Origin of the sequence: Pseudomonas sp. R9.37, from assembly GCF_963878885.1 — a bacterium.
Lineage (GTDB): Bacteria > Pseudomonadota > Gammaproteobacteria > Pseudomonadales > Pseudomonadaceae > Aquipseudomonas.
In genome coordinates this window covers 113,423-167,455 of record NZ_CAWNZA010000032.1, presented here as the reverse complement: position 1 = coordinate 167,455, position 54,033 = coordinate 113,423, and the positions used below count along the sequence as shown (strand labels likewise).

General features: G+C 60.1%; 56 protein-coding genes and 3 pseudogenes (2 of these 59 only partly in view). 30 read left to right on the top strand and 29 right to left on the bottom strand.

Annotated elements, in window-relative coordinates; all coding sequences use genetic code 11:
• Nucleotides 1-2,082 carry the 3' portion of a sensor histidine kinase gene (locus AACU78_RS16555; protein ID WP_106576849.1) on the top strand. 570 nt of this gene lie to the left of the window's left edge, so the window shows 2,082 of its 2,652 coding nt (coding positions 571-2,652); its start codon lies off the left edge, out of view; it ends in the stop codon at nucleotides 2,080-2,082.
• Between the two features lie 37 nt (nucleotides 2,083-2,119).
• Nucleotides 2,120-2,809 carry a response regulator gene (locus AACU78_RS16550; protein ID WP_106576848.1) on the top strand — a complete coding sequence of 230 codons (690 nt, stop codon included), beginning with the start codon at nucleotides 2,120-2,122 and terminating at the stop codon, nucleotides 2,807-2,809.
• A 122-nt stretch (nucleotides 2,810-2,931) separates the two neighbouring features.
• On the opposite strand, the gene AACU78_RS16545 is transcribed toward AACU78_RS16550, so the two are convergent.
• Nucleotides 2,932-3,969, bottom strand: a complete 1,038-nt coding sequence (locus tag AACU78_RS16545; RefSeq protein WP_106576847.1) for a patatin-like phospholipase family protein — start codon at nucleotides 3,967-3,969, stop codon at nucleotides 2,932-2,934.
• Between the two features lie 215 nt (nucleotides 3,970-4,184).
• Here AACU78_RS16545 and AACU78_RS16540 point away from each other — a divergent pair, with 215 nt between their 5' ends.
• From AACU78_RS16540 to AACU78_RS16530, 3 genes are all read left to right on the top strand, one after another.
• Nucleotides 4,185-4,463 (top strand): hypothetical protein, encoded by a 279-nt coding sequence (locus tag AACU78_RS16540; protein ID WP_010176194.1) that lies wholly within the window; start codon nucleotides 4,185-4,187, stop codon nucleotides 4,461-4,463.
• A 42-nt stretch (nucleotides 4,464-4,505) separates the two neighbouring features.
• On the top strand, nucleotides 4,506-5,267 hold the full coding sequence (locus AACU78_RS16535; protein WP_106576846.1) for a CHAD domain-containing protein: 762 nt from the start codon (nucleotides 4,506-4,508) through the stop codon (nucleotides 5,265-5,267).
• Nucleotides 5,268-5,357: 90 nt separating this feature from the next.
• A complete protein-coding gene (locus AACU78_RS16530; protein WP_106576845.1) occupies nucleotides 5,358-6,155 on the top strand; it encodes an acyl-CoA thioesterase in 798 nt (265 codons plus the stop codon).
• A gap of 6 nt (nucleotides 6,156-6,161) precedes the next feature.
• Here the strand turns inward: AACU78_RS16530 and AACU78_RS16525 are convergent.
• From AACU78_RS16525 to AACU78_RS16500, 7 genes and pseudogenes are all read right to left on the bottom strand, one after another.
• A pseudogene (locus AACU78_RS16525) lies at nucleotides 6,162-6,410 on the bottom strand (terminase); the annotation flags it as partial.
• Nucleotides 6,411-6,525: 115 nt separating this feature from the next.
• Nucleotides 6,526-6,930: an Imm50 family immunity protein gene (locus AACU78_RS16520; RefSeq protein WP_106576843.1), complete on the bottom strand. Its 405-nt coding sequence runs from the start codon at nucleotides 6,928-6,930 to the stop codon at nucleotides 6,526-6,528.
• A gap of 240 nt (nucleotides 6,931-7,170) precedes the next feature.
• Nucleotides 7,171-7,488, bottom strand: a complete 318-nt coding sequence (locus AACU78_RS16515; protein ID WP_256586934.1) for an Imm50 family immunity protein — start codon at nucleotides 7,486-7,488, stop codon at nucleotides 7,171-7,173.
• Nucleotides 7,485-7,607: pseudogene (locus AACU78_RS30095) on the bottom strand (HNH/endonuclease VII fold putative polymorphic toxin); the annotation flags it as partial. The pseudogene AACU78_RS30095 and the gene AACU78_RS16515, both read right to left, overlap by 4 nt.
• 45 nt (nucleotides 7,608-7,652) lie before the next feature.
• Nucleotides 7,653-8,171, bottom strand: a pseudogene (locus AACU78_RS16510) (type IV secretion protein Rhs); the annotation flags it as partial.
• 198 nt (nucleotides 8,172-8,369) lie between these two features.
• A complete protein-coding gene (locus tag AACU78_RS16505; RefSeq protein WP_106576842.1) occupies nucleotides 8,370-9,851 on the bottom strand; it encodes a methyl-accepting chemotaxis protein in 1,482 nt (493 codons plus the stop codon).
• A 96-nt stretch (nucleotides 9,852-9,947) separates the two neighbouring features.
• Nucleotides 9,948-10,754, bottom strand: coding sequence for a TatD family hydrolase (locus tag AACU78_RS16500; RefSeq protein WP_106576841.1), 807 nt, complete (start codon nucleotides 10,752-10,754; stop codon nucleotides 9,948-9,950).
• A 236-nt stretch (nucleotides 10,755-10,990) separates the two neighbouring features.
• Between AACU78_RS16500 and AACU78_RS16495 the strand changes: the two genes are divergently transcribed.
• The 3 genes from AACU78_RS16495 (at nucleotide 10,991) to AACU78_RS16485 (ending at nucleotide 13,517) form a co-directional block, all read left to right on the top strand.
• On the top strand, nucleotides 10,991-12,412 hold the full coding sequence (locus AACU78_RS16495) for a transglycosylase SLT domain-containing protein (protein WP_106576840.1): 1,422 nt from the start codon (nucleotides 10,991-10,993) through the stop codon (nucleotides 12,410-12,412).
• A gap of 103 nt (nucleotides 12,413-12,515) precedes the next feature.
• Entirely contained in the window at nucleotides 12,516-12,950 is a 435-nt protein-coding gene (locus AACU78_RS16490) for a DoxX family protein (protein ID WP_106576839.1), read from the top strand.
• 258 nt (nucleotides 12,951-13,208) lie between these two features.
• Nucleotides 13,209-13,517 (top strand): hypothetical protein, encoded by a 309-nt coding sequence (locus AACU78_RS16485; protein ID WP_106576838.1) that lies wholly within the window; start codon nucleotides 13,209-13,211, stop codon nucleotides 13,515-13,517.
• Nucleotides 13,518-13,521: 4 nt separating this feature from the next.
• On the opposite strand, the gene AACU78_RS16480 is transcribed toward AACU78_RS16485, so the two are convergent.
• From AACU78_RS16480 to AACU78_RS16470, 3 genes are read right to left on the bottom strand one after another with little or no spacing between them, the layout of a single operon-like run.
• Nucleotides 13,522-15,267, bottom strand: a complete 1,746-nt coding sequence (locus tag AACU78_RS16480) for a Gldg family protein (protein WP_106576837.1) — start codon at nucleotides 15,265-15,267, stop codon at nucleotides 13,522-13,524.
• A gap of 15 nt (nucleotides 15,268-15,282) precedes the next feature.
• Nucleotides 15,283-16,008 carry an ABC transporter permease gene (locus tag AACU78_RS16475; protein WP_106576836.1) on the bottom strand — a complete coding sequence of 242 codons (726 nt, stop codon included), beginning with the start codon at nucleotides 16,006-16,008 and terminating at the stop codon, nucleotides 15,283-15,285.
• Nucleotides 16,005-16,931, bottom strand: a complete 927-nt coding sequence (locus AACU78_RS16470; RefSeq protein WP_106576835.1) for an ABC transporter ATP-binding protein — start codon at nucleotides 16,929-16,931, stop codon at nucleotides 16,005-16,007. The genes AACU78_RS16475 and AACU78_RS16470 overlap by 4 nt, the downstream gene beginning before the upstream one ends.
• 240 nt (nucleotides 16,932-17,171) lie before the next feature.
• On the opposite strand from AACU78_RS16470, the gene AACU78_RS16465 reads away from it, so the two are divergent.
• Complete coding sequence (locus AACU78_RS16465; RefSeq protein ID WP_106576834.1) at nucleotides 17,172-18,170, top strand: hypothetical protein; 999 nt, start codon at nucleotides 17,172-17,174, stop codon at nucleotides 18,168-18,170.
• Nucleotides 18,171-18,300: 130 nt separating this feature from the next.
• Nucleotides 18,301-18,774 carry a transcription elongation factor GreB gene (gene greB / locus AACU78_RS16460; protein WP_083360479.1) on the top strand — a complete coding sequence of 158 codons (474 nt, stop codon included), beginning with the start codon at nucleotides 18,301-18,303 and terminating at the stop codon, nucleotides 18,772-18,774.
• Nucleotides 18,775-18,819: 45 nt separating this feature from the next.
• On the opposite strand, the gene AACU78_RS16455 is transcribed toward greB, so the two are convergent.
• Both AACU78_RS16455 and AACU78_RS16450 read right to left on the bottom strand, forming a co-directional pair.
• Nucleotides 18,820-21,330, bottom strand: coding sequence for an ABC transporter permease (locus tag AACU78_RS16455; protein WP_106576833.1), 2,511 nt, complete (start codon nucleotides 21,328-21,330; stop codon nucleotides 18,820-18,822).
• Complete coding sequence (locus AACU78_RS16450) at nucleotides 21,330-22,013, bottom strand: ABC transporter ATP-binding protein (protein WP_106576832.1); 684 nt, start codon at nucleotides 22,011-22,013, stop codon at nucleotides 21,330-21,332. The genes AACU78_RS16455 and AACU78_RS16450 overlap by 1 nt, the downstream gene beginning before the upstream one ends.
• A gap of 10 nt (nucleotides 22,014-22,023) precedes the next feature.
• On the opposite strand from AACU78_RS16450, the gene AACU78_RS16445 reads away from it, so the two are divergent.
• From AACU78_RS16445 to AACU78_RS16435, 3 genes are all read left to right on the top strand, one after another.
• A complete protein-coding gene (locus AACU78_RS16445) occupies nucleotides 22,024-22,629 on the top strand; it encodes an arylesterase (protein WP_164487917.1) in 606 nt (201 codons plus the stop codon).
• A 58-nt stretch (nucleotides 22,630-22,687) separates the two neighbouring features.
• On the top strand, nucleotides 22,688-22,981 hold the full coding sequence (locus tag AACU78_RS16440; RefSeq protein ID WP_016972348.1) for a hypothetical protein: 294 nt from the start codon (nucleotides 22,688-22,690) through the stop codon (nucleotides 22,979-22,981).
• Between the two features lie 95 nt (nucleotides 22,982-23,076).
• On the top strand, nucleotides 23,077-24,048 hold the full coding sequence (locus AACU78_RS16435) for a L,D-transpeptidase family protein (protein WP_106576831.1): 972 nt from the start codon (nucleotides 23,077-23,079) through the stop codon (nucleotides 24,046-24,048).
• Nucleotides 24,049-24,182: 134 nt separating this feature from the next.
• Here the strand turns inward: AACU78_RS16435 and oprI are convergent, their stop codons facing one another.
• Complete coding sequence (gene oprI / locus AACU78_RS16430) at nucleotides 24,183-24,434, bottom strand: outer membrane lipoprotei OprI (RefSeq protein ID WP_003172710.1); 252 nt, start codon at nucleotides 24,432-24,434, stop codon at nucleotides 24,183-24,185.
• 612 nt (nucleotides 24,435-25,046) lie between these two features.
• On the opposite strand from oprI, the gene AACU78_RS16425 reads away from it, so the two are divergent.
• On the top strand, nucleotides 25,047-25,328 hold the full coding sequence (locus AACU78_RS16425; protein WP_003189869.1) for a GNAT family N-acetyltransferase: 282 nt from the start codon (nucleotides 25,047-25,049) through the stop codon (nucleotides 25,326-25,328).
• Nucleotides 25,329-25,394: 66 nt separating this feature from the next.
• On the opposite strand, the gene AACU78_RS16420 is transcribed toward AACU78_RS16425, so the two are convergent.
• Entirely contained in the window at nucleotides 25,395-26,471 is a 1,077-nt protein-coding gene (locus tag AACU78_RS16420; RefSeq protein ID WP_060753323.1) for a 3-deoxy-7-phosphoheptulonate synthase, read from the bottom strand.
• A 131-nt stretch (nucleotides 26,472-26,602) separates the two neighbouring features.
• Entirely contained in the window at nucleotides 26,603-27,037 is a 435-nt protein-coding gene (locus tag AACU78_RS16415) for a PilZ domain-containing protein (RefSeq protein ID WP_106576830.1), read from the bottom strand.
• Between AACU78_RS16415 and AACU78_RS16410 the strand changes: the two genes are divergently transcribed.
• The 5 genes from AACU78_RS16410 (at nucleotide 27,036) to cysB (ending at nucleotide 30,959) form a co-directional block, all read left to right on the top strand.
• Nucleotides 27,036-27,422, top strand: coding sequence for a thioredoxin (locus tag AACU78_RS16410; RefSeq protein WP_106576829.1), 387 nt, complete (start codon nucleotides 27,036-27,038; stop codon nucleotides 27,420-27,422). The genes AACU78_RS16415 and AACU78_RS16410 overlap by 2 nt on opposite strands.
• Complete coding sequence (locus tag AACU78_RS16405) at nucleotides 27,419-28,381, top strand: putative 2-dehydropantoate 2-reductase (protein WP_106576828.1); 963 nt, start codon at nucleotides 27,419-27,421, stop codon at nucleotides 28,379-28,381. The genes AACU78_RS16410 and AACU78_RS16405 overlap by 4 nt, the downstream gene beginning before the upstream one ends.
• 15 nt (nucleotides 28,382-28,396) lie before the next feature.
• Nucleotides 28,397-29,314: a 5'-nucleotidase gene (locus tag AACU78_RS16400; protein ID WP_106576827.1), complete on the top strand. Its 918-nt coding sequence runs from the start codon at nucleotides 28,397-28,399 to the stop codon at nucleotides 29,312-29,314.
• A gap of 66 nt (nucleotides 29,315-29,380) precedes the next feature.
• Nucleotides 29,381-29,881 carry a universal stress protein gene (locus tag AACU78_RS16395; RefSeq protein ID WP_106576826.1) on the top strand — a complete coding sequence of 167 codons (501 nt, stop codon included), beginning with the start codon at nucleotides 29,381-29,383 and terminating at the stop codon, nucleotides 29,879-29,881.
• A 103-nt stretch (nucleotides 29,882-29,984) separates the two neighbouring features.
• Nucleotides 29,985-30,959 carry an HTH-type transcriptional regulator CysB gene (gene cysB / locus AACU78_RS16390; protein WP_003189876.1) on the top strand — a complete coding sequence of 325 codons (975 nt, stop codon included), beginning with the start codon at nucleotides 29,985-29,987 and terminating at the stop codon, nucleotides 30,957-30,959.
• Nucleotides 30,960-30,964: 5 nt separating this feature from the next.
• On the opposite strand, the gene AACU78_RS16385 is transcribed toward cysB, so the two are convergent.
• Nucleotides 30,965-31,447: a GreA/GreB family elongation factor gene (locus AACU78_RS16385; protein ID WP_106577287.1), complete on the bottom strand. Its 483-nt coding sequence runs from the start codon at nucleotides 31,445-31,447 to the stop codon at nucleotides 30,965-30,967.
• A 5-nt stretch (nucleotides 31,448-31,452) separates the two neighbouring features.
• Nucleotides 31,453-31,824 (bottom strand): hypothetical protein, encoded by a 372-nt coding sequence (locus AACU78_RS16380; RefSeq protein ID WP_106576825.1) that lies wholly within the window; start codon nucleotides 31,822-31,824, stop codon nucleotides 31,453-31,455.
• Nucleotides 31,825-31,956: 132 nt separating this feature from the next.
• Here AACU78_RS16380 and earP point away from each other — a divergent pair, with 132 nt between their 5' ends.
• A complete protein-coding gene (gene earP, locus AACU78_RS16375) occupies nucleotides 31,957-33,090 on the top strand; it encodes an elongation factor P maturation arginine rhamnosyltransferase EarP (protein ID WP_106576824.1) in 1,134 nt (377 codons plus the stop codon).
• Between the two features lie 49 nt (nucleotides 33,091-33,139).
• Nucleotides 33,140-33,712, top strand: a complete 573-nt coding sequence (locus AACU78_RS16370) for an elongation factor P (RefSeq protein ID WP_003218698.1) — start codon at nucleotides 33,140-33,142, stop codon at nucleotides 33,710-33,712.
• A gap of 63 nt (nucleotides 33,713-33,775) precedes the next feature.
• Here the strand turns inward: AACU78_RS16370 and AACU78_RS16365 are convergent, their stop codons facing one another.
• The 4 genes from AACU78_RS16365 to AACU78_RS16350 all read right to left on the bottom strand — a co-directional run bounded on the left by AACU78_RS16365 (nucleotide 33,776) and on the right by AACU78_RS16350 (nucleotide 36,976).
• Nucleotides 33,776-34,792, bottom strand: a complete 1,017-nt coding sequence (locus AACU78_RS16365) for an alpha/beta hydrolase (protein ID WP_106576823.1) — start codon at nucleotides 34,790-34,792, stop codon at nucleotides 33,776-33,778.
• Between the two features lie 27 nt (nucleotides 34,793-34,819).
• Nucleotides 34,820-35,239 carry an organic hydroperoxide resistance protein gene (locus AACU78_RS16360; protein ID WP_034126737.1) on the bottom strand — a complete coding sequence of 140 codons (420 nt, stop codon included), beginning with the start codon at nucleotides 35,237-35,239 and terminating at the stop codon, nucleotides 34,820-34,822.
• Between the two features lie 253 nt (nucleotides 35,240-35,492).
• A complete protein-coding gene (locus tag AACU78_RS16355) occupies nucleotides 35,493-35,945 on the bottom strand; it encodes a MarR family winged helix-turn-helix transcriptional regulator (protein WP_106576822.1) in 453 nt (150 codons plus the stop codon).
• 80 nt (nucleotides 35,946-36,025) lie between these two features.
• Nucleotides 36,026-36,976, bottom strand: coding sequence for a LysR family transcriptional regulator (locus AACU78_RS16350; RefSeq protein WP_106576821.1), 951 nt, complete (start codon nucleotides 36,974-36,976; stop codon nucleotides 36,026-36,028).
• Between the two features lie 109 nt (nucleotides 36,977-37,085).
• On the opposite strand from AACU78_RS16350, the gene AACU78_RS16345 reads away from it, so the two are divergent.
• On the top strand, nucleotides 37,086-37,835 hold the full coding sequence (locus AACU78_RS16345; RefSeq protein ID WP_106576820.1) for a sulfite exporter TauE/SafE family protein: 750 nt from the start codon (nucleotides 37,086-37,088) through the stop codon (nucleotides 37,833-37,835).
• Here the strand turns inward: AACU78_RS16345 and AACU78_RS16340 are convergent.
• A complete protein-coding gene (locus AACU78_RS16340; RefSeq protein ID WP_106576819.1) occupies nucleotides 37,825-38,679 on the bottom strand; it encodes a LysR family transcriptional regulator in 855 nt (284 codons plus the stop codon). The genes AACU78_RS16345 and AACU78_RS16340 overlap by 11 nt on opposite strands.
• A 97-nt stretch (nucleotides 38,680-38,776) precedes the next feature.
• On the opposite strand from AACU78_RS16340, the gene AACU78_RS16335 reads away from it, so the two are divergent.
• Both AACU78_RS16335 and AACU78_RS16330 read left to right on the top strand, forming a co-directional pair.
• Entirely contained in the window at nucleotides 38,777-38,983 is a 207-nt protein-coding gene (locus AACU78_RS16335; RefSeq protein WP_234452476.1) for a DUF1127 domain-containing protein, read from the top strand.
• Nucleotides 38,984-39,028: 45 nt separating this feature from the next.
• Nucleotides 39,029-40,246, top strand: coding sequence for a winged helix-turn-helix domain-containing protein (locus AACU78_RS16330; protein ID WP_106576817.1), 1,218 nt, complete (start codon nucleotides 39,029-39,031; stop codon nucleotides 40,244-40,246).
• A gap of 188 nt (nucleotides 40,247-40,434) precedes the next feature.
• Here the strand turns inward: AACU78_RS16330 and AACU78_RS16325 are convergent, their stop codons facing one another.
• The gene (locus AACU78_RS16325; RefSeq protein WP_078047560.1) at nucleotides 40,435-41,781 is read right to left on the bottom strand and encodes a class II 3-deoxy-7-phosphoheptulonate synthase; all 1,347 of its coding nucleotides are present in this window, start codon (nucleotides 41,779-41,781) and stop codon (nucleotides 40,435-40,437) included.
• Between the two features lie 124 nt (nucleotides 41,782-41,905).
• On the opposite strand from AACU78_RS16325, the gene AACU78_RS16320 reads away from it, so the two are divergent.
• A complete protein-coding gene (locus tag AACU78_RS16320; RefSeq protein WP_106576816.1) occupies nucleotides 41,906-42,661 on the top strand; it encodes a spermidine synthase in 756 nt (251 codons plus the stop codon).
• Nucleotides 42,662-42,778: 117 nt separating this feature from the next.
• Here the strand turns inward: AACU78_RS16320 and AACU78_RS16315 are convergent, their stop codons facing one another.
• On the bottom strand, nucleotides 42,779-43,570 hold the full coding sequence (locus AACU78_RS16315) for a crotonase/enoyl-CoA hydratase family protein (RefSeq protein WP_106576814.1): 792 nt from the start codon (nucleotides 43,568-43,570) through the stop codon (nucleotides 42,779-42,781).
• A 421-nt stretch (nucleotides 43,571-43,991) separates the two neighbouring features.
• Between AACU78_RS16315 and AACU78_RS16310 the strand changes: the two genes are divergently transcribed.
• Nucleotides 43,992-45,665, top strand: a complete 1,674-nt coding sequence (locus AACU78_RS16310; RefSeq protein ID WP_017136163.1) for a DEAD/DEAH box helicase — start codon at nucleotides 43,992-43,994, stop codon at nucleotides 45,663-45,665.
• A 187-nt stretch (nucleotides 45,666-45,852) separates the two neighbouring features.
• Here AACU78_RS16310 and AACU78_RS16305 read toward each other — a convergent pair whose 3' ends face one another.
• Nucleotides 45,853-46,620: a DODA-type extradiol aromatic ring-opening family dioxygenase gene (locus AACU78_RS16305; protein WP_106576813.1), complete on the bottom strand. Its 768-nt coding sequence runs from the start codon at nucleotides 46,618-46,620 to the stop codon at nucleotides 45,853-45,855.
• Between the two features lie 104 nt (nucleotides 46,621-46,724).
• Between AACU78_RS16305 and AACU78_RS16300 the strand changes: the two genes are divergently transcribed.
• Nucleotides 46,725-47,381, top strand: a complete 657-nt coding sequence (locus tag AACU78_RS16300; RefSeq protein WP_106576812.1) for a thiopurine S-methyltransferase — start codon at nucleotides 46,725-46,727, stop codon at nucleotides 47,379-47,381.
• 762 nt (nucleotides 47,382-48,143) lie between these two features.
• Here the strand turns inward: AACU78_RS16300 and htpX are convergent.
• Together htpX and AACU78_RS16290 are read right to left on the bottom strand one after the other, a co-directional pair.
• Nucleotides 48,144-49,031 carry a protease HtpX gene (gene htpX, locus AACU78_RS16295; protein ID WP_106576811.1) on the bottom strand — a complete coding sequence of 296 codons (888 nt, stop codon included), beginning with the start codon at nucleotides 49,029-49,031 and terminating at the stop codon, nucleotides 48,144-48,146.
• Between the two features lie 304 nt (nucleotides 49,032-49,335).
• Nucleotides 49,336-50,547 carry a pyridoxal phosphate-dependent aminotransferase gene (locus tag AACU78_RS16290; RefSeq protein ID WP_017136168.1) on the bottom strand — a complete coding sequence of 404 codons (1,212 nt, stop codon included), beginning with the start codon at nucleotides 50,545-50,547 and terminating at the stop codon, nucleotides 49,336-49,338.
• A gap of 202 nt (nucleotides 50,548-50,749) precedes the next feature.
• Between AACU78_RS16290 and msrB the strand changes: the two genes are divergently transcribed.
• The 3 genes from msrB (at nucleotide 50,750) to AACU78_RS16275 (ending at nucleotide 52,352) form a co-directional block, all read left to right on the top strand.
• Nucleotides 50,750-51,142 (top strand): peptide-methionine (R)-S-oxide reductase MsrB, encoded by a 393-nt coding sequence (gene msrB / locus AACU78_RS16285; protein ID WP_106576810.1) that lies wholly within the window; start codon nucleotides 50,750-50,752, stop codon nucleotides 51,140-51,142.
• A gap of 236 nt (nucleotides 51,143-51,378) precedes the next feature.
• Nucleotides 51,379-51,864: a glutathione peroxidase gene (locus AACU78_RS16280; RefSeq protein ID WP_106576809.1), complete on the top strand. Its 486-nt coding sequence runs from the start codon at nucleotides 51,379-51,381 to the stop codon at nucleotides 51,862-51,864.
• Entirely contained in the window at nucleotides 51,861-52,352 is a 492-nt protein-coding gene (locus AACU78_RS16275) for a MarR family winged helix-turn-helix transcriptional regulator (RefSeq protein ID WP_106576808.1), read from the top strand. Before AACU78_RS16280 ends, AACU78_RS16275 begins: the two co-directional genes overlap by 4 nt.
• Here the strand turns inward: AACU78_RS16275 and AACU78_RS16270 are convergent.
• Nucleotides 52,306-54,033, bottom strand: partial view of a hybrid sensor histidine kinase/response regulator gene (locus tag AACU78_RS16270; RefSeq protein WP_106577286.1) — the 3' portion only. The gene runs 582 nt beyond the window's last position; only the last 1,728 of its 2,310 coding nucleotides appear in the window; its start codon lies beyond the right edge, outside the window; it ends in the stop codon at nucleotides 52,306-52,308. The two genes, AACU78_RS16275 and AACU78_RS16270, sit on opposite strands and share 47 nt — an antisense overlap.

Below are 54,033 nucleotides of genomic sequence, written 5' to 3'. Positions count from 1 at the left end.
GGCAAGGTGTACGTGCCGGAGCAGGCCCGTGCGGCCATCGACGCGTTTTTTACCCAGACCAACCTGATGGCCCTGCGCGAGCTGGCGATGCAGACCGCCGCCGCCCACGTCGATGACGACCTGGCCCAAGGCTATCGGCAACTGGGCCAGGCTGCGCCGGCGGTGCGCGGCCGCTTGCTGGTGGGCGTGGATGGCGATGCGCAGGCCGAACGCCTGGTGCGTCACGCCAGCCGCGTCGCTCAACGCCGACATTTGCCCTGGAGCCTGGTGCATATCGACAACGGCCGCGCGCGCGATGAGCAAGCGCGCCTGCGCCTGCAAAACGCCCAGCAACTGGCCGAGCGCCTCGGCGGCGAAGTGGTGTTGTTGCGCGCGGGCGAGGTGGCGAAGACGCTGATCCAGCATGCCGCCGAACGCCGCGCGAGCCTGCTGCTGGTAGGGCAGTCGCGCATGCGTTGGCGGCGTCGGTTGTTCGGCGGTGGGCTGGCGGCACGCTTGCTGCGCAATGCGCGCGGTCTGGAAATCAACGTGCTCGACAGCGACGACATGCCCGCACCGCCGCGACTGCCGGATGTGCGCGGGTTGGTATGGTTCGACTATGGCCTGGCAGTCGTTGCGACGATTGTGGCGGCGGCGTTGGCCTGGGCGGTGGCCAGCGTGTTGCCGCTGCCGAACATCTCGCTGGTGTTTCTCGCGGCGGTATTGCTGGTGGGCGTGCGCAGCAGCCTGGGGCCGTCGCTGGTGTGTGCGGCGCTGTCGTTTCTGACCTACGATTTTCTGTTTATTCCGCCGAATTTCTCCTTCGCCATCCAGCGCGAGGAGGACGTGTTGACCCTGCTGTTCTTTCTGCTGATGGCGGCGTTGACCGGCAACCTGGCCGCACGTCAGCGTCGGCAGTTGCAGGCCTTGCGCGATACTCAGGAAGAGACCAGCGAACTGCTCGACCTGTCACGCAAACTCACCGCCGCCACCGATCGCCAGGCGGTGATCAGTGCGGCGGCCCATCATCTGGAAGGCTGGAGCGATCTGGAGCTTTGCCTGGTCAACCGGGACGCGCATGGCGACTGGCAGGTCGAGACCGGTTCCGCGCTGAACCTCACCGAATCCGAACGCGCCGCCGCCGATTGGGCCTGGCAGCACGATCAACCGGCCGGCATGGGCACCGGCACGTTGCCGTTCGGGCGCTGGTGGTGGTGGCCGCTGTCGGGCGAGGAGGGGCCGCTGGGCTTGCTTGGCGTGAGCCCCAAACCGGGCCTGGAGCTGAGCGGGCAGCGTCGTCGCCTGCTCACCGCATTGAGCCAGCCGCTGGCCCAGGCGTTGGCGCGGGCGCAACTGGCGCAGGAGCTGGAATCGGCGCGTCTGCACGGCGAAACCGAGCAACTGCGCAGCGCCTTGCTGGCCTCTGTATCCCACGACCTGCGTACGCCGTTGACGTCGATGCGCGGCAGCATCGACAGCCTGTTGGCGCTCGGCGAGGCGATTCCTCTGGAGGATCGCCGTGAATTGCTTGAGGGCACCCGCGATGAAGCCGAGCGCCTGGACCGCTATATCCAGAATTTGCTGGACATGACGCGCCTGGGCCACGGTGCGCTGAAACTGGCGCGTGATTGGGTTTCGCCCGGCGATATCGTCGGCAGCGCCCTTGGCCGTTTGCGCGCGGTGCTGGCGCCGCTGCAGGTCAAGACTGACGTGCCGGCCGAGCTGCCGTTGCTGTATGTGCACGCCGCCTTGATCGAACAAGCGCTGGTCAACGTGCTGGAAAACGCCGCGCGTTTCTCACCCGCCCAAGGCCGTTTGGAGGTGAGCGCGGGCGTGGCGGATGACCAATTGTTTTTTGCGGTAGCCGATGAAGGGCCGGGGATTCCCGAAGACGAGCGCGCGAAGATTTTCGATATGTTCTATACCGCCGCCCGCGGTGATCGCGGCGGGCAGGGCACGGGCCTGGGCCTGGCGATTTGCCAGGGCATGGTCGGCGCACACGGTGGGCGTATCAGCGTCGCCGAGGGCATTGAAGGGCGGGGCACGTGCATCACCTTGTTCCTGCCATTGCCGACTCAGCCTGGCCTGGAACGCGAGGCTTGAGCTACCCTCTTTTTTTCACGGATTTTGATTGGACACCATGAGCCAGACCGCGACGATTTTAGTCATTGATGACGAACCGCAGATTCGCAAATTCCTGCGCATCAGCCTGGCCTCCCAGGGCTACAAGGTGATCGAGGCCGGCACCGGTAACGAGGGCCTGGCCCAAGCGGCGTTGAGCAAACCGGATTTGCTGGTGCTCGACCTCGGCCTGCCTGACATGGACGGCCAACAAGTGCTGCGCGAGTTTCGCGAGTGGTCGACGGTGCCGGTGCTGGTGCTGTCGGTGCGCGCCAGTGAAGTGCAGAAGGTTGAAGCGCTGGATGGCGGCGCGAATGATTACGTGACCAAGCCTTTTGGTATCCAGGAGTTTCTCGCCCGCGTTCGCGCGCTGCTGCGCCAGGCACCGGCGGGGGAGGCTCAGGAAGCGGCCTTGAGTTTTGGCCCGCTGACGGTGGACCTGGCCTATCGCCGCGTGCTGCTGGACGGTGCCGAAGTGGCGCTGACCCGCAAGGAGTACGCGGTGCTGGCGCAACTGGCGCGGCATCCGGGGCGGGTAATCACCCAGCAACAATTGCTCAAGGATATCTGGGGGCCGACCCACACTGAAGACAGTCACTACCTGCGCATTGTGGTAGGGCATTTGCGCCAGAAGTTGGCGGATGACCCGACTCAGCCACGGTTTATCGTGACTGAGGCGGGGGTGGGGTATCGGTTGTTGAATGCCTGAGTTTCGCGGCGTCCGCGCAGGCGTCATCGCAGGCAAGCCAGCTCCCACCATTGAATGTGTGCACAGATCACAATGTGGGAGCGGGCTTGCCCGCGATAGGGCCATCAGCCACAGCACACATTTCAACTCTGCTCACTCTCATATTTGTCCAGCGTATCCCTGGCAATCTCCCGCCCCAAAGCGATCAACTCCGGCGCCTTGTAGAACTCGAAAAACCGACACACACGCTTCGGCACGTTGATCAGAACGTCCGGCGGGTAACCGGCGATCTTGTACTGCGCCAGCGATGTCTGCATCACCTCGAAACTCTGGTTGATCAGGTCCAGCAGCGACGCCGGCCCGACGTTGTCGATGATGAACGAACCGGTTGCTGACTTTGGCGCCCCGGCCTTCTCCGGTGCAGCCGCAGGTTGCTGGGATTCGGGCTCGGCCGATTCCAGCCATGGGTTGATCTCTGCTGTCTGGGCGTGCAAAGCCTCCTGCTCAAGCTTCATCAACTGTTCGGCTTGTTTGCGGCGAAACGGCAGGTGTGAACCCAATGACTTGGCCAAGCTGTTGAAACGACTTTTGAACGCCGGCGGACGCTGGATCACGGGCAGTTGGTAATGTTTTTGATTGGTGGCGTTGAGGTTGACCGCGATGATCAAGTCGCAGTGGCTCGACACCACCGGCACGATCGGCAGCGGGTTGAGCAGACCGCCGTCCACCAGCATTCGGTTGCCCTGCATCACGGGCGTGAACAGGCTTGGAATCGCCGCGGAGGCGCGCATGGCCTGGTGCAGGCAACCTTCCTGAAACCAGATTTCCTGTTGGTTGGTCAGGTCTGTCGCTACGGCGGTGTAGGGAATGCGCAGTTCTTCGATATTGATCTCGCCGACAATCTTGCGGATCTGGCCGAAGACTTTTTCGCCACGAATCGCACCCAGGCGAAAGCTTACGTCGACCAGGCGCAGTACATCGAGGTAGTCGAGGCTTTCGATCCAGTTGCGGTACTCGTCAAGCTTGCCGGCCGCATAGATTCCACCCACCACGGCGCCCATGGAGCAGCCGGCGATACAGGCAATGTCGTAGCCGCGCCGTTCGATCTCCTCGATCACGCCGATATGGGCATAACCGCGGGCTCCACCGGAGCCCAGCACCAAGGCCACACGCTTCTTCATGGTCCATGTCCTTCCCAAGGCAGGTGCCCACAATGCACCCATTGAGGGGCAAGCTTCAATCTTCGCCGGGGGCTGTAATATTTTTCCAGGATAAGCGCAGTGCTCGGGTATGCTCTGACGATAGGCGCTCTGATTTCAGGCTGCGGACAAGGCACTTTTCCCTGTGGGCAACGTCTACACCCTACGACTGTTTTTCTTTATTTGAGGTGTCATCGATGAAAGCCTGGATGTGTGTGCCTGTGATTGTGTTGGCCCTGGCCGGCTGTGCCGGGAAAACCGCATACCGCGACAGCTGTGGCACGCAACTGGATGCCGCGTGGCATGAGCTGGACCTGGCCAAGGCTGAAGGTTTTGCCGGCACCGTGAGCTACTCCAAGGCATTGTCCTTGTTGACTGGCGCCAAGACCCAGCAGCAATTCGAAGCGTTTGAAGGCTGCTCCAACAAGGCCGAAAAGGCGCGGTTCTATATTCGTGAGTCGCGCGCCGGACGTTAAGTCCTAGCGGCAACAGGATATTCATCGTCAAGGGAGGGAGGCATGTCAGCTTTGGTCGATCAGTTAGTCGCTCAGGTCATTGGCCTGGAAGTAGGGTTGCTGAGCTGCCAGGCTCGCCTCGCCGCCGTCACCGACGATGAAGCCCTGCATGACCTGCGCACCACCGTGCGGCGCCTGCGCAGTTTGTTGCGCCCGCTGCGCGGGTTGCCGGGAGTCGAACAACTCGAATTGGCCGCCAGCACAGTCGGCCAGATGACTACGCCGCTACGCGACCGCGAGGTCCTGGCGGCGTATCTGCATCAGCACGGCTATCACCAGGCCGCTGAACGGCGCCTGCGCCTGCAACCCGACGCCTATCGCCATGTGGCGCAGAGCCCGGAAGTGGCGCACTTGCTGCAGATTCTCGACGCTTTCCCACGCTTTATCCGGGCTTCGCAGCACCAGAAACTGCTCAAGGGCCTGCGCCCGCGCATCGAGAAGCGCTTGGGCAAGCAATGGCACAAACTCGGTGATGCCCTCAAAGACCCAACCCATGATCGCCACCGCCTGCGGTTGCTGATCAAGCGGGTGCGTTACGCCGCCGACGCCTACCCCGAACTGGACAAACTGCCTGCCAAAGCCATGTCGCGCCTCAAGCTAGCCCAAGGCGCTCTGGGCGATTGGCACGACTGCTGGCAGTGGCTGGCGCAGGCCGGGCACCAAGCGGATTTGCAACCCTGCGTGCCAATGTGGCATCGCACCATGAGCAAGGCAGAAGGCGAGGCGGATCGGGTGCTGGACAAACTCAGCGCGGATTGTTTTTAGGCCGGTCCGGTTTTTGGCCGGAATGAGCGCTGTACCTTGTCAGCCCGATGGTTAACATCGCCCCATCGGTTTTCTTGATGTGAGGTCGCCATGCGCTTTAGTGATTTGCTCGACGCAGCCCGTAACAACCCGTTGGACGTGACCATCCCCGCCGAATGGGCTCAGGGCCGCGCGACCTTTGGTGGCCTGGTGGCTGCGTTGCAATACGAAGCCTTGCGCGCCCAAGTCCCGGCAGACCGGCCCCTGCGCTCTTTGGCCATCACCTTTGTCGGCCCCGTTGCGCCGGATGTGCCGGCCAGTTATCAAGTCGAAGTGTTGCGCGAAGGCAAGGCGGTCAGCCAGTTGCTTGGCCGCGTGGTGCAGAACGGTGAAGTGGCGACGCTGGTGCAGGCCAGCTTTGGTGCGCCGCGTGAGTCAGTGATAGATGTCGCGAGCGAGGCGCCGCCTAGTTTCAAACACTGGGATGAATGCCAGGAGCTGCCCTATATCAAGGGCGTGACCCCCGAATTCATGCGCCACTTGGCCATGCGCTGGAGCGTCGGTGGGTTGCCGTTCACCGGTAACAAATCGCGCGACATGGGCGGTTGGGTGCGCCTGCGCGGTGATGTAAAGGAAGAGCCGCTGACCGAGTCGCACATCCTCGCCCTGGTCGACGCATGGCCCCCGGCCTTGCTTCCGCACCTGACCCAGCCGGCGCCGGGCAGCACGCTGACCTGGACCATTGAATTTATCCAGCCGCTGCAAGACCTGACCACCCTCGACTGGTGCCAGTACTACGTCAACATCGAACACGCCCGCGACGGCTACGGGCATGCCGCGGCCGCACTCTGGAGCCCGACCGGCGAGTTGATCGCCATCAGCCGCCAGACCGTGGTGGTCTTCGCCTGAACCTCAGAACCGCTGGCTGCCTTGCGCTTCCAGTCTGCGACCGTGGCGCTGAAGCGCCACGCCTGCCAACACGCCGATCACGCCAACGGCAAAACTGGCCAGGCTCAGGCTGAAAACGCCGGATGCCATCAACAGAAAACCGATGATCAGCAGGGGTACGGCAATTAATTGCAGCCCCAGGTTGGTCGGGTGCTGATGAGTTTCTGGGTGAATGCGCCATTGCCAGGCGGGGAAGTTAGGATGACGTTTGCCCATGATGGTGAATCCTCTGTCCGTTGAAGTAGCTTGGACAGAGTTTATGTAGGGGAGGGCGGGGTGGCGAATTGGGGCTGGCTATCGGCCTCATAGCTTAGATGTTGGTGTCACCATTTTAATAACAGGCGGAATTAGGGTCATTTATGCAGACGGAGGGTCCGCAGAGAGACGGATATCGCGTTTTGAATTCAATCAACGACTTTTCAGACTCAGCTTTTACAAGAAAAAAATCCTCATACTTCCGGACTGTTATTTTCAATGTGTCGAGCGTGGGGATATTTTTTATGGTGACGTCACTAAGTCCGCCACAGCTAAGGCCAATGCGACATGTGTTGAAACCCTCGATGGTCCATTTTTCGGGCGGTCTGTCCGGTATTTCAGGTATGTCAAAGGCTAGATTTATATGAGGTCTATCGTTATCTATGTCTATAGAGAATAAGACTATCTTTCCTATTGGTATTGGTCTGGAGAATACCTTGTTAAAAAAGACACTTCTATCGAAGTCATTCCAGAACTTCATTTTTCAACCTCAAAATTATAGTGGTCATTCGAACTTTTGGTTTTCGTGTGTCCGTGTTTCCAAAGGGGCGTAAATTGGTGGGGCGCTTTGGTTTTCTAACTTGAAATGGATAAGGATACGTTTTTCTAATTTGTGTTTCGCGGTTTTTAGGTATTAAAAATAGTAATCATTCGGGCCGTTTGTATATACATTAGGGTCGCTAAGTGAAATAAATCTGGCTTTGAATTCTATTGAGGCATTTCAGCGGGTTGCGCGAAATTCGAAGTGGTCATTGTGCTTTTCTATTTTCACATTGAATACCTCGTGGACGGGTATGTTTTGTACTTTTAGCTCTTTAATGTTGTGACAAGTTAATCCTGTTCTGCACGTGTTGTATCCTTTGTTCTTCCATTTTTCCGGTAGCTTGTCCGGAAAATCGGGTATGTCAAACCCTAGGCCAACACAAGGTTGATCGTTATCAATCCTTACAGAGAAAATGGCGATCCTGTCAATTGCTATCGGTTGGCTAAAAATCTTTCCGAAAAATATACTTCCGTCTAATTCATTCCAGTACTTCATTTTTTCTTCCTAAATGGATGGTGTTCTTTCGCTCCGGGTATACTGCCTTTTCGAGGTTTATCAATTGGTCGTAAGTTGAAGTGTGCGGAATGGTCTCCTATTCCATCTGCTCTTCCAAAATTATGCCCTGCTCAGTGGTCTTGTATAAGAACTTCTGAACAGTCTTCCTTGCTCAGAGGTATTTCCAGCCCGGCTATCACCGCCTGATAAGACGCGTACAGCGCCTTGACGTGATTCCGGAAAACGTTGGGGTAAAAGGTGATTTGGTACTGCTGATCGCGGGTATATTCTTTGACTTCAAGAATGCCGCTTGGGCCAATGGTGTGATGGATCGGCGGCCCAACCGGGCTGCCATCCGCTGCAATGGCTTGCAGCATCACCGGCGTATTGCCGATGGGCACGAACTGCGTGCTTTCGAACATATGCACCAAGGTCAACGAACCCTGGGCCTTGCACATCGCAACGGTGGGACTTGGCGCTTTGGAAGAGACCGGTGTTACCAGTGCGACGTCTTCTGCCATTTTGAAAATCTGCTCGACCTCGAGTGTCGAACCACTCCAGAAGCGTTCGGCCCAGTCGTCAAAGGTGTTCAGGCAATCTCTGAAATCACGAAAGAAGCTTTCAACATCCGGCGCTTTGGCGTCCATGGGGACCAGGACAAACCTGGCAATCACCGGGATCAAAAGGCAGCCCCTTCGGGCCAGGTCGTAACGGAGAGGTACATCGGCGGTCCCTCGCACTGAATAGTCAGGCGAGAGACTTTGAAGAGGTTCGTCAGGTGAATATGTCGGCGCTATTCGCCGGGGAGGCTAGGAGGTTTCGGCAAAATTTCGGGTAAACGCGAGGGCGATCGTAGGAGTCGGATTACAGGTTAAAAAGTCCTATAGCTTCAACTGCCCAATCGCTTTGCTCAACTCCCCGGCCAGCGTCGCCAGCTCATTGCTGGTGGTCGCTGAATCCACGGTCTGCTGCACCGTGTTTTCGGTCACATCGCGAATGCTCACCACGGCGCGGTTCATCTCTTCGGCGACATGGCTTTGCTGTTCGGCCGCCACGGCGATCTGGGTGTTGCTTTCGCGCATCTGCGCCACGGCGCCGGTGATTTCGGCGAGGGCTGCGCCGGCCTCCTGGGCTTGCTGTACGCAGTCGTCGGCCTTGAACGAGCTTTCCTGCATGAAGTCCACCGCATCGCGGGTGCCGGCCTGCAGCGCCGAGACCATGCGAGTGATTTCGTCGGTGGAGCTTTGTACGCGTTTGGCCAGGTTGCGCACTTCGTCGGCGACCACGGCGAAACCACGGCCCATTTCGCCGGCGCGGGCGGCTTCGATGGCGGCGTTGAGGGCGAGCAGGTTGGTTTGTTCGGCGATGCTGTGGATTACGCCGACCACGCCGTTGATTTTCTGGCTGTCCTCGGCAAGCTTCTGGATCATCTCGGCAGTCTGTTGCACGCCGGTGGAAAGCCCGGCAATCGAACGCTGTACCCGGCTGACCACTTCCTGGCCGCTGCCGGCCAGGGTGTCGGCGGTTTGGGACAGGTCGCGAGTGGCGCCGGCGTGCTGGGCGATGTGGTAGACGGTGGCGGTCATCTCATTGATCGCGGTGGCGGCCTGATCGGTTTCGCTCTGCTGGCCGAGCATGCCGTGCTGCACCTCGTTCATGCTGCTGGCCAGGCGCGCGGCGCCATCATCCAATTGCTGCGCGGTGCGTGCCACGGTGCTGACCACCCGCTGGTAGCCGGCTTGCATGGCGTTGAAGGCGCTGGCCATCTGGCCGACTTCGTCCTTGCAGGCCAGGGGTACGCGGGCCGACAGGTCGCCGGTTTTCTCGACGTGCAGCATCACGTCCTTGAGGGTGTTGAGTTGGCTGAGCAGAAAGCGGATCAGCAGTTGCGAGGCGCCGAGCATCGCCAGCATCAGGATCAACACCGCCAACGCGTAGTTGGCGAAGCGTTCGCCGAACACTTGGCTCAGGCTGCGTCCGTAGGCCAGCACGGCGACCTGCTGGCCGTCGGCACGTGCGATCACCTCGGCGCCGATCAGCGGTTTTTCACCGAACAACGGCATGTGATTAAGCTCGACCCAACCGCTGGCATTGCCCAGGGCTGACAGATCCTGATTGGCCAGCTGTGGGACTTGTCCACGGGTAAACGTCAGCCAATGCTCGCCCTTGGGCAATGGCTTGTCGGCGGGCCAGGCACTCAACAACCGCGCCTGCGCCTGTGCCGCAGCCTGGGAGGCATCGCTGCGCGCCTGTTGCTCGAGTTGCACGGCGTAGAGCACGAGCAACAAGGTGGTGATGAAGGCGACCGCGTTGACGGCCCAGAACTTGTATTTCAGCGAGATATTGCTAAGCCAGGCACCCATGGAAGGTTTTCTCTGATAGCGGAAACAGCATTGGCAAGGTGCCATTATTGTGCCGCTACTCAGGAAGCCGGTTTTGACATGGGTCAATGCGCCGCATTAATCCACTTCAGGCAAACCAAAAAATGCGCGCGAACAGGCGGTGCTGTGTGCAGCCAAGTCTTCCAGGGTTTCGTTGCGGTGCAGGGCGACTTCGCGCAGCACTTCTGGCAGGTAGGCCGGTTCATTGCGGCCGTTTTTCGGCTTGGGTCGCAACGTGCGCGGCAGCAGGTAGGGCGCGTCGCTTTCCAGCATCAGACGGCCACGTGGGATTTCCCTGACCAGCGGGTGCAGATGTGTCCCACGGCGCTCGTCGCAGATCCAGCCGGTGATGCCGATATGCAAGTCGAGGTCGAGGTAGCTGAACAGCGCCGATTGTTCGCCGGTGAAGCAATGCACCACGGCAGCGCTCAGGTGGTCGCGGTAATCCTTGAGGATCTCCAGCAAGCGCTGGTTGGCGTCGCGCTCGTGAAGAAACACTGGCAGTTTCAACTCGACGGCGAGTGCCAGGTGTTCTTCGAGGACTTTTTCCTGTTGTGGGCGCGGGGAAAAATCGCGGTTGAAATCCAACCCGCATTCGCCCACTGCACGCACGCGGCTTTCGCTGAGCAAACCCCGCAATTGCCGCGCGCTGTCGCCGTTCCAATCGCTGGCGCAGTGGGGATGAATGCCGGCGGTGCTGAACAGGCGCTGGCCGCTTTCATCGAGTTTTATGCAGAGTTCCAAAGCCTGCTCGCTGCCCTCGATACTGGTGCCGGTGAGCACCAATTGCTGCACGCCGGCGGCATAGGCACGGTCGAGAACGGCCTGGTGCCTCTCGTCGAAACTGGGGTTGGTCAGGTTGACGCCGATATCAATGAGTTGCATGGTGCTATCTCCGCCTGCGGCCGGAAAGCATATCAGAGCTGTAGATTTATAAGAAAAACGAAGAACTACAACGAGTTATAGCTGTCTTTGAACGTCGCAAGTGACATTGTGGTCGGTCGTACGCCGTCCTCCATGCCACCGTTGCGCGCCTTGCCAGCGCATAAAGCGCTCTGTTTCTGACCTCCAGCCTTTCGCCTTTCGCGAGGGTGCTGGCCAGTATTCTTTCCGGAGAGCGGATGATCCGACCCTCGGCGTTGCTTATGTTGTGCCTGACGTTACTGCTGCCCATGGCGGCGGTCGCACGTCTGGATGGGCCGCTGGAAGTGACCAAGCCCGGCAAGGTACGCGACCTGGCGCAGATTCGCTCCAGTCGCACGCTGCGTGTGCTGGTCAATCAGAGCCGTAACAGTTCCGGTGAGGTCCAGGGCCAGGCGATCGGTGTTGAATACCATCGCCTGCGCGCCTTCGAGCAGTACTTGAACGGCCACGCCCGTGACGGGGAAGAAATCACTCTCAAAATTATTCCAAAAGCCAAGGACCAACTGCTTGGCGCGTTGGCCCGGGGTGAAGGCGACCTGGTGGCTCCCGGTGAATTGCTTGATGTGAAGGCTGCGCACAAGATCAGCACCAGCGACCCCATTGCCAGTGATGTACCGTTGTGGCTGGTTGGCGTGAAGGGCGAGCGACGCTTTACCAAGCTGGAGCAGTTGTCCGGTCGCACGCTGGCCCTGACGACCGGCAGTGCAGCGGCGGATGCGATCAATCAGGTCAACCAGCAACTGGCCCTGCACAAGCGACCGCCGGTGAAGGTGGAATGGGTCGATCCGACCTTGGCGGTGGAAGATGTATTGGAGATGGTCCAGGCCGGGATTTTCCATCTCACCATCGTCGAGAAACCCATTGCCGAACGTTGGTCGAAAATCCTGCCCAAGTTGCGCTTTGATCGGCAAGTGGCTATCAGCGAGCCGGGCGATGAGTACTGGTTTGTGCGCCAGGATGCCTCAATGCTGCGGGCCAGTATTGACCGTTTCCTCAAGACCTACCGAACCCCTTCCGACCAGGACGTGGCGTTCCAGCGTATCTACCGACGCCTGTATCAGGTGCGCAATCCATTGGCTCGGGCCGACCGCCAGCGCTTGGAAAAACTGCGCCCGGTCCTGCAAAAGCATGCCCGCGAGCAGGGCATGGACTGGTTGAACCTGGCGGCGCTGGCGTTCAAGGAGTCGGCCCTGGACCCCGGCGCGCGCAACAGTGGCGGCCCGACCGGGCTGATGCAGATCACACCTTCGGCGGCGCAGCGGGTGGGCGTCAACAATATCGAGAGTCTGGACAGTAATGTGCAAGCAGGCGCCCGGTATCTGGCGATGATCCGTCGCAAGTTCTTCGCCAGCCCCAAGCTTAACGAGCGCGAGCGTATGGCCTTCGTGCTGGCGGCTTACAACATGGGGCCGGAGCGGGTGCAAGGCATGCGGGCCGAGGCCCGGCGCCGCGGTCTGAACCCCAATCAATGGTTTTTCCAGGTCGAGCGTATTGCCATGGAGCAAGTGGGCATGGCTGGCGTCAGCTATGTTAATAGCGTGAACAAGTACTACCTGGCGTTTGATCGAGAGCGAGAGTCTCTGGAGCCGACAGCGCCAAAACTTGCTTCACGCAAATGATCGGATTTATAGATGATTATTAGGTGATTTTTGCGCTTTTATGATTGCCTTATCCGATTAATATAGCGGCCAACCACCCCCTACCTGGAAAAGGATTAGCACCATGAGCCCATTGATCAACCGTATCCTGTCTACCCGCGCTGGTTATGGCCTGACCATCCTGCGAATTTTTGTTGGCATCATCTTCGCTGCCCATGGTTCGCAAAAACTCTTTGGCTGGTTTGGTGGCTACGGCCTGGCGGGCACTGCGCAATATATGGAAAGCCTTGGGCTGACTCCCGGCACCTTGATGGCGGTGCTGTCGGGCGGCACGGAATTCTTCGCCGGCCTGGCATTGATCATCGGTTTGCTGGCGCGCCCGGCGGCCTTGGGCCTGACCTTCCTGTCGCTGGTGGCAATCTTCTCGGTGCATATTCATAACGGTCTGTTCATGGCCAACAACGGTTATGAGTTTGCCCTTGCCTTGCTCGGCGGCGCTTTGGCGGTGCTGCTGGAAGGGGCGGGCAAACTGTCTGCCGACCGCGCCATCGCCCGCTGATACCCAGATAAAACCCGGAAAAAGCCCGCCCTGTGCGGGCTTTTTCGTTGCTCGGGATTCTTGACACTGCCCCACCGGCTTCTCTAGGATGCTGCTCATGCGCCGATTTAAACAGCTAATTGCGGGGCGCCACTGGGCTCGATACAGCCCGACAGAAGCATGCACTCATCGAGAGTCAGGCTTTGAAATACCGCTAAAGCGCTGGTTCGGTGTTGCCTCTCACCTGCCCGCAGACTTTTGAGGCAGAGACACGACACGATGAATGCACTTCGCCCCCTCATACGCCTGGCCCCGATCACCGCGGACCTGACTCAGCGCAATCCGAAAATCCTCTTGGGTGGCAAGCACCAGCCTACGCTGCTGCGTTACCTCGATGGCTGGCCGCGTCGCACCGGGCGGCCTTCGGCGTTCCTGATCCAGTTTGTGGAAGATGGCGACTCCCTGGCCCGCTTTGCCACCAACAGTTTCGACCTTGCGGTAATTCAGGCGCCTAGCGCCGCTGATGCCGATGAAGTCATCCGTCAGCTGACGCGCATTGCCCGCCAAGGACTGATCGCTCGTCGTTGAAGGCTTAGAGCTGGATGGCGGTCACGGCCGATCGACGTCGCCGGTTGTAAAGCGACACCATCCACGCGATAAGGCACAACAGCAGCGGTACGGCGCTGATCAGCAGCAGTTTCAGGGTTAGCTCCACTTTATGCACCGATGCGTAAGCCTCGACCTTGAGCGCCTGTAACTCCATGGGCAGTCGCAGGCGTTCCTTGTTCAGTGCCTGCAGCTGGGCATTGGTATTCACCGCTTGGGTGCCGAAGCCGGTGTCTGGCGGTTTCAGGCGTTGCCATTCGTGCTCGGTTCGCTCAAGCCGTCGTTCAAGTTCCCCCGCCTTTTGGGCGTAGGCCTGTGCAGCGGCTTCGCGCATGTCTGAAAGCGGGCTGGGCGATTGGCTGGCCATTGCACGGGGCCGAATGCTCGCGAGAACATCAGGAGCCGCCAGGTTATCCAAGGTATTCAAGACAAACGTAACGTTGCTGTTGGCGGCCGAGCTGATGACAGAGTCCATGAGTAAATCAGTGTCGGCGACCACCACCACCTGAATGTCTGCGGCCTTTTGCAAACCGGCAGACTGCCCGTCGACACCGTCTGGAAATGCGGAATAGGCGGGGCCGCCGAGGCGAGCCGCTATCACTTGGCGTTGGCCGACAGCAGACGGTTGTTCGATCAGTGAGTCGAGTGCGGTGGTTGATGCAAAGCGCGCAGCGTCCAATAGCGCAGACTGCGTGGAGCTTTGCAGCAGCGGGGTGAGCAGCGTGCGGCTTTTCCTGATGCGAGAAAGTGCGCCACTGCTCGAGACAATCACCGTATCCAGTTTCCACGCGCTGACGTCGTCCGCCGTCATCGCCTGGCGCGGCAGGCTCAACCTGGCCGGATGGAAGACGGTCGGCTTGCCAGCGCCGGGGGACGCCGACGAGGCATAGAGATTATCCACCAGCAGCTTGTCCGCCGGCATTTGTACGCCCCATGCGGCAAGCAGGCCGTCCAGCATGGGATTTGCCGGCGCGGCGTCTGACACGCTCTCGCTCAGTGGGTCGAGAAAGATCATCAGTTTTCCGCCCCTGAGGACAAACTGTTCGATCGCGTACAGGGTTCGCTCCGGCAGCGCGCGCGGGTGGATGACCATCAGCGTCCCGATCGATTCAGGCACTTGGGGAATGTTCGCTGCCAGGCTTTCGAGGGTGAAGTGCTGATGCATTTTCGCCAGTAACAGCCCGCCGGAATCGTCCAACGCCAACCCTGTCAGCACGCCAATAACGGGTGGCGCTGGGTGCCCCAGTGTGTAGATCAAGTGGCTTATTTCATATTCGAGCATCGGTTCGTCATCCAGGTTGAATGCGTCGATACGTTGTGCAGCCTGGCCTGCGCGCACACCTATCAGACCGAGAAACCCGTGTGTGTCGTCCAGCCCGAACAGGCCCGCTTTATAGGCCTCTTCTGAATAAGGCCCCGGATCAATAACGTGCAAGTTAATCCTGCCCCTGGCGGCTTTTTCGAACTCCTCAAGCAGGTCTCCCACCCGTTCGCCATAGCGTTTCAACGCTTGGCTTTTTCGCGGGTCATGGCGTGAGTTGAAGTAATACAAATCCAGTGGGTCCTCAAGTGAGGCGAGCAGTTGCCGGGCCTGCGGCGACAACGTATGGATTTTGTGTTGTGAAAAGTCCCAACGGATATCGGGAAGGTTGTTTACCCAGACCAGATTAAAGGCCAGAAAGAGTAATGATATGACCGTAAGTGTCATACCCGTGCGAATAGCGGATCGCATGCGGTGCTTTCCTTCTCAACGGGTTTTGTAATTGAGTGTGACTGCTGTTGCCGCAAGAAAGGCAAGGATCATGCTGACGAAGTACAGGCTGTCATGGAGTGTCAGTTTGCCGTTGTCGAGAGTGCCGAAGCGTAAGATCGGGTCAAGCGCGATCAGACTGTCTACCACCCAAATAGGCGCCTGGTGCTCAAGGGCATCCAGTGCCGAAGAAAGCATGCTGACTGTAAGCAGCAAGCCGAGCGAAAGTAGGAAAATAACGATGCGCCGATGAGTCAGTGCGCAGATAAAGCATCCCACCGATAGATAACTTCCCGCGAGCAACCCGCTCGCCAGAAATTGTGAGGTGATAACGGCGTTGTCCGCAGCGCCCAGGTAGTTGGCGACAACCACCAAAGGGAAGGTCAGGGCCAAGGCAATGCCACACACGACCCATGCGGCCAGAAATTTTCCCAACACCCGTTCGACGGTCGTGATGGGCAGCGTTTTCATCATGTTGCGCATGCCAGGGTTATGTTCGTCCGACCACAGCTGCGTTGACAAGCTTGGAATCAGCAGCAGGTAGAGCCAAGGGTGTAACTGGAAAAACACCTGTAAGTCAGCACCGCCTTCTTCGAGCCATGGGCTCGTATTCAACCCCAGTGCCGCGCACAGCAGTACAAACGCAGCAACACTCAGGTACGTGCCTGGCGTACGGGCATAGCTGACGAGTTGACGCTTGAAAATCACCGGCAGCAGTTTCAAAGAGATACCTCATGACTCAAATGGCGAACGACTTCGTTCAGGCGCCCTGTTTCCAGTTTCAATGACGTGATGTTCCAGCCGCGATGGGCGATAAGTGCGTTGATATGGGGATAGATGCTGTGACCGGGCAGGGCCAGAACGGTCACGGTGCCGGGTGTATGCCGGTCTTCTTCTATGCCGGCGACGCCGGGTAAGACGGCCAGTGCGAGTAAATCCAGCGGGGTTTCTGCGGCCAGGGTGACTGCCCGGTAGTGTCGGGATTTGCGCTGAAACTCGGACAGCGGCGTGTCAGCCACCAACTGGCCGCGCGCGATAACCAGTGCCCGCGTGCACAGGCTGGCCAGCTCGTCGCAATGCCGGGAGGCGATAATCACCGCCATTTCTTCGGTCAGGGACTGGACCAGTGTTCTGAATTTGACCCGTTGATTCGGCGCCAGACCCTCGGTCGGTTCATCCAGCAGAAGCAGGCTGGGTGTATGCAGGATGGCTTGCGCGATGGCTACCTTGCGCTTCAAACCTACGCAAAGCGCACCGACAGGAACGTTGAGCACACGCGACAATTCCAGGCGCATGGCTGCTCGATCCACCCGGCTGCGTTTTTCAGCGCCGCTGAACCCTCGAACGTCGGCAATGAAGTTGAGAAAGCCTTTAACGGACATCGTCTGATGGCTGAGCCCGGCCTGGAGCTGATAGCCGAGGACTTTGCGTGCTTGAAGTGGATGGGTCAGGGTGTTGAACCCATGGACGGTGATGGACCCGGAGGAGGGATTGGCGATGCCGGCGATCAAGTTCAGCAAGGTTGTTTTGCCGGCGCCGTCTTCCCCGAACAGACCAATACATTCCTGGCGCTGAGCAAACAATGAGAAGTTGTTGATTACTTTACTTTTGCCCAAGTGCTTAGTCAGGCTGCTTATCTCGAGCATTTTTTTACCGATTAAGTTTGGCTGAGCGTATGGGACGTGCGCGTCGTGGATAGTTGAGCGTTAAAAAGGTTACGTTTAATCAATACGCTTGGGAACGCGCGGGCGAAGTTATAAGAAAAGTCCTACGTCAAGCCGGATAACTTACTGAAACAATTGCGCTGTTTCGAGAATGGTTAACGGTCGGATTCTTTATCTGGCGTTTATGTAAGGTTTGCTCTTTTGTAACGAGACCTGATTATCATGATGCTTCTACGTACTCTTGTTCTAGAACGCAGTGGCCAGGACGCGCCGGTTAACGGTGCGCTGCTCTGCGGGTTTGCTGTTGCCCAGATCGACTGCAACTTTCTCGTCTATAGCCTTGATGAAGAGACTGAGCCGGGCAACTCCAGGGTTTACATCGCCGCGTTACGGAAAAAACTCGACCGGCATTTTCTGGGCAGTGTCGAGTCCAAGGAAGACCTGCAAGTGGCTATGCAAGTCTTCAAGCAAATCCTGATGGCCGCGGCAGCCTCCGGCACTAAAGCCAGCGCAGTGAACGACAGTTCGATCGCTTTCCATTTCATTGATTTGAAAGGCTGCAAATTACCGCCGGCCAGACCGGAGGATCATCATTCGATGATCATCAAGAAGGCATTGGTAATGAAGGTGATTACCTTGGGCATGTCTGCGCCTGTCTTGCCTGCGATCGAAAGTGCTTCCTTGATCGTGCCGTGCATTCGCTTCTCATCACAAATGATCCCGCCCGCCAGAACTTCAAGCCCACCCACGCCCGTCGAGCCGCCGGTGCTTGAGCCTGTGGTTGCTGAGGCGTTGGATATCCCCGTCGCAACTGCGCAGAAGGTAGCGCTGGCAGAGCCCGTTGCGCAGCCGGCTCAACTGGCACCGAGTGAACCCGCGCCAGTGCAGCGCCCCGTTGAAATGGAACATGCATTGATGCCTGAGCTGGACAGCACGCTGACCAATCTTGCCAAGGTCGCCCAGGACCTGACGCAACAAAAAAACGCGGTCATTGAGCGAGAAAAAGTGCTTGAGCAGTGGCGGGCCCGGCTGCAACAAAAGCAGGGCGAACTGGATGAAAAGGATCGTGAGTTGGAGCAGCACGCGGCGCAATTGCAGGAGCAGCAAGCAGACGTCAGCCAGAAAGCCCAGAAGCTGGCGCTGGCGATGTCGCAGGTGTCGGGTATGCGACAGCGGTTGCAGGGTGTGCTGCTTGAACTGGATCAAACCCTGGAAGGCTAGAATTGAAGCAATGTACTTGCTGATCTGGCTACTTTTCCTAGTTCATTTATCATCACCCCTGCCAGTCGACGCCAAGGCATGATGCTGTGGCGTTTCGGCACCATTGGACAATGTCTGGGGATGCAAGCGTTTGAGTACCAAGCTGATTACCAAAGAAGGTCATGAGGCGCTAAAAAAAGAGCTGGATTATCTGTGGCGTGAAAAACGTCCGGACACCACGCGTAAAGTGACTTGGGCGGCGTCTCTGGGGGATCGCAGCGAAAACGCGGACTACCAGTACAACAAGAAGCTGCTGCGCGAAATTGACCGGCGGGTGCGCTACTTGCGCAAGCGGCTGGAAGATATGCGCGTGGTGGAATACATGCCTGAGCAGGAAGGCAAGGTATTCTTCGGCGCCTGGGTTGATATCGAAAACGAGCAGGGCGAGACCAAGCGTTTTCGTATCGTTGGCTATGACGAGATTTATGAGCGCATGGACTACATCTCCATCGACTCACCGATGGCCCGGGCGTTGCTCCGTAAGGAAGTCGACGATGAGGCCATCGTGCAAACCCCGACCGGCGAGGTGTGCTGGTGGATTACCGGTATCGAGTATGTGAAATAAACGCTGCTGGCCCGTATTCCGAATAGCGTACGGGCCATCAATGTTTCAACCTTCGCGCAATACCGTCAGTGGGCTGGCATTCAACGCACGACGCGTGCCGAATACGCCGGCACCGCCGATCAGTACGGCACCGATCACCGGCAGCAGTAACAGCCACGGGTGAGGGTGCCAGGCCAGGTCGAACGCGTAGCGGTACAACACCCCTGTCACCAACTCCGTACCCAGCGCTGCCAGCAGGCCACTGACTGCGCCGAGCAAGCCGAACTCGATGCGGCGTGCCTTGACCAGCAACTTGCGCTCTGCGCCCAGTGCGCGCAGCAATGCCCCCTGGCGAATGCGCTCATCCAGGGTGGCCTGCAAACCGGAAAACAGCACCGCCATGCCGGCCGCCAGTACAAACAACAATACGTATTCCACCGCCAGGGTCACTTGGGCGAGGATGCTGCGTAACTGCTCCAGCAAGGCCTCGACCTGCAGGATGGTGACGGCCGGGAACGCCCGTGACAGGTCAACGATCTGCTGATCATGGCCTGGCGCCAGGTAGAAGCTGGTCAAGTAAGTTGCGGGCAGGTCCTTCAAGGTGCCCGGCTGGAAGATCATGAAAAAATTGGGCTGGAAGTTATCCCAGTTGATGGTCCGCAAGCTGGTGACCCGCGCTTCACGATTTTCTCCGCCGACGGTAAAGACCAGATGATCGTTGAGTTTGAGCTTCAGGCTTTCAGCCACCTTGGCTTCCACCGAAACCCCGGGGACCTCATCGCCCGGTTGCTGTGACCACCAGGAGCCGGCTGTCAGCACATTGCCCGGTGGCAAGTCGGCCGCCCAGGTCAGGCTCAAGTCACGCTGCACCGCTCGGTCGCCGCTCGAGTCTTTGCTGACAATTTCCTGCACCGGTTCGCCATTGATGCTGATCAGCCGGCCCGGCACCACGGGGTACAACGGCGCCGATTGCGCTTGCACATCCAGGAGTCGGGCGCTGAAGGCGTCCTTGTCGGCCGGCAGGATGTTCAGGGCGAAATAGTTGGGCGCATCCTTGGGCAACTGGTTTTGCCAGGTGTCCAGCAACTCGCCACGCAGCAGGGCGATCAAGCCCATGGACAGCAGGATCAGACCAAACGCCAGCGACTGCCCGGCCGCCGCCAACGGATGACGCAGCAACTGCCCCAGGCCCAGACGCCAGGGCAGCGTGGCGCGGGCCAACAAGCGCCGCAGGCTTTGCAGCAATAACAGCAGCAAGCCGCCGAGGATCAGCGCAGCCACCACGCCGCCGCCCAGCAAGGCGAAGGTCAGCACCAGGTCGAGGCTGAGGCGCCACATAATCAGGCCGAGCGCGAACAGCGCCGCACCATACACCATCCAGGTACTGGACGGGATCGGCAGCAGGTCACGGCGCAAAACCCGCAGCGGTGGCACACGCCCCAGCGCCGCCAGGGGCGGCAAGGCGAAGCCGGCGAGGGCGACCAGCCCGGTGCCGATGCCCGCGACCGCCGGCAGCAGCCCGCCGGGCGGCACGTCCGCCGGCAGCAAGTCGTGCAGGAAATAGAACAGACCAAACTGCGCCAGCCAGCCCAGCAGGGCGCCGGCCAGGCTTGCCGCCACGCCCAGCACGCTCAGTTGCAGGGTGAACAGCAACATCGCCTCGCGGCGCGACAGCCCAAGGCAGCGCAACAGTGCACTGGCATCGAAGCGTCGGCTGGCGAAGCGATTGGCCGACAACGCCACCGCCACGCCAGCCAGCAAGACCGCCACCAGGCTGGCCATGTTCAGGTAGCGCTCGGCCTTGCCCAGCGCGCCGCCGATTTGCTGGTTGCCGTCTCGCGAATCCTGCAGGCGCTGGTTGGCGGCGAGGCCTGGCTTGACCAGGTCGCGATAGGTTTGCAGCGCCGTGCTGCCTTGAGGCGCGCGCCACAGTTCACGGTAACTCACGCGGCTGCCGGGCTGCACCACGCCGGTGGCATCGAGGTCGGCAAGGTTGATCATGACGCGGGGTGTAAGGCTGTAGAAGTTACCAGCGCGGTCTGGCTCGTAAGTCAGTATGCGCGTCAGCCGCAGGGTCTTCATGCCGACATCGATGCTGTCGCCGACTTTCAGGTCCAGCGCCGTCAGCAGCCTTGCTTCCACCCAGGCTTCACCGGGCTTGGGCCCGCCGCCTGGCGTTTCAGTGCCGAACGGTTCAGCCGCACTTTTGAGCTCGCCACGCAGCGGGTACTGCTCGTTGACCGCCTTGATGCTGGAAAGCTGAATGCCATTATCCGTGGCGATGACGCTGGAGAACTCAACGATGCGAGCATGATCCAGGCCCAGTTCGGTCCCGGATTTGATTTGCTCGGGACGGGCTGGCGAGCTGCCTTCGAGCACCAGGTCGGCGCCGAGGAACTCGGTGGCACGCAACAGCATGGCGCCATTGAGGCGTGCACCGAAGTAGCCGATGGCGGTGCTGGCCGCCACGGCCACCACCAGCGCGAAGAACAATACGCGCAACTCGCCGGCGCGGGCATCGCGCAGCAATTGACGCATGGCAAGGCTGAACAGGCGCAACAGCGGCAAACGTGCCATCAAGGCTCCAGGGGCGCGACCATCAGGCCGGCTTCAAGGCGGATCAGGCGTCGGCAACGGTGGGCCAGGCGCTCGTCGTGGGTGACGAGTACCAGGGTCGTGCCGCTTTCTTTATTAAGCTCGAACAGCAGGTCGCTGATACGTTCGCCGGTGTGGCTGTCGAGGTTGCCGGTGGGTTCGTCGGCAAACAGCACATCCGGTTCGGCGGCGAAGGCTCGTGCGATGGCAACCCGTTGTTGCTCGCCACCGGAAAGCTGGCGCGGCGAGTGGGTCAGACGCTGGCCCAACCCGACGCGCTCGAGCAGGTGTCTGGCGCGCTCGCGGGCGTCCTTGCGGCCGTCGAGCTCCAGCGGCAGCATGACGTTTTCCAGGGCATTGAGACTGTCGAGCAGCTGGAATGACTGGAACACGAAGCCGACGTGCTCGGCGCGGATGCGCGCGCGCTGGTCTTCATCCAGGGTGCTCAAGGCTTGGCCTGCCAGTGTGACTTCGCCACTGCTGGGCAGGTCGAGGCCGGCCAACAGGCCCAGGAGGGTGGATTTGCCGGAGCCGGAGCTGCCGACGATAGCCAGGCTATCGCCCTTGTTCAGTTCCAGGCTAAGTTCGTGCAGGATAGTCAGTTCACCTTCCGCGCTGAGAACCACTTTGCTAAGGTTCCGCGCGGTGAGAATGCTTGCGCCCATGGAGAATCCGATGCGAATGTGGTTTTTGAGTGCTGGCCTGGCCTTGATGTGCATGGCCCAGAACGCAGCGGCGGGTACAGTCCTGATCGTTGGCGATAGTATCAGTGCCGGTTTCGGCCTGGATACCAGCAAAGGGTGGGTGGCCTTGCTGGAGCAGCGGCTCAAGCAGGAAGGTTTTGACGACAAAGTGGTCAATGCGTCCATCAGCGGCGACACCAGCGCAGGTGGTCTCGCGCGGCTGCCGGCGGCGCTTGCAGAGCATAAGCCGGACCTGGTGATCCTCGAGCTGGGCGGTAACGATGGCCTGCGCGGCCAGCCGCCAGCGCAATTGAAACAAAATCTTGCGTCGATGATTGACCAGTCCAAGGCTGGCGGCGCCAAGGTGCTGCTGCTGGGCATGCAGCTGCCGCCCAACTACGGTCCCAAATACACCACGGCGTTTGCCGAAGTGTATGGCGCCTTGGCCAAGGAAAAAAGTATCCCGCTGGTGCCGTTTTTCCTTGAAGGTGTGGGTGGTCATCCAGAGTTGATGCAGGCCGATCAGCTGCACCCGGCGGTCGGTGCCCAGGGCAAGTTGCTGGAAAATGTCTGGCCAACGCTAAAACCGCTGCTATGACGCTTTTATACCGGCAGGCTTTCGGCTAAGGTGGCGCCCCCCCGATCTGGAGCCCCCGATGTCGCGCCCTGCCTGGTCCCTGTTCAATTACCAACTGATCGAGCCTGACGAGCAGCTGGACCTGTTCGCCTGCCAGGAAGTTCGGGTGCATCTGGTCGCGCGTCAATTGGAGTTGGGCGGCTCGATCGATCGCACGCTTTGCGGGACTTTATTGCCCGCACAACCGCGTTGGTCCTCGGTCGACCGTTCGATCTTTCAAGACCAGCGACTGTGCCCCCTGTGCCGAGCCATCCTCGAATCGCAGAAGCGTGGCACACCGCCGATCTGGCCGGAGCTGCGTTTCGAGCTGTAAAGGCTTGCGCACGGTCGCAGGCCCTCTGCCTTACCCTCTGACACCCGTGTACAATCAGTTTTTTCCTACCCGTCGTTCTGCGAAGGATTTTCCGGATGTTGTCGCGCCTTTCCGTCGTTTCCTGCTGCCTGTCCCTCGCTGCGCTCTGTGCAGTCGGCTCGGCATCAGCGCTGCAGTTGCCCTTGCCGCCGCCAGGTGAAGACATTGTCGGTCAGGTTCAGGTGATCAAGGCCAAGTACGAAGACACCTTTGCCGACCTGGGCACCACCTACGACTTGGGTTATTCGGAAATGGTCGCGGCCAACCCTGGCGTCGACGCCTGGTTGCCGGGGGCGGGCACGGAGATCGTGCTGCCGACGCGTTTCATCCTGCCGCCGGGTCCTCGTGAAGGCATTGTGATCAACCTGGCGGAATACCGGCTTTACTATTACCCCAAGGGCCAGAATGTGGTTTACACGTTCCCCTTGGGCATCGGCCGTGAAGGCTGGGGTTCGCCGGTCGCGCACACCACCATCACCGGCAAGATCCCCAACCCGACCTGGACGCCGCCCGCGTCGATCAAGGCCGAGCACGCTGCCAATGGTGACCCGCTGCCTAACGTGGTGCCTGCCGGTCCGGACAACCCACTGGGCCCGTTCAAGTTCACCTTGGGCACGCCGGGTTACTTGATTCACGGTTCCAACATGAAATTTGGTATCGGCACGCGTACAAGCCACGGCTGCTTCCGCATGTTCAACAACAATGTGCTGGAAATGGCCGACATGGTGCCGGTCGGCACATCGGTGCGCATCATCAATGATGCCTACAAGTTCGGCAGCAGCGGCGGCAAGGTCTACCTTGAGGCGCATACACCGCTGAACGATGACGGCACGCCGTCCGTGGTCGACAAGCACACGGCGGTCATCAATGCCCTGCTCAAGCGCGAAGACCTGGCCAATAATCTGCGGGTGAACTGGGATCAGGTGCGCGATGTGGTGGCGGCCGAAGACGGTCTGCCAACGGAGATTGGTGTACCGGGCGCCAATGCGCCAGTGGCGTCCAGTACGCCGGTCGATCTGCAGCAGTAAGCCTGCTCGACCCCAGGCCCGCCTCAGCCTTGCGCTGCGGCGGGCTTTTTATTGCGCGGGTTTCGGGGCCGAATCCCAGGCAATAAAAAGCCGACCCAAGAATGGATCGGCTTGATAACAACCCCGAAGGATTATTACTTGCGGCTTGCTTTTTCAAGCATGCGCAGAGCGCGCTCGTTAGCTTCGTCAGCAGTCTGTTGTGCTTTTTGAGCAGCAGCCAGAGCTTCATCAGCTTTACGGTAGGCTTCGTCTGCACGAGCCTGGGAGCGAGCTGCTGCGTCTTCAGTTGCAGTCAGACGAGCTTCGGTTTCTTTGGAGACGCTGCTGCAACCGGTAGCCAGAACTGCGGCCAGAGCCAGAGCAGAGAATTTCAGAACGTTGTTCATCGTGTTCCCCTTCAAGGACTTTCTATTAAATGGCTACTTTCTCAGAGTGAGCGGATAGCCGGCGTACATACTACTCATTACTTGTAGTAAGTAAACTGACGTAGCGCAAGAAGCAAAAAAAATTCTTGCGCCGAATCTGTTTTGGCTAATCTTTGGGAGGATTGTATAAAAAGCCTCCAGATTTTTTCATTTCCCTGGGAACTCGATCCAGGCTGAGAGGTCCGGCCCGCATGTGCCGGGTCCGGTAAACAGGCAAAGATTTATATATCGACGTTGACACTTTTTTTCAGTTGGCCGTTACCGCCTCGTGCATCTTTTGCGTATGTAGAGGTGACTTTAAGAGCGGCAGTTCGTCTCAAGATTCAACTGCCGGCAATGTTCAGGCTATCGATCACTCATTGATCGAGGCCCTTTCTGTAACCGCCAGCGGCAAGGGATGACGAGTGCGCCTTGAGCTATTGCAGCATTGGTGACTACTATTCCCTACGTGCTGGTTGTGAGCGCTATAGGTTTTCTCGTTGTCGAAACCGGCACGGGGTGGCGTAGATGTTCCTTCGCCGGAAAAACATCGGTAAGGTAGGGGTCAAAATCCAAGACCCGCGAGGAGTAGTGATGAGCGAGGCGTTGTCCATCCACCATGACCAGGCAGGTCATCAGTTCGAGACCAATGTGGACGGTCATCGTGCCTATCTGACCTATATGGACCTCGGTAAACAGACCCTGGATATCTATCGCACTTTCGTGCCCAACGCGTTGCGGGGCCGTGGCATTGCTGCGGCGTTGACCGAAGAAGCGTTGAAGTTCGCCGAAGAGGCCGGCTACACGGTGATCCCCTCGTGCTCTTATGTAGAGCGCTACATGGAGCGCCACCAGCGCCATGCCGCGAAGCTGTAACTGAGCGACCGCACCACGAAAAACGCCGGGCTAAGCCCGGCGTTTTTGTGTGCGCAATTCAGCGTTTCAAGTGCGTTTGCGTTTCGGCAATACGTCCTTGAGCTTGGCGTGCATGCTGCGCAGGGTGGTTTCGGTGGCGGACCAGTCGATGCAGGCATCGGTGATCGACACGCCGTACTGCAAGTCGGCCAGGTCTTTTGGGATGGCCTGACAACCCCAGTTCAGATGGCTCTCGACCATCAGGCCGATAATCGACTGGTTGCCTTCGAGGATCTGGTTGGCGACGTTTTCCATCACCAGCGGCTGCAGGGCCGGGTCCTTGTTGGAGTTGGCGTGGCTGCAGTCGACCATGATGTTCGGCTTGATCTTGGCCTTGTTCAGCGCCTGCTCGCACAGCGCAACGCTGACCGAATCATAGTTGGGCTTGCCGTTGCCGCCGCGCAGGACCACGTGCCCGTAGGCATTGCCCTTGGTGGTGACGATGGACACGCCACCTTCCTGGTTGATCCCCAGGAAGCGGTGCGGGCTGGACACCGATTGCAGCGCATTGATCGCGACGGTCAGGCCGCCGTCGGTGCCGTTTTTGAAACCGACGGCCGAAGACAGCCCGGACGCCATTTCGCGGTGAGTCTGGGATTCGGTAGTGCGCGCGCCGATGGCCGACCAGCTGATCAGGTCCTGCAGGTACTGCGGGGAGATCGGGTCGAGGGCTTCGGTGGCGGTGGGCAGGCCCATTTCTGCCAGGTCCAGCAGCAATTGACGACCAATGTGCAAGCCGTCCTGAATCTTGAACGAGTCATCCAGGTACGGGTCGTTGATCAAACCTTTCCAGCCGACGGTAGTGCGCGGTTTTTCGAAGTAGACGCGCATCACCAGGTACAAGGTGTCGGACACTTCAGCCGCCAGCACTTTGAGGCGCTCGGCGTATTCGTGGGCAGCCTTGAGGTCGTGGATCGAGCAAGGGCCGATCACCACAAAGAGGCGGTGGTCGGTGCCGTCGAGAATGTCACGGATGACTTCGCGGCCCTTGGTGACGGTCTGCAGGGCAGCGTCGCTCAGAGGGATTTCGCGCTTGAGCTGATCGGGCGTGATCAGGGTCTCGTTGGATTCGACGTTAAGGTCGTTGATCGGTAAATCAGCCATCGTGTTACTCGTCAGGGTCACGGGTGCCGGCCGCCAGCCATCCCCGTGCGGCGGAGCACAGCATGATTTGAATGCAGGGGGGAGGAACCTTAGCGCGTAACACGGGCCCGCGACAATGGGCAAAACCGGCTTTAATCCAGCGCCGGCGCCACAAAAGTCTCGCGGGAGAACTCACCGGCATGACGCGAGACCCACTCCCGAGCCATGGCTTCGAGTTGCGCAGGCGTCGGCTCGGCGTCTTCATGCAAGCGGCAGTAGCGTTCGATCTGGCACACTTGCTCGCCCATTCGCGCACCGAACAATGCGTGCTCATCGGTAAAAGAGATGCCGATGCGATAGCCTTTTTCGAGCTTGCGACACCAGGCTACATAGCCCGGATAACGGGCGCTGGCGCCCAGGGAAGGGATGCGCAGATCAACCGCCGTGCCCTGGCGCCAGGCACGCGGGCAATTGCAGGCGACGCCGCCCAGGCCGATAGTGTGCAGGCGTTGGCGGGGAATGGCGGGAGCGGGGCGTTGGATTAACTCGACGGCGACATCATCAGGGTGAGGTAAAAAACGACCCATGTACACGGACTCCGAGCACCGTCCAGTTGACGGCGGTGGCAGCAGTATAGTGAAGGAACTGGAATTGACCGACCTGGATATTGACCAGCAACTGCTGGGATTGCCAGGTATTTCGCTGGTGGTATTTACCAGTGTCGGTTGTTCCAGTTGCCGCTGGGCACGTCAGCAGCTGCCGGGCTGGCGTTTGCCGGTCGACCGCGTGTGCTGGGTGGATGCCGGGCACAACGGCGGTGCGGTCGAGCGCTATCAGATCTTTCATTTGCCCGCCTTGTTCCTCGTGTGCGAGGGTCAATTCCTTGGGCAGTTACACACCCGTCTTGCACTTGCCGACCTTACCGAGGCAGTGGATCAAGCACTCACCCGCACACCAGAGGATTTGCCATGACCGCAGTTGCATCCCCGTCACCACGCATTGGCATTATCGGCACCGGTGCTATCGGTGGGTTCTACGGCGTGATGCTGGCGCGTGCCGGGTTCGACGTGCACTTCCTGTTGCGCAGCGAATACGCGGCGGTCAGCGAGCACGGCCTGCACCTCAACAGTACGCTGCATGGCAAGTTGCACCTGCACCCGGTGCAGGCCTACGCCCGCGCTGCGGATATGCCGGCGTGCGACTGGCTGCTGGTGGGCACCAAATCCACCGGCAATGTGGACCTCGCGCCGACCATCGCCCAGGTCGCCGCCCCGGACGCCAGGGTGGTGCTGTTGCAAAATGGCCTCGACGTCGAGGACAGCCTGCGCGAACACCTGCCGCCGTCGCTGCACTTGCTGGGTGGCCTGTGCTACATCGGCGTGCACCGTTCTGCGCCGGGCGTCGTCGAGCATCAGGCCTTGGGCCGGGTCAATCTTGGTTACCACAGCGGCACCGCGGCCAACGATGAGTCGCGCCAGCGGGCGATTGTCGAAGAGGGCGCCGCGCTGTTTCACCAGGCCGGTATCGAGTCCCAGGCCATGGCCAATGTGCACCAGGCCCGCTGGCACAAACTGGTGTGGAATGTGCCTTATAACGGCCTCTCCGTGTTGCTGGGCACTGGCACCACCGCGCTGATGGCCGATGAATCGAGCCGCGAGTTGATCCAGGCATTGATGGCTGAAGTGGTCAAAGGCGCGCACGCCTGCGGCCATGAAATCCCTGCCAGTTACGCCGAGCAGATGTTCGCCATGACCGAAACCATGGACGACTACCTGCCCAGCATGTATCACGACCATGTGCACAAACGTCCGCTGGAATTGGCGGCGATCTACGCCCGGCCATTGGCCGCGGCAAAAGCGGCGGGCTGCGAATTGCCACGCATGCAGGCGCTTTACCAGGCCTTGAGTTTTATTGATCGGCACAACCGCTGATTCGGGGGAAACACCATGGCGAAGGGATTGGGCGACAAACTGGTGCTGGCGATTTCGTCGCGCGCACTGTTCGACCTGAGTGACAGTCACAAGGTCTACCTGGCCGAAGGGGTAGAGGCTTACCGCAAGTACCAGATCGAGCACGAGGAAGAAACCCTCGAGCCCGGCGATGCCTTCCCTTTGGTCAAGAAGCTCTTGAGCCTTAACGCCAGCCTGGGCCGGGCCCGCGTCGAAGTGGTGCTGGTGTCGCGCAACAGTGCCGACACCGGCTTGCGCGTGTTCAATTCGATCCAGCATTACGGCCTGGATATTTCCCGCGCCGCGTTCGTCGGCGGGCGCAGTCCCTATCCATACCTGGCCGCATTTGGTTGCCACCTGTTTCTGTCGACCCATCCCGACGATGTGCGCAGTGCACTGGATGCCGGCTTTGCCGCGGCGACAATTCTGTCGGGCGGCCCGCATCGGGCCTCAAGTGAAGAATTGCGGATTGCGTTCGACGGTGATGCGGTGCTGTTTTCCGATGAGTCCGAGCGTGTCTATCAGTCAGGCGGGCTGGAGGCATTTCTGGCCAGCGAGCGCGAGTCGGCGCGCCAGCCGTTGCACGGTGGTCCGTTCAAGGGGTTCCTGGCGGCGCTTAACGTGTTGCAGAGCGAGTTCGCAGACGAGGCGTGCCCGATTCGCACGGCGTTGGTCACCGCGCGTTCGGCGCCGTCCCACGAGCGGGTGATTCGCACCCTGCGCGAATGGGATATCCGTCTGGACGAGTCGTTGTTCCTCGGTGGCCTGGAGAAGTCCGCGTTTCTGGAGGCGTTCGCCGCCGATGTGTTTTTCGATGACCAGGCCGGTCATTGCGAGAAGGCCAGGGAAGTGGTGGCCACCGGGCATGTGCCCCATGGCATCAGCAATGAGTTGAAAATCCACACCGAGAGCTGAGCCCCAGTCCCGCAGGCGCTGCTAAGCTCATTCAATCCCCGCCATCCTGGCCGTCCAGGAGGTTCTATGATTCGTTCGATGCTGTACGCCACGGACCTCGGTCTGTATGCGCCCTATGTCATGCAGCATGCGCTGGCACTGGCCCGAACGTTCAAGGCGGATTTGTATGTGATTCATGTGGTCGAGCCGATCGGGCTGTTCGCCGAATCGGTGCTGCAAAGCTACCTGGATGAGAAAGCCCTGAGCGAATGGCAGAGCCAGGGGCTGACCACGGTGATGGCAACCATCGAGCAGCGGGTGCTGGACAGTTTTCGCGAGGAGCTCGGGGAAGGGGAGCAGGACCTGAAATTGATTCGCTCGGTGCGCGTGATCCAGGGGGACCCGTGCGAGGTCATTCTCGACCAGCTGCAAAAACTTTCCGTCGACTTGTTGATCGTAGGAAGTCACAGCCACGCAACGGCCGCTGCCACGCCGCTTGGGCGCACGGCCGCCAGGGTGCTGCAGTTGGCGACAGTGCCGGTTTATATGGTGCCGTCGCTGCAGCGCCGACGCAGTGACGATGCCTGATCGGTAAAAACGATAAAAAGTTCTAGATTTATGCATCTAACCTTTAATATAGTTATATACCGTCGCTGATACCCGTGGCGTCTATCTGCTTTGAGGGACACATATGAAGCTTCAACAACTGCGCTACATCTGGGAAGTGGCGCACCACGACCTCAACGTTTCCGCTACCGCTCAAAGCCTTTACACCTCGCAACCCGGTATCAGCAAGCAGATCCGCCTGCTCGAAGACGAGCTGGGCGTCGAAGTGTTCGCGCGCAGCGGCAAGCACTTGACCCGCGTCACCCCGGCCGGCGAGCGCATCATCACCACCGCCGGCGAGATCCTGCGTAAAGTCGAAAGCATCAAGCAGATCGCCCAGGAATTCTCCAACGAGAAAAAAGGCACCCTGTCGATCGCCACCACGCACACCCAGGCGCGTTATGCCTTGCCGCCGGTGATCCGCGATTTCATCAAGCAATACCCGGACGTCGCCCTGCACATGCACCAGGGTTCGCCGATGCAGATCGCCGAGATGGCCGCTGACGGCACCGTCGATTTCGCCATCGCTACCGAAGCCCTCGAGCTGTTCGGCGACCTGGTGATGATGCCGTGCTACCGCTGGAACCGTTGCGTGGTCGTGCCCCAGGGCCACCCATTGGCCAAGCTGCCGAAGTTGACCCTCGAAGCCCTGGCCGAATACCCGATCGTGACGTACGTGTTCGGTTTCACCGGCCGCTCCAAGCTCGACGAAGCCTTCAGCCATCGCGGCCTTACGCCGAAAGTAGTGTTTACCGCAGCCGACGCCGACGTGATCAAGACTTACGTCCGACTGGGCCTGGGCGTGGGTATCGTGGCCAAGATGGCGGTCGATACCAACCTAGACAAAGACCTGGTGGTGCTCGACGCCAGTGAGCTGTTCGAGTCCAGCGTGACCAAGATCGGTTTCCGTCGTGGCACGTTCCTGCGTGGCTTCATGTGCGATTTCATCGAGAAATTCGCGCCGCACCTGACCCGCGAAGTCATGGCCAAGGCGATCCAGTGCCACAACAAGCAAGAACTGGAAGAGCTGTTTGACGGCGTAGAACTGCCCGTCCACTGAGTGGCTTATCGGGCCTCGGTAACCGTGAAGTGTTGCCGGGCGCCCGCCACCAGAATCTCCACCTCATCCCCTTCGAACTTGCCCAGCAGGCTGTTGCCCAGCGGCGAGCGTGGGGTGATGACGGTCACCGGTTGCCCCACCACGTCGACCTTCAAGCCCGCCGCATCCGGCGCCAGGAACAGCCACTGCTGGCGACCGTTCTCGTCTTCCAAACCCAGCAGCGCACCGACTTCTATGCCGCGTTGATCATAGTAAGCACGCAACTGCAGGTTCTGGCACAGCGCGAGCGATTGCTTGATTTCTTCGACGCGCTTGGCTTGCCCGGCCGCGAGGTAAGACGCTTCCAGCCCCAGCGTGTCGTACTTGTTCTCGGCGATGTTCTCTTCGTGGGTCGCGGTCTCGTAGGCGGTCTGCGCGGCGCGCTGGGCAATGTCGAGGTCGACGGTGAGTTTTTCCAGGATCAACTGGAGGACGGCGTGCTTATTCATGGGCATCAATCGCAGAATTGCAGGACATTCGCCTTGCTCTTTTCATTGGGCGCGTTCTGGTCCTGTTGCAGCCAGAACTGGCATTTGGGGTTGGACAGGTTGCGCGCGTTGTTGCGCGCCTGGTCCAGGGTTTGCTGTTGTTCCTGCTTGCGAAGGTTTTCCTGGTACTGCTCGAACATACGGTTCGGCGGTTCTGGCGCAACAACGGTGGCGGGCTTGCCCAGTTGCTCAACGGCCTGAGCCACCGGCGCCAGGCTTTGCGGGAACACGTAGCGCGACGCCAGCCAGGTGGTCAGCACAATGGCGATAAACCCCAGCCACAGGCCGAACGCCACGGCGATACTGAGCTTGAACAGCGACAACGAACGATCAGACATAGTGGCCTCCTGGCGGGCATTTGCGGCGTGGCGGCGATTGTCGCACAGCCACTGTGCAGAATAATCGCGATCAAGCCTTCTGCATCGACGCATTTATGCGGACAATCGAGCCTTTGAGTGTTGGAGCCCGGAATGAAAGCCCGCTGGGATATTTTTTGCAGCGTCGTCGACAACTACGGCGACATTGGCGTGACCTGGCGCCTGGCCCGGCAACTGGTGGTGGAGCACGCCTGCGACGTGCGCTTGTGGGTCGATGACTTGCGTGCTTTTGAACGCATGTGCCCAGAGATTGATGTGCAACTGAACCCGCAATGGCAGGAAGGCGTAGAGGTGTGCCATTGGCCGGCACAATGGCGCGACACGCCTTGCGCCGATGTAGTGATCGCAGCCTTTGCCTGCCAGTTGCCCCCTGAGTACATGGAAGCCATGGCCGCGCGCGACCGCACGCCGTTGTGGATGAACCTGGACTACCTCAGCGCTGAAGACTGGGTGGTGGGGTGCCATCGCCTGCCGTCGGTGAAGTTCAAGGGCGTGCAGAAGTATTTCTTCTTTCCTGGCTTTCGGCCGGGCACTGGCGGGCTTTTACGCGAAGGCGGCTTGCTGGAGCAGCGTCAGGCTTTTCAAGAGGATCGCGCCGCGCAGCGGCAATTCCTGCAAGCGCTGGGCGTATTTCCGGCAGATGGCGTGCGTTTGATGTCGCTGTTCGCCTACGAAAACGCCGGGCTCGACCGTTGGCTGGACGTGCTGGCGACGGACGAGCGTGCCACTCATCTGTTGGTGCCCGAAGGGCGCATCCTTGGCGATGTGCAGCGCTGGCTCGGCGTGGAAGGCCTTGCGGTGGGGGCGGTGCATCAGCGCGATGCCCTGACGGTGCAAGTGTTGCCGTTCGTACGCCAGGAGCAATATGACCGTCTGCTGTGGTGCTGCGACTTCAACGCCGTGCGCGGCGAAGACTCGTTCGTACGCGCCCAATGGGCCGGGCGGCCGATGCTGTGGCACATCTATCGCCAGGACGAAGACATCCATCTGGACAAGCTTGATGCCTTCCTGCAGCTGTACACCGGGGCCTTGTCGCCCGCCGCCAAGGCAGCGGTGGTTGCCCTTTGGCAAGCCTGGAACGCTGATGGCGATATGGCACAACCGTGGAAAATGCTGCTGGAGCACTGGCCAGAGGTGAGTCAGAACGCCCAGGCGTGGTGTCTGGAACAAGGCTTGCAGGCTGATCTTGCGACGGCGCTGGTACAGTTTTATGAAAGTTGGATATGATACGCGACCTTGATTTTTGTAAATCCCATCCAAATTTCGGATATACGCAATGAAAACTGGTAAAGAACTGAAACCCGGTACAGTGATCCGTCTCGAAAACGACCCTTGGCTGGTTCAGAAAGCTGAGTTCACCAAGTCTGGTCGTAACAGCGCAATCATGAAGACCAAGCTGAAGAACCTGCTGACCGGTTACAAGACCGAGATCGTTTACAGCGCCGACGACAAACTGGACGACGTGATCCTCGACCGCAAAGAAGCGACTCTGTCCTTCATCAGCGGCGACACCTACACGTTCATGGACACCACCGACTACACCATGTACGAGCTGAACGCTGAAGATATCGAAGCTGTTCTGCCGTTCGTGGAAGAAGGCATGGAAGACGTTTGCGAAGCGATCTTCTTCGAAGACCGCCTGGTTTCCGTAGAGCTGCCGACCACTATCGTGCGTAAAGTTGCCTACACCGAAGGTTCCGCTCGCGGCGACACGTCGGGCAAGGTCATGAAGCCTGCCAAACTGGCTAACGGTACCGAGCTGCAAGTGGCTGATTTCATCGAAATCGACGACCTGATCGAGATCGACACCCGTGAAGGTGGTTCGTACAAAGGTCGCGCCAAGAAGTAATTCTGGCCCCACCGATACGAAAAAAAGCCCGACCTTGAGTCGGGCTTTTTCATGGACGCCTGTTTACTTCAGGTGTTGCTTGAGCTCTTGCGAGGCCTGCAGCAAGGCTGAACGGACTTCCGGCACCTGGCTGACCACGTTGAGTAAACCGTAGTCGTGGATCATGCCGTTGTAGCGCACGGCGGTCACCGGTACACCGGCCTGGTCCAGCTTGCGTGCGTAGGCTTCACCTTCGTCACGCAGCACATCGGCGCCAGCGGTCTGGATCAGCGCAGGCGGCAAGCCCTTGAGTTGATCCGTGGTGGCCCGCAGCGGCGACGCGTAGATCTGCGCGCGCTGATTGGCGTCGGTGGTGTAGTTGTCCCAGAACCACTTCATCATGTTTCGGGTGAGGAAGTGCCCCTCGGCAAATTGGTTGTAGGAACCGGTGTCGAAGTTGGCGTCGGTCACCGGCCACAGCAACAGTTGGAACTTGATTGCCGGCGTGCCTTTGTCCTTGGCCATCAGGCTGACGACTGCCGCCATATTGCCGCCGACGCTGTTGCCTGCGACCGCCAGGCGCTTGCCGTCGACATTGATCTCCTTGCCGTGCTCGGCCACCCATTGGGTCGCGCCGTAGGCCTGGTTGATCGCCACCGGGTAATGCGCTTCCGGCGAAGGCGAGTAGTTAACGAACACCGCCACCGCGCCGGAACCCACCACCAGATCGCGCACCAGTCGCTCGTGGGTTGGGTAATCGCCCAGCACCCAGCCGCCACCGTGGAAGAACATAAACACTGGCAATGCGCCTTTAACCCCGGCTGGCCGCACGATGGTCAGGTCCAGCGGCTTGCCATCAACCCGAATGGTTTTCTGACTCACATCGGCGCTGGGCAGCGTCAACTTCACACCCGCCTGGGCGCCGGTCAGCACGGCCCGCGCGTCTTTGGGTGTCAACTGTTCCATTGGCTGACCGGTGCCTGCGTTGAGCACATCCAGGAAGGCCTGGGTGGTGTGCTCAACGTCGCCGGGGGCGGCGAACGCGGTGTTGATCGACAGCGCGAGCAGGGTACCGGTGAGGGCTTTACCCATTGTGTTCATGTGCTTCTCCAGTGGCGGCAAAGGGCGTCAGACAGTCACGTGCAGGCGTACATCGACGTTGCCGCGGGTGGCGTTGGAGTACGGGCAGACTTGGTGAGCCGCGTCGACCAGGCTTTGTGCGTCATCCTGCGCCAGGCCCGGCAGGCTCACGTGCAGGTCGATGTCCAGGCCGAAACCGCCGGGGATTTGACCGATGCCGACGTGGGCAGTAATCGAAGCGTCATCCGGGATTTTGCGTTTGGTCTGACTGGCGACGAACTTCAGTGCGCCGATGAAGCAGGCCGAGTAGCCGGCCGCGAACAGCTGTTCAGGGTTGGTGGCTTGGCCGCCAGCGCCGCCCAGCTCTTTGGGCGTGGAGAGTTTGACGTCGAGGATGTTGTCGCTGGAAACAGCACGACCATCACGGCCGCCGGTGGCGGTGGCTACTGCGGTATAGAGAGTTTGCATGGTGTCGTCCTCTTGGGTTTTTAGCGCTAAATGTTTGTGCGCTAAGTAGTTGGTGAGGCGAATGTATAGCGCTAATGTTTAGCGCGCAAGATAAATTTACAAAAATATTTCCCGGACATTATTTTCTGGGGCAACCCAAACAAATGTGGGAGCTGTCTTGCCTGCGATTGCGCAGTGTCAGCCACTGCATTCATGACTGATGTACCGCGATCGCAGGCAAGCCAGCTCCCACCTTTTTACTGCGTGAATGCCTTTAAATTGCGTCTTGCAGATTGCCCCGCAAGGCAATCAAGTCACTTTGCAACTTGCGCAACTGCTCCAGCTGTAACCCGCTGGCGCCGAGGATGCACTGCGGGATGCCCATGGCTTTTTCCTGCAACGCGCGGCCTGCCGGGGTCAATTCCACCACCACCACACGTTCATCTTCGCGGCTGCGGGTCCGGCTGAGCAGGCCTTCGGCTTCCAGCCGCTTGAGCAGCGGCGTCAGCGAACCCGGATCGGTCAGCAGCCGAGTGCTGATTTCGCCGACGGTCAAACCATCCTCTTCCCACAGCACCATCATCGCCAGGTACTGCGGGTAGGTCAGGCCGAGGGCTTGTAGCAGCGGCTTGTAGACCTTGGTCATCAGCAACGAAGTGGAGTGCAGGGCGAAACACAGCTGGTTATCCAGCATGAGGGATTCGCAAGGGTCGGGATTTTTGCGCATGACAGTGCCTCGAAAAAGCGTATATGGGCTGGAATCTAGCGATCAAACCTTTAATGCGCCAGATAATTCTGCCTGTGGGGTCAGACCAGGCCGCTTTGTAATGCCAGATCCCAGGGCGGTACTGGGCTGAAGCGGGACTTGAGGTATTCCAGCAGCAGGCGGCTGCGTGCATTGGCCTGCTGTTCCAGACGCAGCGCGTAAATGCCGGTGGTTTCCGGGCTGGGCAGGCCGTTTTCGCAAAACAGCGGTAACAACTCACCACGCACCAGGTATTCACTGGCCAGCCACGTCGGCAAGTGCGCGATGCCCAGCCCGGCGAGCGCGCCGCACAGCAGGGCTTCGGCATTATTGGCACTCAGGCGGATGCGTTGCGGGCGATAGGTGGCGCGGCGGCCGTCAAGCTCGAAGCGCCAGGCGAACATCGGCGCCAGGCCGTCCCAGTCGAGGCCATCGTGCTCGCTCAGCTCCCGAGGATGAGTCGGCGTGCCACGGCTTTTGAGGTAAGCCGGGCTGGCGCAGGCGATGCGCACGATGCTGGCCAATGGCGTGGCGATCAAGCGGGTGTCGACGATGTGCCCGGCGCGCAGCACCAGGTCGACCTTGCCCAAGTGGGCGCCCTGCATGTCGACAAAGCTGTCGATCAAATGCAGGTGCACGTCCAGCCCCGGATACACATTCAGAAAGTCGGCAATCACCGGCGCCAAGTGCCGTCGGCCGAAGGCTGCCGGCGCGTCCACGCGGATCAGGCCCTCCGGCGCATGGCTCAACGACACCGCCTCGGCCCGGGCCAGCTGCAACTCGCTGACAATCCGTCGCGCCCGTTCGGCAAACGCCAGGCCTGCCGGGGTTGGCACCACGGCATGGGTGCTGCGCTGAAACAAGCGGCTGCCGACCGAGCTTTCCAGGCTGTCAATGCGCCGAGCCACTGCTGAAGGGGTCAGCGGATGGCGGCGAGCGGCAGCGGAAAAACTTCCGGTTTCCAGTACATCAAGAAACAGGCTCAGTTGATCGGTCAAGGTATTGGGGTTCATGAATAGGCGCTTATGCGAGTTCGGCACAGCCATTGTGCGTTGCTGTGCGTTTCCACGCCATAGGCGACTGCGTAGCATGCGTCGCCTGGGGCTTTTGGAGTGATGCGCAGTGTTGGATTTAGCGATGTACCTGGTATTGGGCGCAGCCCTGGGCACGGTCGGCGGGCTGTTCGGCATCGGTGGCGGGCTGATTGCCATCCCGGTGTTGGGCGTGTTGTTTGGGCTGGATCAACAGCTTGCCCAAGGCACTGCGCTGGTGATGGTGGTGCCCAATGTGATGCTGGCGCTTTGGCGTTATCACCAGCGTAACCGTATCGAATTGCGCCACGCATTGCCGTTGGGCGTCATGGGTTTCTGCTTTGCCTGGCTGGGTTCGATCTGGGCGGTGGGTCTGGACGCCGGCGCGATGCGCATCGGTTTTATTGCATTCCTGCTGACGCTCTCCGCTTACAACCTGCTGCGCATGTTCACTCGCAATGCGCCGCCGACTGCGCAGATGCGTTATTCCTGGCCTTGGCTCGGCGTGCTCGGCGCCGCCTCGGGTTCCATGGGCGGTTTGTTTGGCGTGGGTGGTGCGGTGGTGGCGACGCCGGTGCTGACCAGCCTTTTTGGCACCACCCAAGTGGTCGCTCAAGGCCTGTCGCTGGCGTTGGCGCTGCCCAGCACCAGCGTGACCCTGGTCACCTACGCCTGGCATCAGGAGGTGGATTGGATGATCGGCGTGCCGTTGGCGGTCGGAGGCCTGCTCAGTATCAGTTGGGGGGTAAAAGTCGCCCACGCGCTGCCCGAACGGGTATTGCGCGGCCTGTTCTGCGGCTTTCTGGCGGTGTGCGCGGTGATGCTGACGTTTAAAGTCTGAAGCCTTCGAGGATGTACTCGGCCAGGCATTCGGTGATGGGCGAGGCCATCGCCGGGTTGCGCAGCAGGCGCAGGCTCATCGACGGCAGAGGCGGAAAGCCTTCATCGCTGCCCAGGATCCGTAAGTCGTCGGTCACCAGGCCTTCCATGCTGACCATCACCGCCAGCCCCGAGCCGACCACGGCTTGAATCGCCGCGACGTTGGAGCTGTGGTACGCCAGGCGATAGTCGATGCCGGCAGCATCCAGCGCGGCGCGGGTCCATTGGGTGCAAAAGCTGTCGACGCCGGAAATAGCCAGGGGCAGGGTCTCGTGCTCATCCACGCAGAAGCACGGCGCCGCCACCCAGACCATGCGCTCACTGCGCAGCAATTCGCCGATTTCATTGCCGGGCTCGCGGCTGATCACGGTCAGCGCCAGGTCGCGCCGCTGCATCAACACCGCTGACGACTCGCAGTGCATTTCGATCTGGATCAGCGGGTAGGCCTTGGAAAACCGTTTGAGAATCCCCGGCAGGAAACGCATCACGTAATCGTCCGGTGTGCCGATGCGCACCAGCCCGACCATGTGAGGTTCGCGCAGGGTGTTGAAGACCTCACTGTGCAGCTTCAGGATGCGCCGTGCATAACCCAGCAACACCTGGCCTTCCGCCGTCAACCGCACTTGGCGACCGTCGCGCTCGAACAGCTTGCGCTGCAGCACGTCTTCTTCGAGACGCTTCATTTGCATGCTCACCGCCGACTGTGTGCGGTTGACCAGTTCACCGGCGCGGGTAAAGCCGCCCTGATCGGCGATGGCGACGAAAGTGCGCAGCACTTCAGTGTCGATGCTTGGGTAGCCGGACAATTGATCAATCTCCGAGATGTATTACATAAGAAACATTCGTTGGATTGATCATAGTGCCAGGCACACACTCTCGTCATCCCCATTGGAGGGCGAGAAGATGAAAGGTCAGAAAGGTTTTGTGTTGATGACGAAACGTCCGTTTTCCGGATTTTTTCAGCGGGTTGCCCGTTGGCAGGCACTGCACCATGAGCGTCAGGCGCTGGCGAGTTTGAGCGACGATGCGCTCAAGGACATCGGGCTTAATCGGGGCGATGTGGAGCAGGACAGTCACCTGCATTTCTGGCAAGACCCGCTGCGAAAGTAATCTGCAATGCAGTAGGGTAGTCGGCGAGCCCACACGGAGAGACTCATGCCCGCCGACCTGTCTTTTTCACTCAAGCACGCTCGACGCATGGCGCTGGCGGCCCAGGGTTTTTCCGGGCGCCAGGCGCCGGCACTGATCAAGGCCACGCACCTCAATCGTTTGATCGAGCGCTTGGGTGTGCTGCAGATCGATTCGGTCAATGCCGTGGTGCGCTCGCATTACCTGCCGCTGTTTTCCCGCCTTGGCCAGTACTCCCCGCTGATCCTCGAACAAGCTGCCTGGAGCCAGGGGCGGCGGCGCTCGCTCTTCGAGTATTGGGGCCATGAGGCCTCGTTGCTGCCCATGGCGCTGTACCCGTTGATGCGCTGGCGCATGGAGCGGGCCAGGCAGGGCCAGGGGATTTATGCGCAAATGGCGCGGTTCGGGCGTGAGCAGCAGGCCACTGTCCAGCGCGTGCTGCAGACCGTCGAGCAACAGGGCGCGGTGGGTGCTGGCAGCTTGTCCACCCGTGAGGAGCGCGCTGGCCCCTGGTGGGATTGGAGTGATGAAAAGCACGCACTGGAATGGTTGTTTGCCGCGGGGTTGGTCACGGTGGCGGGGCGGCGTGGGTTTGAGCGACTCTATGACTTGCCCGAGCGCGTCATCCCTGCCGACATCCTTCTGGCCACGGTGAGCGAGGCCGAGGCCCAGCGCGGTTTGCTGTTGCACAGCGCGACTGCCTTGGGCGTCGGTACCGAAAAAGATCTGCGCGATTATTTCCGCCTGGACCCTGCCGACAGCCGTGGCCGGTTGGCCGAGCTGGTTGAGGATGGGCTATTGCGGATGTGTGAGGTGCAGGGCTGGAAGCAACCGGCCTACTGCCTGCCGGAACCGAAGGTGCCGCGCAAGGTACCGGCCAGCGCCTTGTTGTCGCCGTTCGACTCGCTGATCTGGGAACGCAGCCGCACCGAGCGATTGTTTGATTTTCGCTACCGTCTGGAGATCTACACCCCGCAAGACAAGCGGGTGTACGGCTATTACGTGCTGCCGTTTTTGCACAATGAGCGGATCGCCGCGCGTGTCGACCTGCGCGCCGAACGCGCCCATGGGCGGCTCGCCGTGCATGCAGTGCACGAAGAAGAGCCGGGGCTGGACGAGGAGGGGATGCAGGCGTTGGCCTTGAACCTGCGGCAGATGGCTGATTGGCTGGGGCTGGAACAGGTCCAGCTCAACTGCCAGCGGCCAAGTGCCGCCCGCTTAAGAGTGGCAATGCTGCAAACCTGAGGGGTGGAAGGCTTTTGAGCTGAATCGGGTTTCTGTGTCGAGCGGGCTTGCCCCGCGTTGAGTGGCGAAGCCGCCCCAGTACGGCCGCTGCGGTATGCCTGGGCGGGTGGGGTGGCTGGTTTTGGGGCGGCTTCGCCACCCAACGCGGGGCAAGCCCGCTCGCCACAACAGGCCCGCTCGCCCAAGTCTCAGCGTTTGACCTGTTTCAAAGTCTCGGCAATCAAAAACGCCAATTCCAGCGACTGATCGGCATTCATCCGCGGGTCGCAGTGGGTGTGATAGCGGTCCGACAAGCCATCTTCGGTGATCGGCCGCGCGCCGCCGATGCATTCGGTGACGTTCTGCCCGGTCATTTCGATGTGAATCCCGCCGGCGTACGAGCCTTCGGCTTGATGCACCTGGAAGAACTCTTTCACCTCGCCCAGAATCTGCGCAAAGTCGCGGGTCTTGTAGCCACTGCTGGCCTTGATGGTGTTGCCATGCATCGGGTCCGAGCTCCACAGCACCTGCTTGCCCTCGCGCTGTACGGCGCGGATCAGGTTGGGCAGGTGGTCGCCCACCTTGCCGGCACCCATGCGCGCGATCAGGTTGAGGCGGCCGGGGTCATTGTCCGGGTTAAGAATGTCGATCAGGCGGATCAAGTCGTCGGGGTTCATGCTCGGGCCGACCTTCACGCCAATCGGGTTGTTCACCCCGCGCAGGAATTCGACGTGGGCACCGTCCAGCTGACGGGTGCGGTCGCCGATCCAGAGCATGTGCGCCGAGCAGTCGTAGTAGTCGTTGGTCAGGCTGTCGCGGCGCACGAAGGCTTGCTCGTAGTTGAGCAGCAGCGCTTCGTGGGCGGTGAAGAAGCTGGTTTCGCGCAGTTGCGGCGAGCTGTCCATGCCGCAGGCGCGCATGAAGGCCAGGGTTTCGTCGATACGGTCGGCCAGCTGGCTGTATTTTTCGGCCAGTGCGGAGTTGGCAATGAAGTCCAGGTTCCACTTGTGCACTTGATGCAGGTCGGCAAATCCGCCCTGGGCAAACGCGCGCAGCAAATTCAGCGTGGCGGTGGACTGGTGGTAAGACTGCAGCAGACGGTCCGGGTCCGGCACGCGGCTTTTTTCGTCAAAGCCGATGCCATTGACGATGTCGCCACGGTAGGCGGGCAGGGTGACGCCGTCGATGGTTTCATCGTTGGCCGAGCGCGGCTTGGCGAACTGGCCGGCCATGCGCCCGACTTTCACCACCGGGCAGCCGGCGGCGAAGGTCATCACGATTGCCATCTGCAGCAGCACCTTGAAGGTGTCGCGGATCTTTGCCGCAGAGAACTCGGCAAAGCTTTCGGCGCAGTCACCGCCCTGCAGCAGGAACGCGCGGCCCTGGGTCACTTCGGCAAACTGACGGCGCAACTCGCGGGCTTCCCCGGCAAACACCAGCGGCGGGTAGCTGGCCAGGTTCTGCTCCACTTGCAGCAAGTGCGCAGCGTCCGGGTACTGGGGTTGTTGCTGGATCGGCAGGGCGCGCCAGCTGTCGGGGCTCCAGGGTTGGCTCATCGTGAACTCGATTGGTTGATTGACGGTGGGGCGCCAATGTTATCAGCAATTAGTGCGTGACCTGTTGCCGCCGGTTGGCCGACAATCGCGCCTTTGCCGTGCGGTAAACCCTTTAGGAGTAGTGATGACCGAGGAGCGTGTCGAGCGCCTGCTGGCCGAAGTCCATGATGACTTCGGCATGATCCGCGTGCTTGAAGTGGCCGATTACCGCTTTCTCGAGTTTGGCGACGCCATCGAGCAAAGCTGCGTATTCACCGCCGACCCGAGTTGGCTGGAGTACGACTACACCCGCGCGATGCTGATTGGCGCGTTGTGCCACGAGCAACCGGAGAGTGCGCTGTTCCTCGGGCTGGGCGCCGGCACGCTGACCCAGGCGTGCCTCAAGTTCCTGCCGCTGGAAGACGTCGAGGCCATTGAGCTGCGTCCGGACGTGCCGCGCCTGGCCATTGAGTACCTGGGGCTGGATGACGATCCGCGCCTGTACATCCGCATTGGCGACGCGTTGCAGTTGCTCGATAGCGCCGAATCGGCCGACCTGATTTTCGTCGACCTCTACACCGATGTCGGCCCGGGCGTGGGGCACCTGGCCTGGACCTTCCTGGAAAACTGCCAGAAGAAACTCAACCCCGGCGGCTGGCTGGTCATCAACCAGTGGGCAACCGATGATGGCAAGCCACTGGGTGCGGCGTTGTTGCGCGGGTTGTATCACCGGCATTACTGGGAGCTGCCGGTGAAGGAGGGCAATGTGATTCTGCTGGTGCCTTCGGAGCTGGATCAGGCACTGGACCTGGGTGCGCTGACGGCGCGTGCCGACGCTTTGGCGCCGCGGTTGGGGTACTCGTTGCAGGCGTTGATCAAGGCTATTCGGCCGGCAACGTAGTTGCCTGTTCTGGCCTCTTCGCGAGCAAGCCCGCTCCCACATTCGACCGCATTCCAAAGGATGTCCGCGTACAAATGTGGGAGCGGGCTTGCCCGCGATGAGGCCGACACTGTCCACTCAAATCCCCTTGAACACCCCCGGGCGCTTCTCAACCATCGCCCGCACGCCCTCTTTGGCATCTTCACTGTTGAGCAGCTTTTCCACCAACGGCTGCAACCCTGCCGCCGCGACCGCTTCACCTTGCATGCGCGCCTGGCGGGCCGACGTCAGCGTCGCCTGTACGCCCAGTGGCGCCTGGCGCGCGATGCGGTTGGCAAGTTCGATGGCGCGGGGCAGCAAGTCTTCGCTGGCCATCACTTCCTGCACCAAGCCCAGCCTGAGCGCCTCGTGTGCATCAAATTCATCGCCAGTGAGCAACCAGCGCATGGCGTTGCCCCAGCCGGCCACCTGATGAAAACGTAAGGTCGCGCCGCCAAACGGAAAGATTCCACGCTGGACTTCCATTTGCGCAAAGCGCGTATTGCTCGCGCAAATATTGATATCGGCTGCCAGCATCAACTCGATGCCGATGGTCAGGCAATAGCCCTGGGCCGCGACGATCACCGGTTTGCTGACCCGCGGCCCGGCGAACACACCCCATGGATCGCAGCCACCCAGTGGCGGTTGCCAGCCTCCGGACATCACGCCGCTGACATTGGCCAGGTCCAGCCCGGCGGTGAAGTGGTCGCCGTGGGCAAACACCACGGCCACTCGCGCCTCGTCGTTTCGATCAAATTCACCATAGGCCAGGCTCAGCTCATTGAGCAGATCCAGATCAAAGGCATTGCGCTTGGCCACTCGGTCCAGACCCAGCAGCAGGACATGGCCCTGTAACTCACGGCTGACGCGACTGCTGCTGGCTTGATTCATCGGGTGTGCCCTCAGGGCTTGGGTGGGTTTCAGACCAAAGGTCTTGATGGGCAGGTGAACCGTTTAAGCGTTATGACCAACAGGGCCGGGCCTTTGAAAAATAGACCCTGGCGCGGCGATCCGCAAAGGCTTTGATGCAGCGCGGTTTATCGGCGCTTTGCGATAAAAAAAGCTCCCTTTTTCAGCTATTTCCGGTATAGTGCGCGCCGGCCTTTAACCGGGCCGCGTTTAGGTAGCGCAATTCCCCGAAGTCAGCTTCGGCTGCACGTCCGCACAGCGGACTCTTCCTTGACGAATCTTTTTCATTCATTCGTTTTCGCAAATCCCCGCCGACAAAGCAGCCAGGGCGACTCTTGAGTCTCAACACGGCATGCGCAGCTTTGGAGCATGGGTCTTTGCGGATGCACTTAGAGGCAGACCCATGACCCAGGAAACCGGCGGCTTCGCCGCTTTTAATCTTAACCCGAACATTCTTGCTGCCGTCATCGCGACTGGCTACGAAGAACCTTCGGCTATTCAGCAGCAATCGATCCCGATCATCATGGCCGGCCAAGACATGATTGGCCAAGCGCAAACCGGTACCGGTAAAACCGCCGCGTTCGCCCTGCCAATCCTGCACTGCATCGATCCTGCCAAGCGCGAGCCGCAAGCCCTGATCCTGGCGCCAACCCGTGAGTTGGCGCTGCAAGTAGCAACCGCTTTTGAAACCTACGCCAAGCAAATGCCAGGCGTAACCGTTGTGGCCGTTTACGGCGGCGCGCCTATGGGCCCACAACTTAAAGCAATCCGTAACGGCGCACAGATCGTTGTCGCCACTCCGGGCCGTCTGTGCGACCACCTGCGTCGTGACGAAAAAGTGCTGTCGACCGTGAACCACCTGGTTCTGGACGAAGCTGACGAAATGTTGAAGCTGGGCTTCATGGATGACCTGGAAGTCATCTTCAAGGCGCTGCCACCCACCCGTCAGACCGTATTGTTCTCGGCTACCCTGCCACAGTCGATCCGTGCCATTGCCGAACGCCACTTGCGCGATCCGCAACACGTGAAGATCCAGACCAAGACTCAGACCGTTACCGCGATCGAACAGGCTCACCTGTTGGTTCACGCTGACCAGAAGACCTCGGCTGTATTGAGCCTGCTGGAAGTCGAAGACTTCGACGCCCTGATCATGTTCGTGCGCACCAAGCAAGCGACCCTGGACCTGGCCAGTGCCCTGGAAGCCAAAGGCTACAAAGCCGCTGCGCTGAACGGTGACATCGCCCAGAACCAACGTGAGCGCGTGATCGACTCCCTCAAGGATGGCCGTCTGGACATCGTTGTGGCGACCGACGTTGCTGCCCGTGGCCTCGACGTTCCACGTATCACCCACGTGTTCAACGTTGACATGCCGTACGACCCAGAGTCCTACGTACACCGTATCGGCCGTACCGGCCGTGCCGGTCGCGAAGGTCGTGCACTGCTGCTGGTGACTCCGCGTGAGCGCCGCATGCTGCAAGTGATCGAGCGTGTAACCGGTCAGAAAGTTGCCGAAGTCCGCCTGCCGGATGCCCAGGCCGTTCTCGATGCTCGCATCAAGAAACTGACCAACAGCCTGTCGCCGCTGGTGGCTGACGCTGAATCGACCCACGGCGATCTGCTGGACCGCCTGACTGCCGATATCGGTTGCACCCCGCGTGCCCTGGCTGCAGCCCTGCTGCGCAAGGCTACCAACGGTCAGGCCCTGACCCTGGCTGCGATCGAGAAAGAACGTCCACTGGTGCCGAACAACGCTCCGCGCGGTGATCGTCCAGAGCGTACTGGCGACCGTCCAGACCGTGGTGATCGTGAGCGTCGTGCTCCGGTTCCATTGGCTGAAGGCCGTGCTCGCTGCCGTACCGCGCTGGGCGCGCGTGATGGCATCGCGGCCAAGAACCTGCTGGGCGCTATCCTCAACGAGGGTGGCCTGGCACGTGAAGCGATCGGTCGTATCCAGGTGCGTGACAGCTTCTCCCTGGTGGAGCTGCCGGAAGACGGTCTGGAAAAACTGCTGGCCAAGCTCAAAGACACTCGCGTTGCCGGTAAGCAGCTGAAGCTGCGTCGCTACCGCGAAGATTGATCCGCCTTTGGGCTGATTGATCGCACAAAAAAAATCCCCGACTGGTTCGGGGATTTTTTTTGCCTGGATTTCAGGTTGGACCAGTACTCGATCAAGTCACAAGCGGGGCTTGCTCGCGAATGCGCTTATTCCCGGTGACTGACACCCTGCATTCGCGAGCAAGCCCGCTCCCACATTTAAATCTGTGTTAGCCGAAGCGGTAGATGTCCATCCCGAGCGCACCCATGGTGAACCCCTGGTGCGCCACGCTGAATGCGCCACCCGCACCCCGCGCAAAATACAGCGGCAACAGGTGCTCTTCACTCGGATGGTTGCGCACGGCTTGCGGCGCCTGGCGGCGATAGTCGTGCAAGGCCGCCTCGTCGTTGGCGGCGAGTTTGTCCACTACCCAGTCACGGAAATCGCGCGCCCAAGGCTCAATGCTCTCAGGTCCGGCCTGCCAGTTCAGCTCGCCCAGGTTATGGGTGATGCTGCCAGACCCGATCAATAGCACACCTTGTTCGCGCAGGCTGGCCAGCGCATGCCCGACTCGGGTCTGCAGGGCAGGGCCCATGCGGCTGGGCAGCGACACCTGCACCACCGGGATATCGGCTGCCGGGTACATCAGTGACAGGGGCACCCAGGTGCCATGGTCGAACGGGCGCTGATCATCGATGCGCGCCTCCAGGCCATCAGCCTTGAGCAGTTCGATTATCAGGGCTGCCAATTGCGGGTCACCGGGTGCGGGGTACTGCACGGCGAACAATTCCCGTGGGAAGCCGCCGAAATCGTGCCAAGTCTCGGGCGCGGCGCTGCCAGTAACGAGCAGGCCCTGGCTTTCCCAGTGCGCCGAGACCACCACAATGGCTGTTGGCCGTGGCAGCTCGGCCGCCAGGCGCTTGAGTGCCGGGCCGCTGGCACCGGGTTGCAGGGCGAGCATGGGCGAACCGTGGGAGATAAACAGGCTGGGGAACATAAAAGGGGTCCTGAGCGTTAATATGGGACCATCTTCAATCAGATCATTGATCTAAATCTAATATAAGTTTTAGCGCCTTTTGATCGAATTTTCAGGGTGATTCCATGGAGCCTAAGTTTTGGCAAGAGCGTTGGGCACGCAACCAGATTGGTTTTCATCTGCCCGAGGTCAACCCCTACCTGCAACGCCACTGGCCAAAGCTGGCCTTGGCTGAAGGGGCAAAGGTGTTGGTGCCGCTGTGCGGCAAAAGCCTGGATCTGATGTGGCTGGCAAGCTTGGGGTATCGCGTGTTGGGTGTGGAGCTGTCCGAGCAGGCGGTGGAGGCGTTTTTCAGTGAGCAAGGGCTGATGCCCAGGATCAGTCAGCGTGGCGTGTTCAAGGTGTACCGGGCAGACTTGATCGAGGTGTGGTGCGGCGATTTCTTTGCCTTGGACGCCGAAGCGCTGGCCGATTGCTCCGCGCTTTACGATCGCGCGGCACTGATCGCGTTGCCGCCGTTGATGCGGGCGCAGTACGCCGAGCATCTGAACGCCTTGTTGCGTCCGGGCTGTCAGGGTTTGCTGATCACCCTCGACTACGATCAGACACAAAAGGCCGGGCCGCCGTTTGCCGTCGCTGATGAAGAGGTGAAGCTGTTGCTGGGGGGGCATTGGTCTGTGCAGGTATTGGAAGAGCAGGACATCCTGGGCGAGAGTTGGAAGTTTGTGCAGGACGGGGTCACGCGGCTGGAAGAGCGGGTTTATCGGGTTACAAAGGGTTGATTGTTGCGCTGGCTGGTTTCTTTCGGGTGATTGAGTGCATATCCGTTGGTGCGGTCACGGCGGCTGGCGGTTGCGCTCTTACAGCGGGTCACTTTTGGCAAGCGCCCGGAATGCCGGCCCAGCCAAAAGTAACCAAAAGGTCTTCGCTCCACCACTTGGTGCCTCGCTCCGTTTGAATCAGTGGGCCGCCGTGATGGGCCATCCCTTGCCCAACACGGCTAACCCGGCGTCCTGGCGGGTTAGCCACGGTTTCAAGCCTGCGTTCGGCCAGCGTGGTTGACGGGGCCTGTCAGCTCAAAGTCAAAAGCAGAGCACGGCGGCGTGGTAGCCGACCTGAGTGGTAGAAGCAAAAGCAGATCAACAGCACAGCAACGCACTTCTACCTGATGCACTGAGAACCCAATGTGGGAGCGGGCTTGCTCGCGAAGGCGGTGGGTCAGCTACACATGAGTTGACTGACCCACCGCCTTCGCGAGCAAGCCCGCTCCCACATGTTGACCGAGTACAGCTGCCAGCACCGCACGGCTTGGCTTTTCTGTGGGAGCTGGCTTGCCTGCGATGCGGGCAGCTCGGTGTGTCAGGCATAACCCGTCGATGCCATCGCAGGCAAGCCAGCTCCCACATTGGGTAAGTTCCGCTTCTTTGGTGCTTTTGCGAAGTGACCCGCTGTAAGAGCGGCGCCCATCTCCTATGTACCCAGCACGCACCCACAAAAAAAAGGGGCGATCAGATCGCCCCTCTTTTTGCGTTACCGCTTAGCTATCAGCCCCGGCGACGCAGTGCGTCGATCCGCTCTTCCAGCGGCGGGTGGCTCATGAACATGCGAGCAAAACCTTGCTTGATGCCACCGTTGATACCAAACGCCGTCAGGCTGTCCGGCATGTGCACTGGCAGGCCTTGTTCGGAGCGCAAGTGTTGCAGTGCTGCAATCATCGCGCCGGTACCGGCCAGGCGGGCACCGGCTTCGTCCGCGCGGAACTCGCGTTTGCGCGAGAACCACATGGTGATCGCACTGGCCAGGAAGCCCAGCACCACCTCGGCAAAGATGGTCGCCACGAAGTAGGCAATGCCGCGGCCTTCTTCGTTCTTGAAGATCACCTTGTCGACGAAGTTGCCGATGATTCGCGCGAAGAACATCACGAAGGTGTTCACCACGCCTTGTACCAGCGCCAGGGTAACCATGTCGCCGTTGGCCACGTGGCCGATCTCGTGAGCCAGTACCGCCTTCACTTCGTCGTAGGAGAAGCGTTCGAGCATGCCCTGGCTCACCGCAACAAGGGCGTCGTTCTTGTTCCAGCCGGTGGCAAAGGCGTTGGCCTCATACGCCGGGAAGATCCCGACTTCAGGCATCTTGATGCCAGCCTCGCGGGACAACTGCTCAACGGTCTGCAGCAACCATTGCTCATGGCGGGTGCGTGGCTGGGTGATGACCTGGGTGCTGGTGCTCATCTTCGCCATCCATTTGGAGATGAACAGCGAGAAGATCGAGCCGGCAAAACCAAAGACTGCACAGAAGACCAGCAGCTGATTGAGGTTCAGATCAACCCCGTTGGCCGCCATGAACCCGTTGAAGCCGAATAGGCTCAGGGTGATGCTGGCAATCAGCACGACCGCCAGGTTAGTGGCCAAGAACAGCAGGATGCGCATCATGGTTGTAGAATTCTCCTCATGCTTAATATGTCGCGTACTGCGGGGTATATAAGGTGCGGCCTGGGGCGATTCAACCGAGCGACTATTTCAAACTGTGTCCTACAGCCTGAATGTAGAGCCTTGAAAGGATTTTCCGAGCCGAAAAGCCCACCGCGATCACCCCATTCAAGCCTTCGCACCCCGTAATTATAGGAGGCTGACCGGTCCGTGGCGTGCAGCGGCTGGGAGGAGGGCGCGCAGCGTAGAGAAGTGTTGCCAGATACTCGCCGTACGACCGAATGTCGGTCGTACGGCGGCATGTGCGTTATTGGCGATAAGACTTGAGGAAGTTGCCGATGCGACCAATGGCCATGTCCAGGTCATCCACTCGCGGCAATGTCACCACGCGGAAGTGATCCGGCCACGGCCAGTTGAACGCTGTTCCCTGTACCACCAGCAGCTTTTCCGACAGCAGCAGGTCGAGCACGAATTTCTCGTCATTGAGGATCGGGCAGACTTTCGGGTCGATCCGCGGGAACGCATACAGCGCGCCCATGGGTTTCACGCAACTGACGCCGGGGATCGCGTTGAGCAGCTCCCAGGTGCGGTTGCGCTGCTCCAGCAGGCGGCCCTGGGGCAGCACCAGGTCGTTGATGCTCTGGTAGCCGCCGAGGGCGGTCTGGATTGCATGCTGGCTCGGCACGTTGGCACACAGGCGCATATTGGCCAGCATGTCGATGCCTTCGATGTAGCTCTGGGCGTTGTGCTTGGGCCCGGAGATGGCGATCCAGCCGGAGCGGAAACCCGCCACGCGGTAGGATTTGGACAGGCCATTGAAGGTCAGGCACAGCAGGTCCGGCGCCAGGGAGCCGGTGCAGATGTGCACGGCGTCGTCGTAGAGGATCTTGTCGTAGATCTCGTCGGAGAACACCACCAGGTTGTGCTGGCGTGCCAGCTCGAGCATGCCCAGCAACACTTCCTTGGAGTACACGGCGCCGGTCGGGTTGTTCGGGTTGATGATCACCAGGGCCTTGGTGTTCGGCGTGATCTTGGCCTTGATGTCGGCCAGGTCCGGGAACCAGTCGGCGCCTTCATCGCACAGGTAGTGCACCGGGTGGCCGCCAGCCAGGGTCACGGCAGCGGTCCACAGCGGGTAGTCGGGCGCCGGCACCAGCACTTCGTCGCCGTTGTTGAGCAAGGCCTGCATGGACATCACGATCAGCTCGGACACGCCGTTGCCCAGGTAGATGTCTTCGATGCCGACACCTTCCACCTGCTTCTGCTGGTAGTACTGCATCACGGCTTTACGCGCGCTGAACAAGCCTTTCGAATCGCTGTAGCCCTGGGCGGTCGGCAGGTTGCGGATCACGTCCTGGAGGATTTCGTCCGGCGCTTCGAAACCAAACGGCGCCGGGTTGCCAATGTTCAGCTTGAGGATGCGATGGCCTTCCTCTTCCAGGCGTTTGGCGTGCTTGAGCACTGGGCCGCGAATGTCGTAGCAGACGTTGGCGAGCTTGTTCGATTTGCTGACCTGCATGGCGATGTGATCCTGAAAATGAACGATCCAGACGGCGTGGACACTACCGTACTGCGAATCCTGCGAGGCCTGCACCCATAAATACGTTTGAATGCCGGTAGCGCGGGTGCCAGACTGGCGTTTTGAAGAGGCGCAATCATACGTGCCGCCTGTTCCGTGGAAAAGATACAGATCAGGCTTTTTCAGTTGCCGAGGTGGATTGATGGATAAGTTGCAGAAAACCCTGGATGAGTGGCGGGACATGCTCGACCCCGCGCAGTATCAGGTGTGTCGTCTCAAGGGCACCGAGCGCCCTTTCAGCGGCAAATACAACGAAACCAAGACCGACGGTGTGTATCACTGCATCTGTTGCAATGAGCCGCTGTTCGATTCCAGCACCAAGTTTGATTCCGGTTGCGGCTGGCCGAGCTTCTATGCGCCGATTGCCGACAGCGCGATGATCGAGATCCGCGACGTCAGCCACGGCATGGTCCGCACCGAAGTCACCTGCGCCAAGTGCGATGCGCACCTGGGGCATGTGTTCCCGGATGGCCCGCCGCCGACGGGTTTGCGGTACTGCATCAACTCGGTGTGCCTGGACCTCGTCCCGCGCTAGGGCAGGCAGCACCCTCCAAATGTGCGAGCGGGCTTGCTCGCGAATGCAGTGTGTCAGTTACCAATGAGCTGGCTGACACACCGCATCCGCGAGCAAGCCCGCTCCCACTTTTGTATCGAGCGTGGATGAAGGGATTGATGTGAGCAAATAAGGCCTCATCAATGCGGTCAATTAAATTGCACACAATTGAATTGCCTACTATCGTTCCAGGTCTTCCCACTGTTTGAGGCACTGCCATGAGCACCAACCTGCTGAGCATCCCGTGCACCACCATCAAAGGTGAGCAAAAGACCTTGGCCGACTTCGCCGGCAAGGCCATTTTGGTGGTCAACACCGCCAGCAAATGTGGTTTCACCCCGCAGTACAAAGGCCTCGAGCAACTCTGGCAGCAGTACAAGGACCAGGGCCTGGTGGTGCTGGGGTTCCCCTGCAACCAATTCGGCAAGCAGGAGCCCGGCAACGAAGGCGCGATTTCCGAGTTCTGCGAATTGAATTTCGGTGTCAGTTTCCCGTTGTTCAAGAAGATCGACGTCAACGGCAGCGAGGCCCACCCGCTGTTCGTGCAGCTTAAAAAACAAGCGCCGGGCTTGCTGGGGTCCAAGGGCATCAAGTGGAATTTCACCAAGTTCCTGATCGGTCGTGACGGTCAGGTGGTCAAGCGTTTTGCCCCGACCACCAAGCCCCAGGACCTGACCCAAGAGATTGAAGCCCTGCTCAAATGATCGATGTATCCGCCGTGTCCCTGGCACTGGACGACCAACTGTGTTTCAAGCTCTACGCTGCCTCACGGGCGGTGACGCGTGCCTATAAGCCGATGCTTGACCAATTGGGCCTGACCTACCCGCAGTACGTGGTCATGCTGGTGCTGTGGGAATGGCACGAGGCAACTGCGCCGCAGCCGACCGTCAAGGCGTTGGGCGAGCGGCTGATGCTCGATTCGGGCACATTGACGCCGCTGCTCAAGCGTCTTGAGCAGCTCGACCTGGTGAGCCGCCAACGCAGCGCACGGGATGAGCGGGAAGTGCACCTGGGCCTGACTCAGGCCGGTGTGCAGTTACGCGACCAGACTCACCGCCTGAAAACCCGCTTGCTGTGTGACAGCGGCATTGACTTGAACCAGGCCGACGCTTTGCGCGAAGGCCTGGACCAGTTGCTGGCGCAGATCAAAGGCTTGTCGTCTGCGGCACCCACAGGTCCAGCAGAGCCTTGAGTTCTTCGCGGCGGAACGGTTTGGCCAGGTAGTCATCCATGCCCGCGGCCCGGCAACGCTCGCGCTCTTCCGAGAGGGCGTTGGCCGTCAAGGCGACAATGGGCAAATCGGGCCAGCGCCCGCTACGGCGAATCTGCCGGCTGGCTTCGTAGCCATTCATTACCGGCATGTTGCAGTCCATCAGCACCATGTCAAAGCGCTGCTCTTCAAGGAACTTGAGCGCTTCGCCACCGTGCGCGGCCACCACCACTTCGCAGCCGAGCTTGCTGAGCATGCCTTTGGCCACCAGTTGATTGACCGGGTTGTCCTCCACCAGCAGGATGCGCGCCCGGTGCGTAAACGGCGCGGCTTCCATCTGGATCGGGTCGAGGATCAGTGGCGCGTCGCTGCGCAAATTGCGTTGCAGGATCTGATACAGCGCGTTGCGGCTTAAAGGGCGCGCCTGTTGCTGCAGCGGCGCCAGGGCTGCCACTTCCTCACTGGGCATAAAGTTGCCGTAGGCGGTGACCAGCAGAATGGGCGCCTTGATGGCTGGGCGCAGGCGGAACAGGCACTCCGGGCAATCGGTGATCAACAGGTCAGGGTGTTGCCCGCTCAGGTCGTCGTCTTGAGAATAAACGCGCGGTGCCAGCCCCCAGTGAGGCAACAGGGTGCTGAGCAATTCTGTCAGGCCGCTACCCGCGCTGGTGATGGCGATGACTTCGCCTGCCAGCGGCGCGTAACGAGTGGCGGGCAAATGCGTGGGCAGTGGCAGGTCGGCGCAGAACTGGCTGCCAAAACCGACTTCCGAGCTGATGCTCAGCCGGCCCTTCATCGCTTCACACAGATTATGCGTCAACGCCAGCCCCAGCCCCGTGCCACCAAACTGGCGGGTGATGCCTGCGCCGGCCTGGGTAAACGGCTGGAATATCTTCACCTGCGCATCCTGAGCGATGCCGATACCGGTATCGCACACTTCAATCTTCACCCGGCCCTCACTGGCGCTCAGGCGCACGTCGACGCGGCCAAAGCGCGTGAACTTCAAGGCGTTTGAGAGCAAGTTGCTGACGATTTGCCGCACGCGTGTCGGGTCGCCAATCACTTGGGCGGGAAACAGCGGGTCGATCAAGCACGTCAGTTCAACGCTCGGTGCTGCGTTCTGCGACAACAGGTTGGCGGTGTCTTCCACCAGCGAGCTGAGATCGAACGGGATACGCTCCAGCTCCAGCTGGCCGGCATCAAACTTGGACAGGTCGAGGATATCGTTGAGCAACTCCACCAGCACTTTGCCGGAGTCATGGGCAATCGACAGTTGCTGACGCTGCTCGGCATTCAACGGGCTGTCCAGCGAGAGGGCGATCATGCCCAGCAGGCCGTTGAGCGGCGTGCGAATCTCGTGGCTCATGTTGGCCAGGAACGCTGCCCGTGCCTGGGCCATGCCCAGCGCCGTCATCTTCGCAGCCTCCAACTCATCATTGGACTGGCTCAGGCGTTGGTTGCTGGCCTTGAGCTCCAGTGTGCGTGCGGAGACGATATCTTCCAGCTGGCCCAGGTACTCGGTGAGTCGATCCTCGGCGTGGCGGCGCTGCTGGATTTCGGTCTCCATGTTTTCGAATTGCTGGTTGGCGACACTGACCAGCACGCCGATTTCGTCGTTTTCGTGCCCTGGCGGGCAATCCAGGTGTGCCTGCTTGCTGGTGCT

Excerpts from the sequence above, each read along its gene's own strand:
- AACU78_RS16550 (WP_106576848.1), top strand. The coding sequence starts at position 2,120 with ATGAGCCAGACCGCGACGATTTTAGTCATTGATGACGAACCGCAGATT.
- AACU78_RS16545 (WP_106576847.1), bottom strand. The coding sequence starts at position 3,969 with ATGAAGAAGCGTGTGGCCTTGGTGCTGGGCTCCGGTGGAGCCCGCGGT.
- AACU78_RS16540 (WP_010176194.1), top strand. The coding sequence starts at position 4,185 with ATGAAAGCCTGGATGTGTGTGCCTGTGATTGTGTTGGCCCTGGCCGGC.
- AACU78_RS16535 (WP_106576846.1), top strand. The coding sequence starts at position 4,506 with ATGTCAGCTTTGGTCGATCAGTTAGTCGCTCAGGTCATTGGCCTGGAA.
- AACU78_RS16530 (WP_106576845.1), top strand. The coding sequence starts at position 5,358 with ATGCGCTTTAGTGATTTGCTCGACGCAGCCCGTAACAACCCGTTGGAC.
- AACU78_RS16520 (WP_106576843.1), bottom strand. The coding sequence starts at position 6,930 with ATGAAGTTCTGGAATGACTTCGATAGAAGTGTCTTTTTTAACAAGGTA.
- AACU78_RS16515 (WP_256586934.1), bottom strand. The coding sequence starts at position 7,488 with ATGAAGTACTGGAATGAATTAGACGGAAGTATATTTTTCGGAAAGATT.
- AACU78_RS16505 (WP_106576842.1), bottom strand. The coding sequence starts at position 9,851 with ATGGGTGCCTGGCTTAGCAATATCTCGCTGAAATACAAGTTCTGGGCC.
- AACU78_RS16500 (WP_106576841.1), bottom strand. The coding sequence starts at position 10,754 with ATGCAACTCATTGATATCGGCGTCAACCTGACCAACCCCAGTTTCGAC.
- AACU78_RS16495 (WP_106576840.1), top strand. The coding sequence starts at position 10,991 with ATGATCCGACCCTCGGCGTTGCTTATGTTGTGCCTGACGTTACTGCTG.
- AACU78_RS16490 (WP_106576839.1), top strand. The coding sequence starts at position 12,516 with ATGAGCCCATTGATCAACCGTATCCTGTCTACCCGCGCTGGTTATGGC.
- AACU78_RS16485 (WP_106576838.1), top strand. The coding sequence starts at position 13,209 with ATGAATGCACTTCGCCCCCTCATACGCCTGGCCCCGATCACCGCGGAC.
- AACU78_RS16480 (WP_106576837.1), bottom strand. The coding sequence starts at position 15,267 with ATGCGATCCGCTATTCGCACGGGTATGACACTTACGGTCATATCATTA.
- AACU78_RS16470 (WP_106576835.1), bottom strand. The coding sequence starts at position 16,931 with ATGCTCGAGATAAGCAGCCTGACTAAGCACTTGGGCAAAAGTAAAGTA.
- AACU78_RS16465 (WP_106576834.1), top strand. The coding sequence starts at position 17,172 with ATGATGCTTCTACGTACTCTTGTTCTAGAACGCAGTGGCCAGGACGCG.
- AACU78_RS16455 (WP_106576833.1), bottom strand. The coding sequence starts at position 21,330 with ATGGCACGTTTGCCGCTGTTGCGCCTGTTCAGCCTTGCCATGCGTCAA.
- AACU78_RS16450 (WP_106576832.1), bottom strand. The coding sequence starts at position 22,013 with ATGGGCGCAAGCATTCTCACCGCGCGGAACCTTAGCAAAGTGGTTCTC.
- AACU78_RS16445 (WP_164487917.1), top strand. The coding sequence starts at position 22,024 with ATGCGAATGTGGTTTTTGAGTGCTGGCCTGGCCTTGATGTGCATGGCC.
- AACU78_RS16440 (WP_016972348.1), top strand. The coding sequence starts at position 22,688 with ATGTCGCGCCCTGCCTGGTCCCTGTTCAATTACCAACTGATCGAGCCT.
- AACU78_RS16435 (WP_106576831.1), top strand. The coding sequence starts at position 23,077 with ATGTTGTCGCGCCTTTCCGTCGTTTCCTGCTGCCTGTCCCTCGCTGCG.
- oprI (WP_003172710.1), bottom strand. The coding sequence starts at position 24,434 with ATGAACAACGTTCTGAAATTCTCTGCTCTGGCTCTGGCCGCAGTTCTG.
- AACU78_RS16425 (WP_003189869.1), top strand. The coding sequence starts at position 25,047 with ATGAGCGAGGCGTTGTCCATCCACCATGACCAGGCAGGTCATCAGTTC.
- AACU78_RS16420 (WP_060753323.1), bottom strand. The coding sequence starts at position 26,471 with ATGGCTGATTTACCGATCAACGACCTTAACGTCGAATCCAACGAGACC.
- AACU78_RS16410 (WP_106576829.1), top strand. The coding sequence starts at position 27,036 with ATGTACACGGACTCCGAGCACCGTCCAGTTGACGGCGGTGGCAGCAGT.
- AACU78_RS16415 (WP_106576830.1), bottom strand. The coding sequence starts at position 27,037 with ATGGGTCGTTTTTTACCTCACCCTGATGATGTCGCCGTCGAGTTAATC.
- AACU78_RS16405 (WP_106576828.1), top strand. The coding sequence starts at position 27,419 with ATGACCGCAGTTGCATCCCCGTCACCACGCATTGGCATTATCGGCACC.
- AACU78_RS16400 (WP_106576827.1), top strand. The coding sequence starts at position 28,397 with ATGGCGAAGGGATTGGGCGACAAACTGGTGCTGGCGATTTCGTCGCGC.
- AACU78_RS16395 (WP_106576826.1), top strand. The coding sequence starts at position 29,381 with ATGATTCGTTCGATGCTGTACGCCACGGACCTCGGTCTGTATGCGCCC.
- cysB (WP_003189876.1), top strand. The coding sequence starts at position 29,985 with ATGAAGCTTCAACAACTGCGCTACATCTGGGAAGTGGCGCACCACGAC.
- AACU78_RS16385 (WP_106577287.1), bottom strand. The coding sequence starts at position 31,447 with ATGAATAAGCACGCCGTCCTCCAGTTGATCCTGGAAAAACTCACCGTC.
- AACU78_RS16380 (WP_106576825.1), bottom strand. The coding sequence starts at position 31,824 with ATGTCTGATCGTTCGTTGTCGCTGTTCAAGCTCAGTATCGCCGTGGCG.
- earP (WP_106576824.1), top strand. The coding sequence starts at position 31,957 with ATGAAAGCCCGCTGGGATATTTTTTGCAGCGTCGTCGACAACTACGGC.
- AACU78_RS16370 (WP_003218698.1), top strand. The coding sequence starts at position 33,140 with ATGAAAACTGGTAAAGAACTGAAACCCGGTACAGTGATCCGTCTCGAA.
- AACU78_RS16365 (WP_106576823.1), bottom strand. The coding sequence starts at position 34,792 with ATGAACACAATGGGTAAAGCCCTCACCGGTACCCTGCTCGCGCTGTCG.
- AACU78_RS16360 (WP_034126737.1), bottom strand. The coding sequence starts at position 35,239 with ATGCAAACTCTCTATACCGCAGTAGCCACCGCCACCGGCGGCCGTGAT.
- AACU78_RS16355 (WP_106576822.1), bottom strand. The coding sequence starts at position 35,945 with ATGCGCAAAAATCCCGACCCTTGCGAATCCCTCATGCTGGATAACCAG.
- AACU78_RS16350 (WP_106576821.1), bottom strand. The coding sequence starts at position 36,976 with ATGAACCCCAATACCTTGACCGATCAACTGAGCCTGTTTCTTGATGTA.
- AACU78_RS16335 (WP_234452476.1), top strand. The coding sequence starts at position 38,777 with ATGAAAGGTCAGAAAGGTTTTGTGTTGATGACGAAACGTCCGTTTTCC.
- AACU78_RS16330 (WP_106576817.1), top strand. The coding sequence starts at position 39,029 with ATGCCCGCCGACCTGTCTTTTTCACTCAAGCACGCTCGACGCATGGCG.
- AACU78_RS16325 (WP_078047560.1), bottom strand. The coding sequence starts at position 41,781 with ATGAGCCAACCCTGGAGCCCCGACAGCTGGCGCGCCCTGCCGATCCAG.
- AACU78_RS16320 (WP_106576816.1), top strand. The coding sequence starts at position 41,906 with ATGACCGAGGAGCGTGTCGAGCGCCTGCTGGCCGAAGTCCATGATGAC.
- AACU78_RS16315 (WP_106576814.1), bottom strand. The coding sequence starts at position 43,570 with ATGAATCAAGCCAGCAGCAGTCGCGTCAGCCGTGAGTTACAGGGCCAT.
- AACU78_RS16310 (WP_017136163.1), top strand. The coding sequence starts at position 43,992 with ATGACCCAGGAAACCGGCGGCTTCGCCGCTTTTAATCTTAACCCGAAC.
- AACU78_RS16305 (WP_106576813.1), bottom strand. The coding sequence starts at position 46,620 with ATGTTCCCCAGCCTGTTTATCTCCCACGGTTCGCCCATGCTCGCCCTG.
- AACU78_RS16300 (WP_106576812.1), top strand. The coding sequence starts at position 46,725 with ATGGAGCCTAAGTTTTGGCAAGAGCGTTGGGCACGCAACCAGATTGGT.
- htpX (WP_106576811.1), bottom strand. The coding sequence starts at position 49,031 with ATGATGCGCATCCTGCTGTTCTTGGCCACTAACCTGGCGGTCGTGCTG.
- AACU78_RS16290 (WP_017136168.1), bottom strand. The coding sequence starts at position 50,547 with ATGCAGGTCAGCAAATCGAACAAGCTCGCCAACGTCTGCTACGACATT.
- msrB (WP_106576810.1), top strand. The coding sequence starts at position 50,750 with ATGGATAAGTTGCAGAAAACCCTGGATGAGTGGCGGGACATGCTCGAC.
- AACU78_RS16280 (WP_106576809.1), top strand. The coding sequence starts at position 51,379 with ATGAGCACCAACCTGCTGAGCATCCCGTGCACCACCATCAAAGGTGAG.
- AACU78_RS16275 (WP_106576808.1), top strand. The coding sequence starts at position 51,861 with ATGATCGATGTATCCGCCGTGTCCCTGGCACTGGACGACCAACTGTGT.